Origin of the sequence: Virgibacillus sp. L01 (assembly GCF_052246775.1) — a bacterium.
Taxonomy (GTDB): domain Bacteria; phylum Bacillota; class Bacilli; order Bacillales; family Amphibacillaceae; genus Lentibacillus.
On the sequence record NZ_JBQQCP010000004.1, the window covers coordinates 1 to 57,671 of the forward strand.

56 protein-coding genes, 1 other RNA gene and 2 other annotated features (1 of these 59 running past the window's edge) are annotated in these 57,671 nt (G+C 36.7%); of the genes, 43 read left to right on the forward strand and 14 right to left on the reverse strand.

Going from position 1 to position 57,671, the window contains the following annotated elements; all coding sequences use genetic code 11:
• Positions 1–663: 663 nt before the first annotated feature.
• Positions 664–2,217, reverse strand: coding sequence for a stage V sporulation protein B (gene spoVB, locus ACTWQM_RS08755; RefSeq protein ID WP_443257808.1), 1,554 nt, complete (start codon positions 2,215–2,217; stop codon positions 664–666).
• 122 nt (positions 2,218–2,339) lie between these two features.
• Between spoVB and ACTWQM_RS08760 the strand changes: the two genes are divergently transcribed.
• From ACTWQM_RS08760 to dtd, 7 genes are all read left to right on the forward strand, one after another.
• Positions 2,340–2,642, forward strand: a complete 303-nt coding sequence (locus ACTWQM_RS08760; RefSeq protein WP_443257809.1) for a post-transcriptional regulator — start codon at positions 2,340–2,342, stop codon at positions 2,640–2,642.
• A 49-nt stretch (positions 2,643–2,691) separates the two neighbouring features.
• Positions 2,692–4,968: a protein translocase subunit SecDF gene (secDF, locus tag ACTWQM_RS08765; protein ID WP_443257810.1), complete on the forward strand. Its 2,277-nt coding sequence runs from the start codon at positions 2,692–2,694 to the stop codon at positions 4,966–4,968.
• A gap of 110 nt (positions 4,969–5,078) precedes the next feature.
• The gene (locus tag ACTWQM_RS08770; RefSeq protein WP_443257811.1) at positions 5,079–5,399 is read left to right on the forward strand and encodes a LapA family protein; all 321 of its coding nucleotides are present in this window, start codon (positions 5,079–5,081) and stop codon (positions 5,397–5,399) included.
• Between the two features lie 57 nt (positions 5,400–5,456).
• Entirely contained in the window at positions 5,457–7,787 is a 2,331-nt protein-coding gene (recJ, locus tag ACTWQM_RS08775; protein WP_443257812.1) for a single-stranded-DNA-specific exonuclease RecJ, read from the forward strand.
• Positions 7,777–8,289 carry an adenine phosphoribosyltransferase gene (locus ACTWQM_RS08780; protein ID WP_443257813.1) on the forward strand — a complete coding sequence of 171 codons (513 nt, stop codon included), beginning with the start codon at positions 7,777–7,779 and terminating at the stop codon, positions 8,287–8,289. The genes recJ and ACTWQM_RS08780 overlap by 11 nt, the downstream gene beginning before the upstream one ends.
• Positions 8,290–8,480: 191 nt before the next feature.
• Positions 8,481–10,682, forward strand: a complete 2,202-nt coding sequence (locus ACTWQM_RS08785) for a RelA/SpoT family protein (protein ID WP_443257814.1) — start codon at positions 8,481–8,483, stop codon at positions 10,680–10,682.
• Positions 10,683–10,744: 62 nt separating this feature from the next.
• Complete coding sequence (gene dtd, locus ACTWQM_RS08790) at positions 10,745–11,194, forward strand: D-aminoacyl-tRNA deacylase (RefSeq protein WP_443257815.1); 450 nt, start codon at positions 10,745–10,747, stop codon at positions 11,192–11,194.
• A gap of 846 nt (positions 11,195–12,040) precedes the next feature.
• Here dtd and ACTWQM_RS08795 read toward each other — a convergent pair.
• Complete coding sequence (locus ACTWQM_RS08795) at positions 12,041–13,096, reverse strand: N-acetylmuramoyl-L-alanine amidase (RefSeq protein ID WP_443257816.1); 1,056 nt, start codon at positions 13,094–13,096, stop codon at positions 12,041–12,043.
• Between the two features lie 93 nt (positions 13,097–13,189).
• On the opposite strand from ACTWQM_RS08795, the gene ACTWQM_RS08800 reads away from it, so the two are divergent.
• The 4 genes from ACTWQM_RS08800 (at position 13,190) to ssrS (ending at position 17,571) form a co-directional block, all read left to right on the forward strand.
• Positions 13,190–13,363: a hypothetical protein gene (locus tag ACTWQM_RS08800; protein WP_443257817.1), complete on the forward strand. Its 174-nt coding sequence runs from the start codon at positions 13,190–13,192 to the stop codon at positions 13,361–13,363.
• Between the two features lie 65 nt (positions 13,364–13,428).
• Positions 13,429–13,648: a binding site (T-box leader), on the forward strand.
• A gap of 565 nt (positions 13,649–14,213) precedes the next feature.
• On the forward strand, positions 14,214–15,503 hold the full coding sequence (gene hisS, locus ACTWQM_RS08805) for a histidine--tRNA ligase (protein ID WP_443257818.1): 1,290 nt from the start codon (positions 14,214–14,216) through the stop codon (positions 15,501–15,503).
• Positions 15,496–17,262: an aspartate--tRNA ligase gene (aspS, locus tag ACTWQM_RS08810; protein WP_443257819.1), complete on the forward strand. Its 1,767-nt coding sequence runs from the start codon at positions 15,496–15,498 to the stop codon at positions 17,260–17,262. The genes hisS and aspS overlap by 8 nt, the downstream gene beginning before the upstream one ends.
• A gap of 123 nt (positions 17,263–17,385) precedes the next feature.
• Positions 17,386–17,571: non-coding RNA, 6S RNA (ssrS, locus tag ACTWQM_RS08815), on the forward strand.
• Positions 17,572–17,757: 186 nt separating this feature from the next.
• Here the strand turns inward: ssrS and ACTWQM_RS08820 are convergent.
• On the reverse strand, positions 17,758–18,408 hold the full coding sequence (locus tag ACTWQM_RS08820; RefSeq protein ID WP_443257820.1) for an RsfA family transcriptional regulator: 651 nt from the start codon (positions 18,406–18,408) through the stop codon (positions 17,758–17,760).
• Between the two features lie 180 nt (positions 18,409–18,588).
• A complete protein-coding gene (locus ACTWQM_RS08825; RefSeq protein ID WP_443257821.1) occupies positions 18,589–19,857 on the reverse strand; it encodes a replication-associated recombination protein A in 1,269 nt (422 codons plus the stop codon).
• A 257-nt stretch (positions 19,858–20,114) separates the two neighbouring features.
• Between ACTWQM_RS08825 and cymR the strand changes: the two genes are divergently transcribed.
• The 18 genes from cymR to ACTWQM_RS08915 all read left to right on the forward strand — a co-directional run bounded on the left by cymR (position 20,115) and on the right by ACTWQM_RS08915 (position 37,058).
• Positions 20,115–20,534 (forward strand): cysteine metabolism transcriptional regulator CymR, encoded by a 420-nt coding sequence (gene cymR / locus ACTWQM_RS08830; protein ID WP_443257822.1) that lies wholly within the window; start codon positions 20,115–20,117, stop codon positions 20,532–20,534.
• Positions 20,535–20,572: 38 nt separating this feature from the next.
• Complete coding sequence (locus tag ACTWQM_RS08835; RefSeq protein WP_443257823.1) at positions 20,573–21,718, forward strand: cysteine desulfurase family protein; 1,146 nt, start codon at positions 20,573–20,575, stop codon at positions 21,716–21,718.
• A 15-nt stretch (positions 21,719–21,733) separates the two neighbouring features.
• Positions 21,734–22,843, forward strand: coding sequence for a tRNA 2-thiouridine(34) synthase MnmA (gene mnmA / locus ACTWQM_RS08840; protein ID WP_443257824.1), 1,110 nt, complete (start codon positions 21,734–21,736; stop codon positions 22,841–22,843).
• Positions 22,844–22,961: 118 nt separating this feature from the next.
• A complete protein-coding gene (locus tag ACTWQM_RS08845; protein ID WP_443257825.1) occupies positions 22,962–23,630 on the forward strand; it encodes a tetratricopeptide repeat protein in 669 nt (222 codons plus the stop codon).
• An 18-nt stretch (positions 23,631–23,648) separates the two neighbouring features.
• Positions 23,649–25,973 carry an SF1B family DNA helicase RecD2 gene (gene recD2 / locus ACTWQM_RS08850; RefSeq protein ID WP_443257826.1) on the forward strand — a complete coding sequence of 775 codons (2,325 nt, stop codon included), beginning with the start codon at positions 23,649–23,651 and terminating at the stop codon, positions 25,971–25,973.
• A gap of 63 nt (positions 25,974–26,036) precedes the next feature.
• Positions 26,037–26,228 (forward strand): hypothetical protein, encoded by a 192-nt coding sequence (locus ACTWQM_RS08855; protein WP_443257827.1) that lies wholly within the window; start codon positions 26,037–26,039, stop codon positions 26,226–26,228.
• Between the two features lie 47 nt (positions 26,229–26,275).
• Positions 26,276–27,343: an AI-2E family transporter gene (locus ACTWQM_RS08860; RefSeq protein ID WP_443257828.1), complete on the forward strand. Its 1,068-nt coding sequence runs from the start codon at positions 26,276–26,278 to the stop codon at positions 27,341–27,343.
• Positions 27,344–27,392: 49 nt separating this feature from the next.
• Positions 27,393–27,599, forward strand: a binding site (T-box leader).
• A 62-nt stretch (positions 27,600–27,661) separates the two neighbouring features.
• Positions 27,662–30,307, forward strand: a complete 2,646-nt coding sequence (gene alaS, locus ACTWQM_RS08865) for an alanine--tRNA ligase (RefSeq protein ID WP_443257829.1) — start codon at positions 27,662–27,664, stop codon at positions 30,305–30,307.
• Between the two features lie 89 nt (positions 30,308–30,396).
• Entirely contained in the window at positions 30,397–30,663 is a 267-nt protein-coding gene (locus ACTWQM_RS08870) for an IreB family regulatory phosphoprotein (RefSeq protein ID WP_375050526.1), read from the forward strand.
• On the forward strand, positions 30,664–31,080 hold the full coding sequence (gene ruvX, locus ACTWQM_RS08875; protein ID WP_443257830.1) for a Holliday junction resolvase RuvX: 417 nt from the start codon (positions 30,664–30,666) through the stop codon (positions 31,078–31,080). It begins immediately after the preceding gene.
• A 12-nt stretch (positions 31,081–31,092) separates the two neighbouring features.
• The gene (locus ACTWQM_RS08880) at positions 31,093–31,383 is read left to right on the forward strand and encodes a DUF1292 domain-containing protein (RefSeq protein ID WP_443257831.1); all 291 of its coding nucleotides are present in this window, start codon (positions 31,093–31,095) and stop codon (positions 31,381–31,383) included.
• 119 nt (positions 31,384–31,502) lie between these two features.
• Complete coding sequence (gene mltG, locus ACTWQM_RS08885) at positions 31,503–32,621, forward strand: endolytic transglycosylase MltG (protein ID WP_443257832.1); 1,119 nt, start codon at positions 31,503–31,505, stop codon at positions 32,619–32,621.
• 194 nt (positions 32,622–32,815) lie between these two features.
• Entirely contained in the window at positions 32,816–33,451 is a 636-nt protein-coding gene (locus ACTWQM_RS08890; protein WP_443257833.1) for an O-methyltransferase, read from the forward strand.
• A gap of 21 nt (positions 33,452–33,472) precedes the next feature.
• Positions 33,473–34,114 (forward strand): uridine kinase, encoded by a 642-nt coding sequence (gene udk, locus ACTWQM_RS08895; protein WP_443257834.1) that lies wholly within the window; start codon positions 33,473–33,475, stop codon positions 34,112–34,114.
• Positions 34,115–34,253: 139 nt separating this feature from the next.
• Positions 34,254–34,730: a transcription elongation factor GreA gene (greA, locus tag ACTWQM_RS08900; RefSeq protein ID WP_443257835.1), complete on the forward strand. Its 477-nt coding sequence runs from the start codon at positions 34,254–34,256 to the stop codon at positions 34,728–34,730.
• A 614-nt stretch (positions 34,731–35,344) separates the two neighbouring features.
• A complete protein-coding gene (locus tag ACTWQM_RS08905; protein ID WP_443257836.1) occupies positions 35,345–36,034 on the forward strand; it encodes a DUF1510 family protein in 690 nt (229 codons plus the stop codon).
• Between the two features lie 26 nt (positions 36,035–36,060).
• Complete coding sequence (gene mtnN / locus ACTWQM_RS08910; RefSeq protein ID WP_443257837.1) at positions 36,061–36,750, forward strand: 5'-methylthioadenosine/S-adenosylhomocysteine nucleosidase; 690 nt, start codon at positions 36,061–36,063, stop codon at positions 36,748–36,750.
• A gap of 68 nt (positions 36,751–36,818) precedes the next feature.
• Positions 36,819–37,058, forward strand: coding sequence for a YrhC family protein (locus tag ACTWQM_RS08915; protein WP_443257838.1), 240 nt, complete (start codon positions 36,819–36,821; stop codon positions 37,056–37,058).
• 231 nt (positions 37,059–37,289) lie between these two features.
• Here ACTWQM_RS08915 and sigK read toward each other — a convergent pair whose 3' ends face one another.
• The 8 genes from sigK to ACTWQM_RS08955 all read right to left on the reverse strand — a co-directional run bounded on the left by sigK (position 37,290) and on the right by ACTWQM_RS08955 (position 44,087).
• On the reverse strand, positions 37,290–37,994 hold the full coding sequence (gene sigK / locus ACTWQM_RS08920; RefSeq protein WP_443257839.1) for an RNA polymerase sporulation sigma factor SigK: 705 nt from the start codon (positions 37,992–37,994) through the stop codon (positions 37,290–37,292).
• A 461-nt stretch (positions 37,995–38,455) separates the two neighbouring features.
• Positions 38,456–38,827 (reverse strand): monovalent cation/H(+) antiporter subunit G, encoded by a 372-nt coding sequence (gene mnhG / locus ACTWQM_RS08925; protein WP_443257840.1) that lies wholly within the window; start codon positions 38,825–38,827, stop codon positions 38,456–38,458.
• Complete coding sequence (locus tag ACTWQM_RS08930; RefSeq protein WP_443257841.1) at positions 38,808–39,119, reverse strand: Na(+)/H(+) antiporter subunit F1; 312 nt, start codon at positions 39,117–39,119, stop codon at positions 38,808–38,810. The genes mnhG and ACTWQM_RS08930 overlap by 20 nt, the downstream gene beginning before the upstream one ends.
• Positions 39,116–39,592: a Na+/H+ antiporter subunit E gene (locus tag ACTWQM_RS08935; RefSeq protein ID WP_443257842.1), complete on the reverse strand. Its 477-nt coding sequence runs from the start codon at positions 39,590–39,592 to the stop codon at positions 39,116–39,118. The genes ACTWQM_RS08930 and ACTWQM_RS08935 overlap by 4 nt, the downstream gene beginning before the upstream one ends.
• 6 nt (positions 39,593–39,598) lie before the next feature.
• Positions 39,599–41,074: a Na+/H+ antiporter subunit D gene (locus ACTWQM_RS08940; protein WP_443257843.1), complete on the reverse strand. Its 1,476-nt coding sequence runs from the start codon at positions 41,072–41,074 to the stop codon at positions 39,599–39,601.
• Positions 41,067–41,405: a Na(+)/H(+) antiporter subunit C gene (locus ACTWQM_RS08945; RefSeq protein ID WP_443257844.1), complete on the reverse strand. Its 339-nt coding sequence runs from the start codon at positions 41,403–41,405 to the stop codon at positions 41,067–41,069. The genes ACTWQM_RS08940 and ACTWQM_RS08945 overlap by 8 nt, the downstream gene beginning before the upstream one ends.
• Positions 41,405–43,741, reverse strand: coding sequence for a Na+/H+ antiporter subunit A (locus tag ACTWQM_RS08950; RefSeq protein WP_443257845.1), 2,337 nt, complete (start codon positions 43,739–43,741; stop codon positions 41,405–41,407). Before ACTWQM_RS08950 ends, ACTWQM_RS08945 begins: the two co-directional genes overlap by 1 nt.
• A 181-nt stretch (positions 43,742–43,922) precedes the next feature.
• Positions 43,923–44,087 (reverse strand): sporulation histidine kinase inhibitor Sda, encoded by a 165-nt coding sequence (locus ACTWQM_RS08955; protein WP_443257846.1) that lies wholly within the window; start codon positions 44,085–44,087, stop codon positions 43,923–43,925.
• A 488-nt stretch (positions 44,088–44,575) separates the two neighbouring features.
• Between ACTWQM_RS08955 and ACTWQM_RS08960 the strand changes: the two genes are divergently transcribed.
• From ACTWQM_RS08960 to ACTWQM_RS09010, 11 genes are all read left to right on the forward strand, one after another.
• Positions 44,576–45,091 (forward strand): YqeG family HAD IIIA-type phosphatase, encoded by a 516-nt coding sequence (locus ACTWQM_RS08960; RefSeq protein ID WP_443257847.1) that lies wholly within the window; start codon positions 44,576–44,578, stop codon positions 45,089–45,091.
• A gap of 2 nt (positions 45,092–45,093) precedes the next feature.
• A complete protein-coding gene (gene yqeH / locus ACTWQM_RS08965; RefSeq protein WP_443257848.1) occupies positions 45,094–46,194 on the forward strand; it encodes a ribosome biogenesis GTPase YqeH in 1,101 nt (366 codons plus the stop codon).
• 10 nt (positions 46,195–46,204) lie between these two features.
• Positions 46,205–47,050 carry a shikimate dehydrogenase gene (gene aroE / locus ACTWQM_RS08970; protein WP_443257849.1) on the forward strand — a complete coding sequence of 282 codons (846 nt, stop codon included), beginning with the start codon at positions 46,205–46,207 and terminating at the stop codon, positions 47,048–47,050.
• 3 nt (positions 47,051–47,053) lie between these two features.
• A complete protein-coding gene (yhbY, locus tag ACTWQM_RS08975) occupies positions 47,054–47,344 on the forward strand; it encodes a ribosome assembly RNA-binding protein YhbY (RefSeq protein WP_443257850.1) in 291 nt (96 codons plus the stop codon).
• An 11-nt stretch (positions 47,345–47,355) separates the two neighbouring features.
• Positions 47,356–47,925: a nicotinate-nucleotide adenylyltransferase gene (locus tag ACTWQM_RS08980; RefSeq protein ID WP_443257851.1), complete on the forward strand. Its 570-nt coding sequence runs from the start codon at positions 47,356–47,358 to the stop codon at positions 47,923–47,925.
• Positions 47,912–48,484, forward strand: coding sequence for a bis(5'-nucleosyl)-tetraphosphatase (symmetrical) YqeK (yqeK, locus tag ACTWQM_RS08985; RefSeq protein ID WP_443257852.1), 573 nt, complete (start codon positions 47,912–47,914; stop codon positions 48,482–48,484). Before ACTWQM_RS08980 ends, yqeK begins: the two co-directional genes overlap by 14 nt.
• A gap of 4 nt (positions 48,485–48,488) precedes the next feature.
• Positions 48,489–48,845: a ribosome silencing factor gene (gene rsfS, locus ACTWQM_RS08990; protein WP_443257853.1), complete on the forward strand. Its 357-nt coding sequence runs from the start codon at positions 48,489–48,491 to the stop codon at positions 48,843–48,845.
• Between the two features lie 4 nt (positions 48,846–48,849).
• Positions 48,850–49,605 carry a class I SAM-dependent DNA methyltransferase gene (locus ACTWQM_RS08995; protein WP_443257854.1) on the forward strand — a complete coding sequence of 252 codons (756 nt, stop codon included), beginning with the start codon at positions 48,850–48,852 and terminating at the stop codon, positions 49,603–49,605.
• A 969-nt stretch (positions 49,606–50,574) separates the two neighbouring features.
• Positions 50,575–51,165 (forward strand): helix-hairpin-helix domain-containing protein, encoded by a 591-nt coding sequence (locus tag ACTWQM_RS09000; RefSeq protein WP_443257855.1) that lies wholly within the window; start codon positions 50,575–50,577, stop codon positions 51,163–51,165.
• A gap of 69 nt (positions 51,166–51,234) precedes the next feature.
• Complete coding sequence (locus tag ACTWQM_RS09005; protein WP_443257856.1) at positions 51,235–51,798, forward strand: ComE operon protein 2; 564 nt, start codon at positions 51,235–51,237, stop codon at positions 51,796–51,798.
• A gap of 9 nt (positions 51,799–51,807) precedes the next feature.
• A complete protein-coding gene (locus ACTWQM_RS09010) occupies positions 51,808–54,084 on the forward strand; it encodes a DNA internalization-related competence protein ComEC/Rec2 (RefSeq protein WP_443257857.1) in 2,277 nt (758 codons plus the stop codon).
• 158 nt (positions 54,085–54,242) lie between these two features.
• Here the strand turns inward: ACTWQM_RS09010 and ACTWQM_RS09015 are convergent, their stop codons facing one another.
• Positions 54,243–54,377, reverse strand: a complete 135-nt coding sequence (locus tag ACTWQM_RS09015; RefSeq protein ID WP_092492505.1) for a YqzM family protein — start codon at positions 54,375–54,377, stop codon at positions 54,243–54,245.
• A gap of 414 nt (positions 54,378–54,791) precedes the next feature.
• Between ACTWQM_RS09015 and holA the strand changes: the two genes are divergently transcribed.
• Positions 54,792–55,811 carry a DNA polymerase III subunit delta gene (gene holA, locus ACTWQM_RS09020; protein ID WP_443257858.1) on the forward strand — a complete coding sequence of 340 codons (1,020 nt, stop codon included), beginning with the start codon at positions 54,792–54,794 and terminating at the stop codon, positions 55,809–55,811.
• A 125-nt stretch (positions 55,812–55,936) separates the two neighbouring features.
• Here the strand turns inward: holA and rpsT are convergent, their stop codons facing one another.
• Positions 55,937–56,203, reverse strand: coding sequence for a 30S ribosomal protein S20 (gene rpsT, locus ACTWQM_RS09025; protein WP_443257859.1), 267 nt, complete (start codon positions 56,201–56,203; stop codon positions 55,937–55,939).
• 253 nt (positions 56,204–56,456) lie between these two features.
• Here rpsT and gpr point away from each other — a divergent pair, with 253 nt between their 5' ends.
• Positions 56,457–57,551: a GPR endopeptidase gene (gene gpr / locus ACTWQM_RS09030; protein WP_443257860.1), complete on the forward strand. Its 1,095-nt coding sequence runs from the start codon at positions 56,457–56,459 to the stop codon at positions 57,549–57,551.
• A 110-nt stretch (positions 57,552–57,661) separates the two neighbouring features.
• Positions 57,662–57,671, forward strand: the 5' portion of a protein-coding gene (gene spoIIP / locus ACTWQM_RS09035) for a stage II sporulation protein P (RefSeq protein ID WP_443257861.1). Its footprint extends 1,187 nt past the window's final position; the window shows 10 of its 1,197 coding nt (coding positions 1–10); the start codon lies at positions 57,662–57,664; its stop codon lies off the right edge, out of view.

Consider the following 57,671-nt stretch of genomic DNA (forward strand, 5'->3'; position numbering starts at 1 on the left):
AAATAGTCTAACCAAAACGGTTAACCCATAAAAAGAAGTAAAAACGGCTTCTTGTATTAAGTATGCCCAAAAAAGGGAAAAACAGCTTGGGACTTGACAGTTTTGTTCATATCAGCGGAATGAGGATCCGCCAGATCAGAAAAACGGATCCTCATTTCATTAAAAATGGTTTCTGCAACAACAAGGGGGAAATGTATGCTAATTATTATGTTATTTCTAGTGTTATTAGCATTTTTCCTTCCTAAAACTGAATCCGTTACCTCTATGACACTGCTACGAAAATATACTTCGCTTTCCGCGGGCAACGTCTGCACTAGAAGGTCCTATGCGTCGGAGGCTCGTGGTGAATCTAGGTGCGCGGGTATATTCCTACTGCGTGGTCAGAGAGCCACTCTAACTACTCCGAATCGGTTACCCTTAGTCTTTGGTCGCAGCAAGAAACAACTCATCAAATGACATTTGAACATAGCAATTAACATTCGTTTTAGCACTATAGTCTACATAGTACATAAACCTTTGTACGCTTGTTAAGAAGATTGTTACTTACAATGTTAATCCAGGTGTTAAAAGCCAATCAATTTGTTGTATCAATAAAACAGGAGCGCGAAACGTTATGCGTTTTATACTCCTAAATAGTGTTTTTTATTTTTAGAAAACGGCCTTCTAATGTACCCATTTCTGGAGAATTGGTATTTGTCTTAACTCTTCTTTTGTAATGAATTTTAAAATAAAGAGCAGTGCAATGTATACAATTGTTAAAAATAGGATGATAAGGATAAAAAGGAAAAGATTTGAGTCAAGCCCGGCATAGATACCCTTAAAGAAATTCCCAGCCATATATGTTAATGATAATAATAACCCCATCTTCATTAAATCTTTAAAAGGTATCGAAAAGCCGATTTGTTTATACAGACTGCCCAAATGCAATAATGTTACTAGAACAACACCAACAGACATTGCAATAGCAACCCCCATGATTCCAAATTCAGCATTGGATGCCAATAGAAATAGAACAATAAATTTACAGGCTGCACCAATCAAACTATTCCACATTGCTGGTTTTGCTAAATCTAACGCTTGTAATGCTGCTTGTAATGGTGCCTGTATATAGAGTAAAATGAAAAAAGGTGCCATTAATATCAGAAACCTGCTAGCGTTTCCCGTTCCATACATATATGTGAGAATTGGCACAGCAAATAATGAAAGGACAATAGTTGCAATTGCACCTGAAGCGAATGAAATCCTGATGGACTGATGAATTCGATAGTGAATCAGTTTTTTATTCTTAGTTGCCTCTGCTTCTGAAATTGAAGGGACTAAGGCGATTGACAGAGATTGTGTAATGAATGTTGGTAAAAATAGTAATGGCAATACATACCCTGTCAACTCCCCATACTGTTTTGTCGCCATTGAGCTTGAGACCCCTGCAATCAGTAAGCTTTGTGCTACAATTATTGGCTCAAGAAAGTAAGAAAATGAGCCGATTAAACGACTGCCGGTACTTGGTAAGGCAATGGAAAATAGCTCTTTTAATGTGTTTTTACTTGTATTTACGTATTTAAAAAAGTGGTGTCGGATACTTACTATTTTCTTTCGTTTAAATAAGTGAATCATAAATAATAAGGATGCGAGTTCACCAAGAATTACACTGAACATTGCTCCAGCTGCAGCAAATTCAACGCCATACGGAAGCAGTAATTTAATAAAGAATGCTACACAGGTAATTCGGACGATTTGTTCAATTACTAATGCATAACTTTGTGGTTTCATATTTTGTCGGCCTTGGAAGTAGCCTTTAAGCACGGAAGAAATTGCTACAATCGGAACAATTGGGCTTATTGCAATTAGTGGATACATTGTTCGTTCATCAGTTAGCAGAGTTGTGGCAATAAATGGTGCGGCAGCAATCATGCCAATTGTGAAAATGACACTTGATATACCTGTTACAAGTAATGATACGACGAGAATTTTTTTTATTTTACGAGTATCATTCCTTGCATCAGCCTCCGATACTCGTTTGGATATTGCAACAGGAAGGCCGAGCTGTGTTAATGTTATCACAAGGAATAGAGTTGGCAGGGCCATCATATAAAGACCTACACCTTCTTCGCCCATAAATCTGGCTATAACAAGGCGGTTGATGAAGCCTAATAATCGTGTGATCATACCTGCTACTATTAAAATTAACGTGCCTTGTAAAAATGTTTGTTTGGTCAATATTGCCGACCTACCTTCTCAAAAAATAATTTTTCATATACAATGATATATATGCAAAGAAGTGGGCCAAGCATGACAAGCATTATTATATAGATTGGATTGTCTACAGGGAGGGGAATCACGTGGAAGTTATAAAAAATGTAAGAGAGTGGAAACCTGATGTATTGTTAGCTTTAGAGAGTAAAGTAAATGAATTCAAGTTAATGGGCTATGCGCAAGCATCAAATGAAAATATATGGAAATGTTTAGAAGTAAAGGTATGGAAAGGCAATCCAGCTAAGCGTTTATTTGAGGTGATTCAGGATATTCTCCATCTTTCATCAAATATTTACATGAGTTATTTAACGGTTAATGCATATCAGGATAATGATTTAATGGCTTCAATTAATGCTTTAACTGAGGGAAATATGGAAGAGGCTGAATAGGTTTTACATAATGTATTACCCGAGAGACATAAAGGGAGGCAATCGGAAGATGAAAAACAGAGGCAAGATCGTTGCCTTTTTTCTAATCGTACTAATATTTGCGGGAACGATTGGGTCAACGATAACAGGAATTGCAAAAGATGTTAATCTGGGCTTGGATCTTCAGGGCGGGTTTGAGGTTTTGTATGAAGTCGAACCTGTTGACGAAAGTAAAGAGACGGATAGAGAGGTACTTGAAAATACAGTACGTATACTTAATGAACGTGTAAATCGATTGGGAATTAGTGAAGCAAATATTAATATTGAAGGTGAAGATCGAATTCGGGTACAGCTCGCTGGGGTGGAAAATCAAGGCGAAGCAAGGGAACTGTTATCCACATCAGCACGTCTTACGTTGCGGAATGTTAATGATGAAGTTCTACTTGATGGCTCGGATATACAAGAGGGAAGTGCCAAGCAGGATTTCAACCAGAAAACGAATCAGCCTATCGTTACCTTACAGTTAAAAGATGCTTCGAAATTCGGGAAGATCACAAGTAAGCTTGCTGCTAAGGCGGATCCAACTGTCCCTTATCCACAAAAGGAAAATCTCCTTGTAATCTGGATGGATTATCAAAAAGGGGATTCATTTGCGAAAGAAGTTAAGAAGGAAGATCCGAAATATGTTTCTGCTCCTAAAGTAACTGAAACATTAAACACAACAAATGTTATGATAAACGGTGATTTTACCGTTGAATCGGCTCAACGCCTAGCTGATATTATCAATGCAGGTTCATTACCGGTTAATATGACAGAATTGTATTCCAATACTGTTGGTGCCCAGTTTGGTGAACAGGCGCTGAATAAAACGGTATTTGCCGGAATAATAGGTGTAAGCTTAATTTTCCTATTTATGATTGTATTTTATCGCTTTCCAGGATTAATTGCGGTAATTAATTTAAGTATTTACATTTATTTAATTCTATTAGTATTTGAACTAATGAATGGTGTTCTAACACTACCGGGAATTGCCGCGTTAATACTTGGTGTCGGTATGGCTGTTGACGCAAATGTCATTACATTTGAGCGAATTAAAGAAGAAATCAGGGAAGGCAAATCATTATTTGCATCGTTTAAAGCCGGAACCGCTAACTCATTACGGGCTATTGTTGATGCTAATATTACAACAATGTTGGCAGCAGCCGTTTTATTCATATTTGGTACAAGCTCAATTAAAGGGTTTGCGACGATGTTAATTGTCAGTATCCTGGTGAGTTTTATAACAGCTGTTTATGGTTCGAGATTATTACTACGATTATGGATTAAAACGAAATTCTTTAAAAACCGTCCATCATGGTTCGGAGTTAATAAGAAGAACATTAAGGACATCGCCGATACAAGCGAAGTAGAACCTAAAATCTTTAATCGGGAAGTTAATGTTGTTCAACATAGAAAAAAATTCTTTATTGCATCAGCGGCAATGGTTATTCTTGGTGGAATTTCTCTAGGTATTTTCCAATTAAACCCTGGGATTGACTTTACTAGTGGATCGAGAATTCAGCTTGCAGCAGAAGACACTTTAGACACAGAGGCAATCAAAAACAGCCTGGAAGAGCTGAATCTGGAAGCCAAATCTGTTGTTCCAGCAGGTGATAATGGCGAAAATGTTATTCTTCGTTATGATAAGGTAATTGACGAAGATAGAATATCAGAAGTTCAGACCTACTTTCAGGAGAATTACAATGCAAAATCAAGCGTGAGTGTCGTTTCCCCAGTTGTAGGTGAGGAATTAGTTAAAAATGCGCTATATGCACTTACAATTGCATCGATCGGTATGGTTATATATGTCACACTTCGATTTGAGCTATTTTTTGGCTTAACAGCGATTATTGCGTTAATTCATGATGTTTTCTTCGTTCTGGCAATATTTAGCCTTACAAGGATTGAATTTGATGTTACAATTGTTGCAGCAATTTTGACTGTTATCGGTTACTCAATAAATGATACGATTGTAACTTTTGACCGAATTCGGGAGAACCTGCGTATGAAGAAACGTGTTAAAACATTTAAGGAACTTGCCAGCATTGTTAATAAGAGTTTGGTACAAACATTCACACGTAGTATAAATACAACTCTAACTACAATGGTTGCAGTATTGGCATTCTTATTCCTTGGAGCTCAGCCGATTACTGGTTTTGCGATTGCACTAGCTGTAGGGCTGTTAATAGGTACGTATTCATCCTTGTTCCTTGCTTCACAACTATGGCTAATATGGCGCGGAAAAAATATTAAGGATAAACCAGTCGTATTTGCTAAAAAGAAAAAAACAGAAGGACCACAAGTGTAATAGAAATAAGACCCCTGTTGTTGTAACTGCAGGGGTTTTAATATATGGTTAAGAAAAAAGAAATTAGGGTATTTTAGTAGAAGCTTTGTATCTAGAAGGAGGAATTGGAGTTGAGAGGACAATCATATGTTATTCTAGCAATTATATTTGTTATTATTGTTGCAGTGTTTGCAATAATAAATGTTGATCCAGTTGAAGTTAATTACTTATTTGGAAGTGGTGAGGCGCCATTAATATTAGTAATTCTATTTTCCGTATTGATGGGTGGAATTATTACAGCTTCTGTTGGATTAATGAAAATGATTCACTTGCAGCGTGAGCGGAAATCTCTTCTAGCTGAGAATAATCAGTTAAAAGAATCGGCAGAAGCAAACCAGCCATATGAAGATGATAACAATCAAGATAATCTCGATGAGGAAAAGAATCTATAAACGTTAATTGCGACCCTTGGCTTACTCTAGTATAATGGATTAGTCAGGGGTGAATTTATGTTACAGAGTAAGACAAACTGGAAATTTTCAAGTGCGCAAACAGAATCACTAGATTGGGATTTAAATGGAATTTCTCCACTTATTAAAGAACTTTTAATACAGAGAGGTATTACTTCAGCAGAAGCGGCAAAAGAATTTTTGTCACCTGATTTAGAAAATTTATATCATCCACAAGGCTTTTCAGATATATCAAAAGCAACACAACGAGTACATAAAGCAATAGCTAATAAAGAAAAAATTCTAGTATTTGGTGACTATGATGCAGATGGGGTAAGTTCAACAACAGTTTTGTTAACAACGTTGCAGGAACTTGGTGCTGACTGTGATTATTATATACCAAACAGATTTACAGAAGGTTATGGACCAAATGAAGATGCATTTAAAACTGCATCTGATAATGAAGTTAGCTTAATTATAACTGTCGATACGGGAATAGCATCTATTCATGAGGCAACTGTTGCGAAACAGCTTGGTATTGACTTAGTGATAACGGATCACCATGAACCACAGGAACAGTTACCTGAAGCGTTTGCGATTATACATCCAAAATGCTCACCCGATTATGTGTTTAAAGAATTGGCAGGTGTGGGTGTTGCCTTTAAATTCGCTGAAAGCCTATTAGGTTATTTTCCAAAGCATTTACTTGATTTAGTTGCTATTGGCACAATTGCCGACCTTGTACCATTAAAAAGTGAAAACCGGATTTTGGCATCCTATGGTTTAAAAACGCTATCTGCAACTAATAGACCAGGGTTGATAGCTTTGAAAAAGGTATGCAATATCAACGGGGATGTCAGTGAAGAGGATGTTGGATTTTTGATTGGCCCAAGGCTTAATGCGGTCGGCAGATTACAAGATGCAAATCTAGCTGTACAGCTCCTTATGTCTGATGATCAGGATGAGGCAGAACACATAGCAGAAATGGTACAATCCATTAATCAGGAACGTCAAAAAATAGTTAGTGACATTGTAAAAGAAGCAGATCAAATGGTAGGCTCGCTTGAAGAACAAGGAGTAATTGTTGTAGCAAAAGAAGGCTGGAATCAAGGTGTGCTGGGCATTGTCGCATCAAATCTTGTCCGGAAATATGACAGACCAGCAATCGTGCTGACAATTCTACCAGAAAAAGAACAAGTAAAAGGTTCTGCCAGAAGTATCCCTGCCTTTGATTTATTTTCCAACTGTATGAAGATTAGAGACACGTTTACTCATTTTGGAGGGCATTCACAAGCAGCAGGTATGACCTTACCATTAGAGAATCTTCAGTTACTGCAAACTGAACTAAACAAAATCATTAATCAGCAGCTTACCAAAGAAGATTTTTCTCAGGAAATTGAGGTAAGTAAAACAATTGCCATTCCAGAAATAAATGAAGAGCTGGTAAATGAAATTAGCCAGCTGGCACCATTTGGTATGGCTAACCCAAAGCCAATCTTTCATCTGAATGATATCCCATCTGATATACGGCAGATTGGAAATATGAAAAAACACTTAAAAATGCAATTTAAGCATGAAAATCAGTTGCTTGATGGAATAGGGTTTAGCTTAGGTGGTTTATATGACCATATTTCTCCACAAACACCATTGTCAGTTGTTGGCGAGTTAGGTATTAATGAGTGGAATGGTAATAAAAAGGTGCAAATAGTTATTCGGGATATAAAAATTGAGGAAAGACAAGTCTTTGATCATCGAGGGAAAAAACGTTTTGATATCACACCTTATGTTAATAATAATACTAGCCATTTAGCGGTACATAATACACTCCTAAATGAAAGCAGTATTGTTCCAGATGAGGTCACTTGTGTTAGGTATGACACAGATTTAAACCTGCTTAATGAAGTCAATACACTCTTCCTATTTGAAATGCCGACAAACCTGAATGCTCTTCAGGACTTGGTGTCTAAAACAAATCCGTTAAATATCCATGTATGTTTTCAATTGGAAGATAGTGTGTTTATGAAAGCATTTCCTTCACGTGAGGATTTTAAATGGCTATATGCTTTTGTGGCTAAACGAAAACAAGTCAATTTGCAAAAAGAACTACCGATGATCATGGATGCAAAAGCATGGACGAAGGAAAGAATCTTATTTATGTCCAACGTGTTTTTTGAATTAGAATTTGTTAAAATAGAGAATGGTATCATTCAATTAAATGCAAATCCTATGAAGAAGGATTTATCAGATGCGCCATCATATCAAGAACGGCTGAATCAGGCTGAGGTTGAAAAGATTCTGTACTATTCAACCTATGAAGATTTAAGAATGTGGTTTTCAGATTGCATAAAAGATGGGGAAATGCCCAAGGAGGAAGTAGCACATGGACTATAAAAAATATATTAAAATTGTTCAGGACTGGCCAAAAGAAGGGGTTCAGTTTAAGGATATCACACCACTTATGGATGACGGGAAAGCATTTAAATCAGCAGTCGATGAAATAGTTGAATTTGCCAGACAAAAAAATATTGACCTTGTGGTGGGGCCGGAAGCACGTGGTTTCATTATTGGCTGCCCAGTTTCTTATGCATTGGAAACCGGTTTTGCTCCAGTTAGAAAAGAAGGAAAATTGCCGAGAGAGGTTGTTAAGGTCGATTACGGACTGGAATATGGCAAAAATGTCTTGACCATTCATAAAGATGCGATCAAGCCAGGTCAGCGCGTTTTAATTACTGATGATTTACTTGCAACAGGTGGTACAATAGAGGCAACAATCAAATTGGTAGAAGACTTAGGCGGAATTGTAGTAGGCTGTGCATTTCTGATAGAACTTTCCTACCTTAATGGACTAGAGAAACTTGAAGGCTATGATGTATTAACATTAATGAACTATTAATATTCTTACAAAAAGTTTTGGGTCTGATTGAACTTGAGTATTGTTCATCAGACCTGTTATTATCCTAGTTTTATTATATTTTATAAAAAAACAGAATTATTCCAATGATATTGACTGTTTTTCCTTTACATTTACACAATAATTTTCGATACTATTAGAAAGTATTCTCTAACGCGAATTTAGGTGATTATATGGCAAAAGAAGAAATATTGACAATTGAAGATGTAATCAATGAGGCTCGCCGGTATCTTACTAAAGAGGATGCTATGTTCCTTCGTCGTGCATATGAGTTTGCAGAAGATGCACATAAGGAGCAATATCGAAAATCTGGTGAGCCTTACATTATACACCCAGTTCAGGTAGCTGGAATTTTAGTTGAACTAGAAATGGACCCGGAGACAATTGCTGGGGGTTTTTTACATGATGTATTAGAGGATACAGACATTACAGTTGAAGAAATGAAAAAACACTTCAGTACTGAAGTTGTAATGCTTGTTGATGGTGTTACCAAACTTGGTAAAATTAAATATAAATCAAAAGAAGCTCTGCAAGCAGAAAACCATCGAAAAATGTTTGTGGCAATGGCCAAAGACATTCGAGTAATTTTAATTAAACTTGCTGATCGATTGCATAACATGCGGACACTTAAACATTTACCTCCTGAAAAGCAACGGAGAATTTCGAATGAAACACTGGAGATATTTGCACCTTTAGCCCATCGTTTAGGTATTTCTAAAATCAAATGGGAATTGGAAGATACAGCCTTACGTTATTTAAATCCACAGCAATACTATCGAATTGTTCAGTTGATGAAACAAAAACGTGATCAGCGTGAAACGTATATAGACGATGTTATGAATGAAGTTACAAGCCAACTGAAAGATGTAAATATTGAGGCAGATATATCAGGAAGACCGAAGCATTTATATAGTATATATACCAAAATGGTAAAGCAAAACAAACAATTTAACGAAATATATGATTTGTTAGCAGTACGTATAATTGTTGATAGTATTAAAGATTGTTATGCAGTCTTAGGAATTATTCATACATGCTGGAAACCAATGCCTGGGAGATTCAAGGATTATATCGCAATGCCAAAGCCAAATTTATATCAATCATTGCATACAACCGTAATCGGGCCAAAAGGGGATCCGCTTGAAGTACAAATTCGTACGAAAGAGATGCATGAAATAGCTGAATTTGGTATCGCGGCGCATTGGGCATATAAAGAAGAACGTCAGTTGGCTCGTGATAAAAAGTCATTTGAAGAAAAGTTGACTTGGTTTAGGGAAATACTTGAATGGCAAAATGAAACACATGATGCAGAAGAATTTATGGAATCTCTTAAGGTCGATTTATTCTCTGACATGGTCTATGTATTCACTCCAAAAGGAGACGTCATAGAGCTTCCATCTGGCTCTGTGCCTCTTGACTTTGCATATAAAGTTCATACCGAAATAGGTAATCAGACGATTGGCTCTAAAATAAACGGTAAAATGGAGCCACTTGACTATAAACTGAAGAACGGGGATATTATTGAGGTAATGACTTCTAAGCATTCCTATGGTCCTTCACAGGATTGGCTGAAGATCACCCAAACATCTCAAGCAAAAAATAAGATTAAACAGTTCTTTAAGAAACAACGACGGGATGAAAACATTAGCAAGGGTAAAGAGGCTGTTGATAAAGAAATTCGTGCTTTAGGAATTGAGCCAAAGGATGCACTTACTCAAGAGAACCTAAAGCGGGTAAATGAACGGTTTAATTTCATCAATGAAGATGAAATGTATGCGGCAGTCGGGTACCAAGGGATAACTGCTGCACTAATTGCTACACGTTTAACTGAAAAAATCAGACGGACTAAATTAAAAGAACAAAATTTGGAAGAGACACTTGAAGAAGTTAAAAGTGAAGAGCCAAATAACAAGGTACAAAAACGAGATTCAGGTGTTAGGGTGGAAGGGGTCGATAATTTATTAGTACGGTTATCGAAGTGCTGTAATCCCGTCCCTGGTGATAATATTATTGGATATATTACAAAGGGGAGAGGAGTATCTGTTCATCGATCAGATTGCCCTAATGTCCAAACAGAAGATGCAAAGCAGCGTTACCTCCATGTTGAATGGGAAGGAGAACAAACAGATAAAAAGCAATATCATGTTGACCTTGAGATATCAGGGTATGACCGCCGTGGCTTATTAAATGAGGTATTGCAGGCAGTAAATGAAACGAAAACGAATATAACACAGGTGAACGGTCGATCTGACCGAAATAAAATGGCTGTAATTCATATTACAATTCTAATTCATAATACGAATCATCTAAGAAGAATTGTGGAACGGATAAAGCAAATAAAAGATGTTTATACAGTAACTAGAACAATACAATAGTATTTTCGTATGGCCTCTGCAGTTGACATAAACTGTGTGATAAGAAGAAGGAGTATCAAATTATGAAAGCAGTCATTCAACGATCAAATAATGCCAAAGTGTCCGTAGAAGAAGATGTAGTTGGAGAAATTGATAACGGGTTTGTTGTTTTACTTGGTGTAACACATGAGGATACGGAAGAGGATGCGGTCTATCTGGTGAATAAGCTTGTTAATCTTCGTGTTTTTGAAGATGAAAATGAAAAGATGAATCTTTCCTTAAAGGATGTTTCAGGACAGGTGCTGTCTATTTCACAATTCACATTATATGCTGACACTCGAAAAGGAAGACGGCCTAATTTTCTTAATGCAGCAAAGCCGGATCACGCGAACAAGTTATATCAGCATTTTAATCAGTTAGTTGAACAGCAGGGAGTTCGTGTTGAGACAGGTGAGTTTGGTGAAATGATGAATGTTCAACTAACAAATCAAGGACCGGTTACAATTATTTTGGATAGCAATGACAAGAAATAAGAATGAATAGCTTTATGGCAAGCAGTTCAATTTCGGAGTGTAATTTGTATTCTTTATTGAACTGCTTTTTTATATGAGTTTAATCAAATATATTTCATAAACAGGAATGTGCTTGCTTTCTGCGTGGCTGGGACAAAAGTGTTTAAGTCAAAGTGAAATCCGAACTATGATTCAATTTCTTGAGATAGAATTGGAATTAGTTCGGATTTATTTTGTTGCTTATTAGATATAAACTGCCAAGTAACATGGAAAAATAGCTGAGTGTTATGACGCCGCTACGGAAATACACTACGCGCACCTAGGGTGGCTGATGAACCTTCTTGCTCCTACGTCGCTGCGTAGTCTCATCTAAGCCACAGCTCCACAGGAGTCTACGTGTATTTCCTCCGCTAATGACTGGAATAGGAATAGCTATGGGAATAAATGTATGACAGCACTACACTAGTCCGGATGAGCGAAGGGCGGATTGAGAGTTTATAGAGATTATTCCAGCAGTTACTTCGCATTTTATATCGATTCAACCATTGATAATGTACGTTCTGAACAACCTATTCTGTTAAGGTAGAGGTTTTTAGTTAGGTCCCAGCCTCGTTCCGATGTTGGCACAAATTTTTTCGGAGGTTCTAACAGTTACAATCACAAACCGTACCATTTAATAGAACTTCTCTATCAGGAATCCAAAGCATTCTCACTCGTAACCTCATCTGCCATCTTGCTATTCCGTTTTTAATCTGCAGTTGTACGGGGAATTGAAAAACTTACTATCAAAATCTGTTGTACGAATCAATAAGAAGAAGGAAATACCAACTTTTAGCGGACAACCGTTATTTGGTAGGAATACGTTACCTATTTATTTGCAAAGTATTCGTTCAATCCATTTACAAGACCAGTTACTAGTTTTTTCTGATATGCGTTTGTTTGAAGGAGTTGCTCTTTTTCCGGGTTGGAAATGAATCCTAACTCAACAAGTATCGATGGTTTAAAAGTTTGTCTGATAACGTGAAAATCTCCAAATGTAGCTCCGCGGTTTCTTGCACCGGTTTCTTTTGCAATACCCTGAAGAACATCCTTAGCTAGCTTTTCATTTTGATCATCATAAAAATATGCTCCAATCCCGGTTACATTAGGCATTTCAGGAAAACTATTGTAGTGAATGCTTATGAAAGCATCTGTATCCAGAATGTTGGGAAGGCTTGTCCGGCTGCCTAGCGAAATGAATTCATCATTTTTTCGTGTCAATACTACATTAGCTCCAAGTGCTGTGAGTTCCTGTTTAAGTTCTTGCGTAGTTTTAAACGCAAAGTCTTTTTCGTGTGTTCCGGTTGCGCCAATTGCACCTACATCTCGTCCGCCATGTCCTGCATCAATTACTATCGTTTTATTATTCATTCCATTAAAAGAAGTAGATTCTTCTTTTTTGATGAGTTGTTTTAAAACATAGCCGGTTACATCGTCATTTGCAATCTCGTACCATTCATTACTTTCAGAGAGAACATTAAATTTAGTACCTTCATTTGCAAAATCAATTATTTCATAACTGGTTGAAGGTCCATCACGTAATTGGGTGTTATCATGTTGGATTGTTATTGTTTTTTCAGTGACTGGTTCCATATCACTTTGATTAGCACCCTTTGAATCCTTATTACTTGAGATGTTTATATACTCGTCCGTAACCCATCCAGTACCTTCAGTTAATTCAATTTCAACCCATCCTTCTTGTTCCTGTAATATTGGATAAACTTCATCAGAATGTACCTGACCGATCTTTTCGAAATTGGTTCCAGGTCCCGTTCGAATATTTAAATTGTCTGTCTTAATTATTGCTTCGTTGGCGCTCACTAAAGTTGCGAAGGCCAGAAACAATATACTAAAGAATAACACCGTTTTTTTCTTTATATGCAATGAAGTTCCTCCTTGGAATAATATATTACCTTTATATTAATAAAAATTTTCTATTTAGGCAAAACTAGAGTAACATAGGGAGGTATTTTAGTTATGCGATTTCAGGAAAAACATTGGAATTCAAATATGAGCAAGGATATTTATGGAGCAAACTTTCATCGGTTTATGGAAGTTGAAGATCAATTTAATCACATGGAAATAGCAGAGGAATTAGGTATCTCTCTTGGTGAGGTTAAAAAGTTAAAGAAAAAAATCACTCGTACTTGACAATGTGATAGGGAAACATTAATATAATAGTCATTCATAATCAATTAAATTAATGATAAATGTATAAAAAGCCAGTGATGGAAAAAGTAATGAGAAGTATGTGAAAAGAGAGAAAATGTCATAGGCTGAGAACATTTTCACACGATACTCTGATGAAAGACATTCCTTAGGCTCTATATCGAATACATAGTAGGTATAGACGTTTTGCAGGCGTTATCTGTGAAGAGCGGGTGCTTTAAAGAGCATCAACTAGGGTGGCAACGCGGGTTAACTCTCGTCCCTTATTTTTATAAGGGTCGGGAGTTTTTTATATTTTTTTAAAGTAACGCTCTTTTCGTAAATTTTGTTATTTTTTAACCTGCGCAGTTGATATATACTGCGAACTAACACGGAAAAATGGTTGAGTGCTATGACACCGCTTCGGAAATACACTACGCTTTCCGTGGGCGGCTGATGAGCCTCCTTGCTCCTACGTCGCTGCGTAGTCTCATCTAGGCCTCAGCTCCCACAGGAGTCTACGTGTATTTCCTTCGCTGTTGACTCGAGTAGGAATCGCTATAGAATAATTATGTGACAGCACTACACTAGTCCGGGTGAGCGGAGGGCGGTGACTCCTGCGGGAAAAGCAACAGCTGAAGATCCCGCAGGAAGCGGTTTTGGCTTCCGAGGAAGCTGAAGCGTTGCCCGCGGAAAGCATCCGCCCGGAGCGATCCCGGATGGCACGTGAGAGTTTATAGAAATTATTCTAGCAGTTAGTTCGCAGTATATATCAACTACGATATGATTTCATTACTTTAATGAAGCAAAAATCTTTTAGAAAACAGCTAAAATTAATGAGGGGGTATTACAAATGAGCATGAAAGCTCCACGAGGTACAGTAGATACTTTACCGCTAGAGGCGAAGAAATGGCAGTTTGTTGAAGATCAATTAAAAGATGTGTGTGGAAGGTTTCACTTTGATGAAATCCGTACACCGCTGTTCGAACATACAGAGTTATTCCAACGTGGTGTTGGCGATTCTACCGATATTGTTCAAAAAGAAATGTATACATTTGAAGATCGTGGAGGAAGAAGCCTGACATTACGGCCTGAAGGTACAGCCTCAGTTGCACGTGCATTTGTTGAAAATAAGTTATTTGGAAATCCGAGTCAGCCAGTTAAGCTTTATTACTTTGCTCAGATGTTTCGTTACGAAAGACCACAAAAAGGAAGAATGCGTCAATTAAACCAATTTGGTGTAGAAGTACTAGGAAGTGCCGATCCAGCAGTAGATGCTGAAGTTATTGATTTAGCAATGACGTGTTATCAGGAGTTAGGATTAAAATCCTTAAAGTTAGTTATTAATTCGTTAGGTGATAATGAAAGCCGAAATAATCACCGACAGGCTTTGGTCGATCACTTTTCACCACACAAGGAAGAGCTCTGTAATGATTGCCAAATCCGCTTAGAGCAAAATCCTTTACGCATTCTGGATTGTAAGACTGACCGTGATCATCCTGCTATGCAAAATGCACCTTCGATATTAGATTATTTAAATGAAGAATCAAGAAGTTATTTCGACAAGGTTCAGAATCACTTAACAAAAATGGGGATTGAATACGAGGTTGATAAAAATTTAGTACGAGGACTTGATTATTATAATCATACAGCTTTTGAAATTATGAGTGAAGCAGATGGATTTGGTGCGATTGCAACATTGGCAGGTGGCGGAAGATATAATGGTCTTATTGAAGAGTTAGGTGGACCGAGCACACCGGGTATTGGCTTTGGTATGGGAATGGAACGATTGCTAATGGCTCTTGACGCTGAAAATAAGGAAATGTCAATTGATAATCGCTTGGACTGTTTCGTTGTTGCGGTAGGAGATGAAGCTGAAAAAAAAGCGGTTCATCTGTTACATGAATTACGTAAAGGTGGCATTCAGGCAGATAAAGATTATCAAGGTCGAAAAATGAAAGCCCAATTTAAAGCTGCAGATCGTTTTAAGGCAAAATATGTGCTAATCCTTGGTGAAGATGAAATAAAAAGAGAAATTGTTAACGTTAAAGAATTAGATACTGGCGAGCAACTGGAAGTACCCATAACACAATTAGTTGAAACGATGCATGAAAAGCTCCTGGGAGGAATAGAAAATGAGTGAACGGACATTAGCGGGAACACTACGCGAAAAAGATATTAATCAGCCGATTTTATTAAAAGGGTGGGTACAAAAACGTCGTGATTTAGGAGGATTAATTTTCATTGATTTACGTGATAGATCTGGTATAGTACAAGTTGTTTTTAATCCGGATAATTCCAAAGAGGCTTTGGAGATTGCTGAAACAGTTAGAAGTGAATATGTCATCCAAGTCGAAGGAAGTGTTGTAATTCGTGATGAAAGTACAATTAATCCTGTGATGGGAACAGGAAAGATTGAAGTGATGGCAACAGGCATAAGCATTTTGAATAAGGCAAAGACACCACCATTTCTTATCGAAAATGAATCTGATGTATCGGTAGATCTTCGTTTAAAGTATCGTTACCTGGATTTACGCAGAAGTGCTTTGCAGGATACATTTAAGTTACGTCATCAAACTACACAAGTCGTTCGTAACTTTTTAAATGACGATGGATTTCTTGAAATGGAAACACCTATTTTAACCAAAAGTACTCCAGAAGGTGCAAGAGACTATTTGGTGCCCAGCCGTGTGCATAACGGAGAATTTTATGCACTGCCACAGTCACCCCAGCTTTTCAAACAATTAATTATGATGGGGGGATTTGAAAAATACTTTCAAATTGCACGTTGCTTCCGAGATGAAGACTTGCGGGCTGACCGTCAACCAGAATTCACACAGATAGATATTGAAACATCTTTCATGACGAGTGATGAAATAATGGAAATGACTGAAAATATGATGAAAAATGTAATGAAGGACGTTAAAAATATCGATATCTCGCTGCCATTACAACGGTTGCCGTATAATGAAGCGATGGAGCGCTATGGATCGGATAAACCGGACACAAGATTTGACATGGAGTTACTTCATGTAACAGATGTTCTGGCTGATTCTTCATTCAAGGTATTTCAAAGCGCAATCGAATCGGGTGGGAAAGTTTGCTTGTTAAATGTAAAGGGACAAGCAGCTAATTATTCACGCAAAGATCTTGATAAGCTAACTGATTTTGTGAAAGTATATGGGGCCAAAGGTTTACCATGGCTTAAGGTAGAAGGCGATGAACTGAAAGGGCCAATTGCTAAATTTCTAACAGATGAAGAGAAGTCAGGAATTGTTAAACGAGCGAGCGCTGCTGATGGGGATTTACTATTGTTTGGCTCAGATAAGACAGCAATTGTTTATGACAGTTTAGGAGCTTTACGATTAAAACTCGGAAAAGAATTGCAGCTTATTGATGAAAGTAAGTTTAATTTTCTTTGGGTTACTGATTGGCCATTACTGGAATATGATGAAAGTCTGGAACGTTATTTTGCAGCTCATCATCCATTTACTATGCCTGTTGAGGAAGATCTTGAAAAACTCAGTAAAGATCCAGGAAATGTTCGGGCAAATGCGTACGACCTTGTATTAAATGGGTATGAATTAGGTGGAGGATCATTACGTATTCATAAGAAGGAACAACAAGATAAAATGTTTGAAATATTGGGCTTCACCAGTGAAGAAGCAACAGAACAGTTTGGGTTTTTACTTGATGCATTGGAGTATGGTGCACCACCACATGGCGGTATCGCATTAGGCCTGGATAGAATTGTTATGCTATTAGCAGGAAGGTCAAACCTCAGAGATACAATTCTATTTCCGAAGACCGCTTCAGCTTCAGATTTATTAACGGACGCACCTGATGAAGTGAGTGATGAACAGCTGGATGAGCTGTCTATTCAAATTAAAAAGAAATTATGATTTAATTTAAAATTTGTAGTAAAGATGTAACAACTGTAATATACACTTCATACTAATGAATATTGAAATTAGTATAGCTGTATGATAAACTAAATTTACAAATAATAAATCATAATTAGATTATCAATCCTGATGTGTACGTCTTGTATAAATGTTTTGACCGAACATCTATATAATTGGGAGCTTGTATCGTTTCCATGTTGCATGCATGCCTCGCCTTATCGAGGACGCATAAGAGATATGGAACAGAGCACCCACCTGCTGAAAGCGGGATCAAAACTAGAGAAGGACGGCACGATTGGGATTGATAGAATACATATAAGCTTATCATTAAAGGGGTTCTTAGAGAGTGGATTTTGCTTTCATAGAATCCCTTCTATTTTGGGGTGAAAGCAGTAAAGGGGTATGCTTTAGTTGGACTAATGCAATATGAACGTATTATATATAAACAGTAAAGTCGCATGGGCTTCTTAATAGAAGCCTCATGCGACTTTTTTATTGATTCGTTCCATTTGCAACCTGCTGGAGGTTACCATTCTTATCCATTCTGAATGCCGGTGACTGTATAGTTCCTTGATCATCCAGAACAGTCATTTTTCTTGCCCGTTCCATAATTTGCATAAATACTTGATAGTCTTCTTGTACTGTTGCAAATTGTTTCTCAGTGCTCTCCAGTTTCTTTTCTAAATTGCTTACATGTTCTTTTAACATAGCGTTCTCTTTTTGCATTTGTTCTAACGATAGTTTTGATTGATTGGAAGCATAGTAGTCTCTTTTAACTTGCTTTAAATAACGTATGACTGTATCCATTGTGATGGATGGCTCTTCCATAGTTTGTGGCTGTTCTTCTTCTTCGGCATTTTGCATAACAGGTACTACTGGCTGGCGTGTCTTCGTAGTTTTTACTGCATTTGCACGCTTCTTCTCTTTCCGTTGCCGCTTTGCAAGATCGATAGCACTATCATATTTTTCTCTTACCTCGGCATTCCAGCGGAACCCGCAAGCAGCAGACGTACGATTTAATTTATCGCCAACTTCTTCAAATGCATTTAATTGAGTACTACCTTCTCTGATATGACGCAGAACTGTTTCTGCCAATAATAGGTCATCTTCATGTGACCAGGCATCTTGTCTTACTTTAACCAATTTGTTCAACTCCTTTTTCAATAACAGCCGTTATATGTTACATAGATTATTATCTTTATTGTCTATTGTGACCGATTGAAAAAGGAATTATACCTCTATTACCCATATTATCTAGTATTATTTTTGGCAGAAAGAAACTTATTGCAAAAGCGAAAAAAAGATGTTTACTATATAGGCTTTCTAATCAGACTGAATTCTTTCATATACCTGCATTAGAGCTCGTTCAAATTTACCAGAATTTTTAGGTTGGTAGTATTCTTTGTTTTTTATAGAATCCGGTAAGTACTGTTGCTTGATCCAGCCATTGTCATAGTTGTGTGGATATTTATACTCCACCCCTCGTCCCATTTTCTTAGCACCTTGATAATGCGAATCTTTTAAGTGTGCCGGGATGTCACCGCTTTTACCACTGCGTATATCTGCTAGTGCATTGTCAAGCGCCTTGTATGCTGTATTTGATTTAGGAGATAAAGCCAGTTCTACAATCGCCACTGATAGTGGTATGCGTGCTTCAGGAAATCCGAGCCTTTCAGCCGCCTGAACTGCTGCAATTGCACGTGGACCTGCCTGCGGATTTGCTAGGCCGATATCTTCATACGCACAAACAATCATACGCCGTGCAATACTTTCAAGGTCGCCTGCTTCGATCAGTCTTCCCAAATAATGGAGTGCTGCATTGGCATCACTTCCTCGGATGGATTTCTGAAATGCAGACAATACATCATAATGCGCATCACCATCTTTGTCGTGGGAAAAGCTTTTCTTTTGCATACACTCTTCAGCTATATCGAGCGTAATAAGAATTTGCCCCTCGTTATTTTCGGGAGTGGATGACACAGCCAACTCCAGCCCGTTCAATGCAGAGCGCATATCACCATTTGCAGCAAAAGAAAAATGCTCTAATGCTTCATCCGTTACGGAAACTGACTGAGAACCTAATCCATTGGTATCATCTTCAACAGCTCTTTGGATTGCTATTTTCATATCATCTACTGTCAAAGGGTGTAATTCAAATAGATGGCATCTACTTCTAATAGCAGGATTAATAGAATGATAAGGGTTACTAGTTGTGCAGCCAATTAACGTCACGATATTGCTTTCAATGTGTGGTAGTAAAAAGTCCTGTTTTGCCTTATCGAGTCTATGTACTTCATCAAGTACTAACACGACGTGTCCAGTCATTTTGGCTTCTTCAACAACAATTTCCATATCTTTTTTCTTGTCAACGACAGCATTTAGCATCTTAACCGGTAAATTCAGGCTTTTTGCGAGTGCTACCGCCATCGAAGTTTTTCCGGTTCCGGGCGGCCCAAATAAGATCATGGATGCTAACTGTTCAGCCTGTATCATCCTGTTTAGTATTTTTCCATCACCAACAAGATGTTCCTGTCCGATAATTTCATGTATATGAGCAGGTCTCATGCGATAAGCAAGTGGTTTATGTTTCATTTCTGATCGTCCTTTTTTATAGAATAATTGGTCGTGTATAAAAGCGTAATTCCAATTGTGTTAAAATGCAAGAATCATACTATTCATGCTATAATATCATGTATTACAAATTATAATTAATCAATAATATAAATTAATAGCTTTTTCGGCAGATTGGAAAGTATAAATCCTTTCTTACTGTATAAGTGCAACTTAGGCTTATCTATATTAACATGGCGAAAAGCCACGTTTTCTAAGAAAGAAATAGAGGTGTTAAAATGAAAATTTCAACAAAAGGACGTTATGGTCTGACAATCATGATTGAGCTTGCACGTAAGCATGGGGAAGGTCCCACATCACTAAAAGCAATTGCGCGGGAAAAAGAGTTATCTGAGCATTATCTGGAGCAATTAGCATCACCACTGAGAAATGCTGGTTTGATCAAAAGTATCCGCGGAGCATATGGTGGATATATTTTGGCAAAGGAGCCTAGTGAAATAAAGGCTGGCGACATTATTCGTGTACTGGAGGGACCAATATCCCCAGTAGAAGGAATAGAAAATGAAGAGCCAGCAAAACAGGCTCTGTGGATTCGAATCAGAGACGCAGTCAAAGACGTACTGGATACAACAACATTAGAAGATCTAAAACATCATCAGGATGATCATCAACAGGATGCATATATGTTTTATATCTAACGTAACAGATAGTATAAGATAGGAAGGATTTGTGAAATATGGAAGGTATTTACATGGATCATGCCGCTACAACACCGATGGATAAACAAGTTGTCAGTGCTATGAATCCTGTGTTTGAAGATGTTTTTGGTAATCCATCAAGTGTCCACTCGTTTGGGAGGAAAGCAAGAAAGTATCTTGATCAAGCAAGACGAACGATGGCCAAAAGTATTCATGCAAATGAAAAAGATATTATAATAACCAGTGGAGGAACAGAAGCAGATAACCTGGCTTTGATTGGTACTGCATTTGCTAATAAAGATAGAGGGCGACATGTCATAACAACTGTTCAGGAACATCATGCTACACTTCATACTGCAGAACACCTTGAAAACCAAGGATTTCGTGTGACATATTTACCGGTCGGTGAAAATGGGTTAGTATCAGTAGATGACTTAAAAAATGCTTTAACTGATGAAACAATTTTGGTTTCTATTATGTATGTAAATAATGAAACTGGGATGATTCAGCCTATTCAGGAAATCGGTAATGTTTTAAAAGATTATCAGGAGATTTATTTTCATACGGATGCAGTACAGGCTTATGGGTTATTGGATATTGATGTAAAAGAATACGGTATTGATATGCTGACAGTTTCATCCCATAAAATAAATGGGCCTAAAGGTATTGGCTTTTTGTATGCCGCAAATAATGTAAAAATAGAAGCCCTTCAGTTTGGGGGCGAACAAGAGCGAAAACGTCGGCCCGGTACAGAGAATGTTGCTGGTGCTGTTGGTTTCCAAAAAGCAGTAGACTTAGCAATCAATAACAAAACGGACAGAAATACTTCCTATCAGGGTTTTAAGGATCAATTTATTTCGCACCTATCGGATAGTGGGATCAATTTTGAGATAAATGGTGATGAAAAAAAATCTATTGCGTCGATTGTAAATATTAGTTTCCCAGGTACGAATGTGGAGTCGCTCCTTACTAATTTTGATTTAGATGGAATTGCTGCTTCAAGCGGAAGTGCATGTACCGCCGGGTCAGTTGAGCCATCACATGTTCTGGCAGCAATGTATGGCGAGAATGATGAACGGACAACCAATTCAATACGCTTTAGTTTTGGTATTTTTAATACAACCGAGAATATAGAGGAAGCTGCAAATAGAGTAGTGAAAATCGTTAAACGATTAACAGCATAGAAGGTGGTGAAAGTAATGAGTAGCAATAAAGATATAAGAGTAGTTGTTGGAATGAGTGGAGGTGTTGATTCTTCCGTAGCCGCATTACTGCTGAAGGAGCAAGGTTATGATGTTGTTGGTATCTTTATGAAAAATTGGGATGATACTGATGAAAATGGTGTTTGTACTGCAACAGATGACTATGATGATGTAGTAAGGGTTTGTAATCAACTGGATATTCCTTACTTTGCCGTGAATTTTGAAAAGCAATATTGGGATAAAGTATTTACTTATTTCTTGGACGAATATAAAGCAGGAAGAACCCCGAATCCTGACGTAATGTGCAATAAAGAGATAAAATTTAAAGCATTCCTTGAACATGCTACATCCTTGGGTGCAGACTATCTGGCAACAGGTCATTATGCACAAGTTAGAAAAACTGATGGTGAATACGAAATGTTGCGTGGTGTTGATGATAATAAGGACCAGACATACTTTCTGAATCAATTGACAGAGGATGTACTGGCAAAAGTTATGTTTCCTTTAGGGCATATGAATAAAAAAGAAGTACGTGAGATTGCTATGGAGTATGACCTTGTTACGGCAACTAAGAAAGACAGTACTGGTATTTGTTTCATTGGCGAACGAAACTTCAAAGAGTTCTTAAGTGAGTATTTACCTGCACAACCTGGTCTGATGAAGACATTAACGGGTATTGAAAAGGGAAAGCATGATGGTCTTATGTATTACACAATAGGTCAGCGCCAAGGCCTAGGTATAGGTGGTTCAGGTGATCCATGGTTTGTCGTTGGAAAAAACCTGGAAGAAAATATTTTATATGTGGAACAAGGCTTTGATAATGAGAAACTTTATTCAGACGGATTGATAGCATCTGAGGTAAACTGGATCAAAGTCCCTGGTGAAGGATCAGTTACATGTACAGCTAAGTTCCGGTATCGGCAAAAGGATAGTGCGGTTACAGTTCATAAACTGGAAGATAACAAGGTACATGTTGAATTCCATGAAAAACAACGTGCCATTACACCTGGACAAGCAGTTGTATTTTATGATGGAGAAGTATGCTTAGGTGGAGGCACAATTGATGAAGTTATTAAAGATGAAACTTACTTGGATTACGTAGGATAATGAGAGGGATCATCAAGTGGTCCCCTCTATTTTATTTATTAGTTACTGCATAATTCGAAGTAAAGCTTTCGTCACTATAGATAAACCAAGTTTCTAATTATTGGAGGATTTACAAAAGATGGACAGAAATCAGGAAGCAATAAATTTAATGAAGGAACAGAAATATGAAGAGGCTGCAGAAATCTTCAATAAAGTCATCGAAGAAAACCCGGAAAACCCCCTCGGCTATATTAATTTCGGAAACTTACTCCTTCATGTCAATGATCTTGAACGTGCACAGCGTTTCTTTGAGAAGGCAATAGAACTTGATGAACATGCGGCGACTGCATATTATGGACTTGGTAATGTTTATTATGAAGAGTCGGTTTATCCGAAAGCACAGGAAAATTTTCAGAAGGCTATAGATATCGGTCTGGTCGAAGCAGATGTTTACTTCATGCTAGGCATGACCTTTTATCATGAAGAGCATTTCAAGCTTGCATTACCATATTTGTTACGGGCAACCGAGCTTGATCCGGATGATGCGGAAGTACTATTCCAGTACGGGTTGACGTTGGCACAGAGTGACCATATTAAAGACGCAAGAACGGTTTTTAAAAATGTATTGAAACTGGAAGAACAACATAGTGACGCACATTATAATTTGGGTGTAATTTCAATATATGACGAGAATCTATCAGATGCATTGGACCATTTTGAGAAAGCGCTGGAAATACAGCCGGAACACACACTGGCAGCAAATGGAAAAAGTCAGATTGAAGAGTTGCTGAATAACACGGATATGTAAGATTGTGAGGTTGTTTAAATGATACTGGATGAGCAATCTAATACAGATCAAGGCTATATAAAAGGTGAACTTTTATATATGATTTTTCAAAATAAGAATGAACATTTCTCGATTGCTAAAATAAAAGTTCATGATACAAATGAGAATACCAAAGACAAGGAAATTGTTGTGAAAGGTTATTTCTCCGACCTGCAGGATGCGACGATTTATCGTTTTTATGGTGATTTTGAAAAACATGTTAAATTCGGTATGCAATATCAGGTTAAATCGTTTGAGACATATATTCCGGATACAAAAGACGGATTGATTGCTTATTTATCCAGTGATTTATTTTATGGTATAGGTGAAAAAACAGCTACAAGGGTAGTTGATGTGCTAGGTGAAAGTGCAATTTCAAAAATATTAAATAACGATGAAGTGTTAAATGATGTCCCTGGGTTAAAAAAAGAAAAATCCGAATTACTCAGCAAAACATTGCAGGAAAATCAGGGATTTGAACACATTGTTGTGCATTTATCCAAATATGGAATTGGATTGAAAATGGCTCAAAAGATTTACCAGGAATATAAAGACGAAGCAATTGATGTGCTGCAAAATGATCCATATCAATATGTATTTGATATTGAAGGGTTTGGCTTTCGGACAGCTGATCAAATCGCCCAGCAAAATGGCTTATCACTAACACATCCAAACAGAATTGGTGCTGGGTGTATTTATATTTTACAGAGGAATATTCAGGATGGGCATGTGTATTTACCTATTGATAATTGTGTGAAACAGGTGCTGGACCTGCTTTTAAATCCTGAACAGTCGCTGACAGTGGACATGGTTTCTAACCGTCTGGAAGATTTAAATAAGGAAAAAGCTATTATCATGAAGGATGGAAACGTGTATCTGCCTTCACTTTATTATGCTGAAGATGGGTTTGCTTCTAATATCAACCGTCTGATGAAAAAACCTATTGAACAGGATACAACGATGGCTGAACTGATGAAGATTATTGGTGATATTGAAGAATCAGAGGTATTAAGTTATGGAAAAGAGCAATTTAACGCGATAAACCATGCTTTAAAGTCAAAATTAATGATCGTTACGGGTGGACCCGGAACAGGGAAAACGACTGTGATCAAAGGGATTTTGAAATCATATGCAGCAATACACAATGTCTCAACTAATCCTGGTGACTATGATTCAGAGACAGATTTTCCATTTATTTTAACAGCGCCTACTGGAAGAGCGTCCAAGCGCTTAACAGAATCTACCGGTCTACCGGCAGTGACTATTCATCGATTGCTGGGCTGGGACGGAAGAGATGGTTTTGAAAAAAATGAAAATGAACAGTTATCTGGAAAGTTTTTAATTATAGACGAGTTCTCTATGGTTGACATATGGCTGGCAAATAGTCTGTTTAAGGCAATTCCGGATGATATGCAAGTGTTACTTGTAGGTGATGAAGATCAGCTTCCATCCGTTGGGCCCGGCCAAGTGTTAGCTGATTTGTTAGGCAGCGAATTAATTCCTGTCGTAAGCCTTAATGAAGTGTATAGGCAAAAAGAAGGTTCAAAAATAATTCAACTGGCACATTTGATTAAACATGACACGTGTACAGCTGAATCCTTATCTAATGATAAGGATTTCAGTTTTATCCCTTGCGTGGAGCATCAGATGATTGATGTCATCACAAAGGTGTTTCACAAAGCGAAAGATAAAGGTGTTGAGTTAAGAGATATTCAAGTCTTGGCACCAATGTATCGGTCACAAGCTGGAATAACAGTCATTAATCAGCAGTTACAAACGTTGGTAAATCCTAAATCATCAACAAAGCGTGAAGTTAAAATGAACGATATTGTGTATCGAACAGGGGATAAAGTACTTCAGCTTGTCAATAAGCCAGAAGATGGTGTCTTTAATGGGGACATTGGAGAAATAGTAGCTATATTTGAAGAAGATGAAAATGTAGATCATGTAGAACAATTAGTAATTGATTTTGAAGGCAAAGAAGTAGTTTATGAACGGAAAGATTATGTAAATATCATGCATGCTTATTGTATTTCAATTCATAAATCACAAGGGAGCGAATTTCCAATTGTGATTATGCCTGTCGTATCTTCGTATAATAGGATGCTGCGTAAAAACCTGCTGTATACTGGCATAACCAGGAGTAAAAAGTCATTAATTATTTGTGGTCAGCAAAATGCATTTTTACGTGGAGTAAGTACACTGGATACAAATAGGCGTTATACCACATTGCCAGAACAATTGAATGATAGGCTACAGGATATTCCAATAAATATGTATGAGGATGAGGAAGAAAAGGAAATATCACCTTATGATTTCATGTAATTCATTAGTATATTTTTTAAGATTCGGGCAAGCATAGGAAAAAAGACTAAAGGAGCTTTGATTATGTTCGTGTGCCCGAATTGTAATGGTAAAGATATAGGGAAAATAGGATCTCAGCAATATTATTGCTGGACTTGTTTTATCGAGCTGTCAGTGTCTGGAAATGAGTTAACAATCCATCAGGTTGAAGCAGACGGATCTTTAAGTTCACTTGATGATCTGTTTTCTGAAGATGAACGGAAAATCCAATGGTAACCCTTAGTAGTAAATGAAAGCTATATTTCTGCTAGGGAGTGTAAGATATGTTTAAAGGTAAAAAACCATTAGATGTGCTGTATTGGGCCATTACCGGAATTGTTGTATTACTGTTTATATTTCTATTTGTAAAACTTTCCCCGATTTTTGGAGCTTTCTTTTCTTTTCTTTGGTATTTGCTTTCACCTTTTTTAATTGCTATTCTTATCGCTTATCTCATTTATCCCGTCATCAAAAAAATGCATCATTTTAATATTCCTAAGAGTATTGCTATTTTAATAATTTATCTCTTATTTTTTGGAGGTACTGCTTATTTAATTTACCGGGTTTACCCCGCAGTCATTCACCAGTTAAGTGATTTAAATAAGCAGCTGCCGCACTTAATTGACATGTACCGCAATTTTGTGTACAGCTTATACGAGTACACTTCCTTTTTGCCGGAAACAGTACATGATAAGATGGATGAGTTGATTTACGATATAGAATCTTTTATTGAGAATCTTCTGACCGACCTTGTAAGAGGATTTACAAAAGTATTCGATTTGATCGTGTTCCTCACTGTAATTCCTGTATTAGTTTTTTATTTTCTAAAGGATTTTGTCAAAATAAAAAACTATTTTAAAAAATGGGTTCCATCGAACTATCAAGCACGAATCAGTGATTTGACTCATGCGATAGATAAAAGCCTGGGAAATTATATTCGTGGGCAATTACTGGTTTGTCTATTTGTAACCTTAACAACATTTCTGGCATTTTATATCTTAGATGTTAAATATGCCTTGTTATTAGCGATAATCATTGGACTAACAAATATCATTCCATACTTCGGACCGATTATCGGTGCAATTCCTGCTGTCGCAATAACCGCTGCAACTTCTGGTGAAATGGTATTAATGGTATTACTCAGTATCTTCATCATCCAGTTAATTGAAGGTAATTTATTATCTCCATATATCGTAGGGAAAAGTATTAGCATTCACCCGGTTGCCATCATATTTGCATTGCTTTTGGGCGGTCAATTAAGTGGTGTAGTTGGAATGATATTGGCTGTACCAGTGTTAACAATATTGAATGTAATCATAACACATTTATTTGCAAGCAGTCGATATAATTGACATTTCTGCTTTTGTTTTCTATAATATCGAATAACTAGTAAATTAATATTAAAATACGTTGAAAGTTCTAAGTACATGATCCGCTCATTTAAGAGAGGGATTTCCTTCGGGCTGCAAGAGATCCTAATGAAGAGACATGGAAAGCTAAACTGGAGTACGGTTAATAACCGTCGGTCGCATACCGTTATAATGACAAAGTGATGGATAAAAATATTGTCCATAATTAGGGTGGTACCGCGAATATCTCGTCCCTGCATGCATGCAGAGAGGGGATTTTTTTATTGTTATAGAATAATTTTAAATAATGGAGGCGGAATTATGAAACAGTTAACTTCAGCACAGGTACGACAAATGTTTCTAGACTTTTTCAAAGAAAAAGGACACCGTGTTGAACCAAGTGAATCTTTAGTACCAAAAGAGGATCCAACATTGTTATGGATTAATAGTGGTGTTGCAACATTAAAAAAGTATTTTGATGGTCGGGTTATCCCAGATAATCCGCGGCTGGTTAATGCACAAAAATCAATCCGGACAAATGATATTGAAAACGTAGGATTTACCGCAAGACATCATACGTTTTTTGAAATGCTTGGCAATTTTTCAATTGGTGATTATTTTAAAAAAGAAGCAATTGAATGGGGATGGGAGTTTTTAACCAGTGATAAGTGGATCGGTTTTGATCCTGAACGATTGGCTGTAACTGTCCATCCTGAAGATGATGAGGCATATGATATTTGGCTACATGACGTTAAAATCCCGGAAGAACGTATTATTCGTCTTGAAGAGAATTTTTGGGATATCGGTGAGGGACCGAGTGGACCAAATACTGAGATATTCTATGACCGTGGTGAACATTATGGGAGCGATCCAAATGATCCTGAACTTTATCCTGGCGGTGAAAATGAACGTTACCTGGAGATATGGAACTTAGTATTTTCTCAATTTAACCATAATCCTGACGATACTTACTCACCATTACCTAAGAAAAATATTGATACTGGTATGGGACTAGAACGGGTAGTGTCGGTTATTCAAGACGTTCCAACTAACTTTGAGACGGATTTGTTCATGCCAATAATCAGGAAAACTGAAGAACTGTCCGGAAGAGTATATGGCAAGAATACTGCAGATGATACAGCATTCAAAGTCATTGCGGATCATGTCAGGACAGTAACATTTGCAATAGGAGATAATGCGCTACCATCAAACGAAGGCAGAGGATATGTGTTAAGAAGATTGTTGCGACGTGCGGTGCGCTTTGCTAAGCAAATTGGTATAGATAAGCCATTTATGTATCAATTGGTCCCTGTTGTTGGAGAAATTATGAAAGACTTTTACCCTGAGGTAGTCAAACAACAAAAGAATATTGAAAGCATTGTTGAAATTGAGGAACAACGCTTCCATGAAACATTAAATGATGGCTTGGATATTCTGACATCAATTATGTCAAAAGAAAAAAGTAAAGGAAGCGATGTTTTTCCAGGGAATGAAGTGTTCAAACTATATGATACGTACGGTTTTCCTAAAGAACTAACTGAAGAATATGTAGCAGAACAGGGATTTACTATTGATGAAGAAGGTTTTAAAGAAGAGATGGAAAAGCAGCGTGAACGAGCTAGAAATGCACGTCAAAAGGTAGACTCTATGCAAGTACAGGATGGTATATTAAGTGAGATAGAAGCAGATAGTACGTTTATTGGCTATAATCATTTAGAAACAGATACAACAATTACGGCAATCGTAAGTGGAAGTGATGTAGTGGATAAAGCCACGGCTGGAGAAGAAGTAATGCTGTTCTTACAAGAAACTCCATTCTATGCTGAGAGTGGAGGACAGACTGCTGATAATGGCTGGATTTATACGGATACTGCTTCAGCATATGTTGAAGATGTTCAAAAAGATCCAAAAGGTCAACATATTCACCGGGTACGTGTGAAAGATGGTGAGCTGTATACTGGAAGCAGTTTAAAGGCAATAGTTGATAAAGGATTTCGAACAGCTATTATCAAGAACCATACTGCAACACACTTGTTACACCAGGCTTTAAAAGATGTGCTCGGTGACCACGTGAATCAGGCTGGTTCTATGGTGACCCCAGACCGATTGCGATTTGACTTTTCACATTTCGGTTCCGTAAAACAGGAAGAGCTACAGCAGATTGAACAAATTGTAAATCAAAAAATATGGGCCTCATTACCATTAGTTATTGATAATAAGAAAATAGATGATGCTAAAGAAATGGGAGCAATGGCTCTATTTGGTGAAAAATACGGGGATATTGTTCGTGTAGTTCAAATAGGGGATTATAGTATTGAATTATGTGGTGGCTGTCATGTTAAAAATACAGCTGAAATTGGTCTGTTTAAACTTGTATCTGAGACAGGTATAGGTGCTGGTACAAGGAGAATTGAAGCGATTTCCAGTAAACAGGCGTATGAGTATGTAAATAATAAGCTTGACGTGTTACAATCAACAGCACAGCTACTAAAAACAAATGAAGAGAAGACTCCGGAAAAAGTGCAAGGTTTGTTTCAGGAAATTAAGTCACTGCAGAAAGCTAATGAATCACTGAGTGCCAAACTTTCAAATTCTGAAGCATCATCGATAATGGAACAAGTGAAAACGGTAAAGGGTGTTAATGTTCTAGCGCAGCAGGTGAATGTTAAGGACATGAATCAGCTTCGGAACATGGTTGATGACTTGAAACAAAAATTAGAATCAGGCGTTATACTGCTAGCAGCAGAGAATAACCAAAAAGTGCAGCTTGCTGCCGGTATATCAAAAGATTTAATTGAAGATGGCTTACATGCTGGTAATTTAATTAAAGAAGCTGCTGAACTATGTGGCGGCGGTGGTGGCGGTCGCCCGGATATGGCTCAGGCCGGCGGTAAAGATCCTAATAAGATTAATGATGCATTAAAGCTTGCAAATAAATATGTAGAAGAGAAAAGTATTAAAAAATAGCTTGTATTCTATCTGACAAAAAAAGATATAATAATAACAGTAAACATGTTAGAATATGAATAAGGCAAAACATGGAATGAGGTGTCACTATGAGCTCTATTGATAAAACAATGAAATTTAATTTTTCGGAGGAACCTTTTGATCAGGACATAAAGGAAATTCTGTTTACTGTCCATGGTGCACTTAAGGAAAAAGGTTATAACCCGATCAATCAAATTGTGGGTTATTTATTATCTGGTGACCCTGCATATATACCAAGGTATAATGATGCAAGGAACTTAATACGAAAAGTTGAGCGTGACGAGGTAATTGAAGAATTGGTGAAATTTTATCTAGAAGAACAAAAGGATAGATAAATGAAAATAATAGGATTAGATGTTGGCTCGAAAACAATTGGTATCGCTGTGAGCGACGCATTTGGCTGGACTGCACAAGGTCTGACCACAATAAGGTGGGATGAGCAGGAAATACATTCTGCTGATGAACAGCTTGAAAAAATTTTAAAGGAACATGAAATTGAAAAAGCTGTAATAGGATTGCCAAAAAATATGAATAATACGATTGGTGAACGAGGAAAAGCATCCGAGAGATACGCAAAACATATTGAAGAATCATACAATATCCCTGTAATTCTTTGGGATGAAAGGCTTACAACTATTGCAGCAGAACGAGTCCTGCTGCAGGCTGATGTCAGCAGAAAGAAAAGAAAAAAAGTAATAGACAAGATGGCAGCTGTAATGATTTTACAAGGTTATCTTGACCAACAGAATTAAAGGAGTGTAGTAATGGCGCTTGAGGAAAAGGAACGTATTATTATACCAGATGAAAATGGTGAGGAACATCTATTTGAAGTTTTATTTACCTTTGATATAGATGAAACAGAACAATCGTATATCGCCGTGGTACCAGTTGAGCAAAAAGATGATGAAGAAGTAGAAGTTTATGCATTTCGTTATGAAGAAAAGGAAAAGGATGATAATGACCTTTCCCTGTTTCCGATTGAATCAGAACAGGAATGGGAAATTGTTGAGGAAATGCTGAATACTCTAGCCAATGAAGAAGAGGATGAAAAGTAGTTAAAGGTAACAAATAATAGATTATTTAGCTGATGTCAAATAATGATATCGGCTTTTCTTTTATTATGGCTAAATTTTATTTTTTTTAGTATAATGTACCGGGTGAGGGGGATAAATGAATGTTTAAAAATAAAAAGTCTGGTAATTATAAGGACAACCTAATAAAGCGCAGCGAGGATGCTAGAACCGTGAGAAAAATTGTCGCCATTATAATTTTCGCGTTAGTTCTTATACTTGCCATAGGTGGGATATCAGGATACACATATGTTAAATCCGCCTTACAGCCTGTCAATCCCGATAGTGAGAAGGAAGTGAAAGTTGAAATTCCAATGGGTTCTTCAACATCCAGTATTGCAAGTATACTTGAGAAAAATGGGGTTATAAAAGATAGCCGTGTTTTTAGGTTTTACATAAAATTTAAGAATGAATCTAACTTTCAGGCGGGGGAATACACACTTACACCATCGATGAAAATCGATGAAATAATTACCGCGTTAAAAAATGGTAAAGTTTTAGAAGAGCCAGTATATACAATTACAATCCCCGAGGGAAAAACCATTGATGAGATAGCGGGAATATACGCTGGCAAACTTTCTTTCAGTAAAAGTGATTTCCTGAATGTGATAAATGACTCTGAGTATATCGAAATCCTTATCAATACTTATCCGGATATATTAACGAATGATATACTGAATCCTGATATTAGAACACCATTAGAAGGGTATCTATTTGCTGCAACATACAATTTTTATGAAAAAGAACCAAGTATACAATCTGTAGTTGAAAAAATGCTTAATAAAACTGAAGAAGTTGTTACACCTTTATTGGATGAAATATCTGCACAGGACTTTACTGTACATGAAGCCTTAACGATGGCATCATTAGTTGAAAAGGAGTCAAGCTCAGTGGATCAACGAAAGAATATCGCAAGCGTGTTTTATAATCGAATTGATGAGGGTATGCCGCTGCAAACAGATCCGACTGTTTTATATGCGCTTGATAAGCATAAAGAAAAAGTATTATCAAAAGACTTGGAAGTTAATTCGCCATACAATACGTATCAAATCAACGCTTTACCGGTAGGGCCAATATCGAATTTCGCTAAGACCTCTCTGGAGGCAACTCTTAATCCAGCGGAATCAGAATATAAGTATTTCCTGCATGACGGTGAAGGTAACGTATATTTTTCAAAAACACATGATCAGCATCTGGAATATAAAGCACAGTATATAAAGTAAGGTTTGGAGGAAGTGTGGATGAAAAAAATTCACATTTCCTATTTTTGGGCTGTTATCAAACTATAAATGCTTTTTTTTCGGCGTAAGTACAGCAGGGCTTGCACTAAATCGTGAGGGCTCTATGAAAGCAAAAAATGCTTACTTAAGAATTCCTAATATAAGTGCCAAGTTTTCAAATAAAAGAGGTTATTGTAATGGACGAAAAGTTAAGAAACTATTTATCACAATCTTTACCTTCTGCGGACAACTGGGCAGCTGAACTTGAGCAGACTGCAAAAAACGAAAATGTACCAATTATGGATCCAGTAGGTATTAATTTTGTGATGCAGTTGATACGCTTAAATAAACCTAGAAGAATACTGGAGATAGGTTCTGCTATTGGATATTCAGCACTAAAAATGTTGGAGGCAAATCCGAATGCTTCAATTGTGACTATCGAACGGGATGAACAAAGGTATAATCAAGCAGTTCAAAACGTCCGGAAATTAGGTTTTCAGGATAATATACAAATTATTTTCGGAGATGCTATAGAAATACTCAATGGATTAAAGGTAGATAACCAATTTGATTTAGTTTTTATTGATGCATCCAAAGGACAATATAAACGTTTTTTTGAGCTATCCAGTCCACTTTTATCTGAAAATGGTTTTATCCTTTCCGATAATGTTTTATTCAAAGGTTATGTAGCTGATCCAGAGAAACAACATCCCAGATTTCAAAAATTAGCTAGGAAGATAAGAGAGTACAACGAATGGCTAATTAAACATCCCGATTATGTAACAACAATTGTTCCAATTGGAGATGGAGTAGCTATAAGTAATAAAAAGTAGAAGAAGGGGGAACCTATTTTCATGCCTGAAAAACCTGTTGTCATAGGAGTTGCTGGAGGAAGCGGGAGCGGCAAAACGACAGTAACCCGTTCAATCTGCCAACGTTTCCAAGACAAAACTATTCTTGTCATAGAACAAGATTATTATTATAAAGATCAGACCCATTTACCGTTTGAAGAAAGGTTGAACACAAATTATGATCATCCATTAGCTTTTGATAATGATTTATTGATAGAACATCTGCATGATCTTATGAATGGTAACACAATTGAGAAACCAGTTTACGATTACAAGGTTCATACACGTTCAAACGATGTGATTCCAGTTGAGCCTAAAGAGGTTATTATTCTGGAGGGGATCCTAATTCTCGAAGATCCTCGACTAGTCGATTTAATGGATATAAAGGTCTTTGTAGATACAGACTCAGATGTAAGAATTATCCGGAGGATGTTAAGAGATATTAAGGAGCGCGGAAGAACATTGGATTCTGTAATTGATCAATATACAAATAATGTCCGACCGATGCATCTGCAATTTGTGGAACCGACTAAAAGGTATGCAGATATCATAATTCCAGAAGGCGGTCAAAATCATGTGGCTATTGATATTATGGCTACTAAAATTGAAAAAATATTATCTAAAAATCAACAGAATAAATACTGAAAAAGTATTGAAAATTTAAATTAAATCTGCCATAGTAGTGTTTAGTATAACTTTTGCAGAATATTGAAGACATATATGCAGTATTATTATAATGATTGGGATTTTATTTTGATTGTTAGATAAAAGGAGTGTATTTATAATGGCAGTAGAGAAAAGCTTTTATATGACCCAAGAGGGGAAAGAGAAATTAGAAAATGAACTGCATTACTTGAAAACTGAAAGAAGACAAGAGGTAGTTGAACGAATAAAAGAAGCACGCGGGTTTGGTGACTTATCCGAGAACTCTGAGTATGATGCAGCTAAAGATGATCAAGCATTTGTTGAATCACGTATTAGTCATGTAGAAACAATGATTCGCAATGCAGTAATAATCGAAAATGATAATGATAACCCAGACATAGTTTCGTTAGGAAAGACTGTGACGTTCAAAGAGTTTCCTGACGGGGAAGAAGAGTCTTATACCATAGTAGGAAGTGCTGAAGCTGATCCATTCGAAGGAAAGATTTCGAATGACTCCCCGATGGCTAAGAGTTTACTTGGCCATGAAATCGGTACTGAAGTATCGGTTGCCACACCTGGTGGAGATATTCAGGTACAAATCGTAAAAATTGATTAATAGCGAAAAAAAGCGGATGACTATTCATTCCGCTTTTTTTTAATGGCTATTCATCTTAGCAGATAAGTCCTTTTCAAAGTGCTGTTTTCGTACTAATCTCGGGTCTTCAGACTTTTTCCTTCGATGAATAAGACGTTCTAGTATCGGCGTTGTCATAGGACGTGACCGTTCCTGGCCGATGACCCATAGGAGTCCCGCATTTTTCCGTAGCTTAGAATCTCCGCGGACTTATGGACTATAACCACGTATCGTTAATCAGATACCTCTACTAGTGAAGGCAGGATATGGGAGCAGTACGCGTCCGAATCCCCCGGAAGAAGCGTTCTTACGTTACAAGGAGGCTAAGGCGTACCCGTGGAAAACGAAGTATTCTTTCGGAACGAATCTGAGCACTCAATCATCATTAGAACGAGTGAAAGCAGGACGAAAAATTTTCGATGTGTCTTAGTATACATCAACTATTTTGAGTTTCATTGCTTGGCGAGAAGCAATAATCTTTTAGAAAACAGGCTCTCATAATAATATAGTCAAAAATATCTATTCTAAATATGACATATATCTTCTCTGGTAAAATATGATATTATAGTAGAGTATAGTATGGGAGGGTATAGGCAATGTCTGATTTCAACGATTATTCACGTGTGGATAAATTTGAAAAGAGAAGAAAAAACACTAAATCATTATCAGTATTTCTAGTATTAGGTAGTATACTTCTTATTGTGTTACTTGGAGTAATTATTTTTGGTGGCGACGATGAAGCTGATCAGCCTGCTGATGACCAATCAAATGAAGCCCCGGAGGAGTCAGATCAAGCTGCAGATAATCCGGAAGAGCAAACACCTAAAGAGGACGAGCAATCATCTACAGAAGAAAATGAATCAGAGAATAACAGTGATTCAACAGATAGTACGAATGAGACTGACATAGAAGAGGAAAATAGTAATAGTGAAGTAGAAACTGAGCAAGCTGAACCTTCGGATGATAACGTTACTGAAGCATATACCGGTAACTGGAAGCCTGTAGGAACGGAGCAGACTGGCCAGCATAGTATTAATTTCAGTGATGGCTCACAGGATAGAAAAGAAATGAGAAAAGCTGCCGCAGTTGCTACCGGGCTTGATGAAGAAACGCTTACCGTGTGGTGGGTTTCTCGAAATGGTGATCAAAAGGTTCTTGCAACGGTATCCAATAGTGAAAACACAGAAGTATATAGGGCTTATATGACATGGGTAGAAGATCAAGGCTGGAAACCAACTAAGGTTGAAAAACTGAAAGAAAATGACCAGGAATATCGATTTGAATAGGTTTATTTCTTAATGGAGGCACTACTATGACAATCGGAATAATTGGGGCAATGGATGAAGAAATTGCTCTGCTAATGGAAAAGATGACAAATAAAAAAGAAGCTACAATCGCTAACTGTTTATTTATACAAGGCGAATTATTTGGACAGGATGTAGTATTACTTAAATCTGGTATTGGCAAAGTAAACGCTGCCATGGCAACGACTATTATGCATGAAAGATATGCACCGTCGAAAGTTATTAATACTGGCTCTGCTGGTGGTTTTTCAAAAGATCTGGAAGTTGGTGATATTGTTATTTCCACACAGGTTGTCCATCATGATGTGGATGTAACTGCTTTTGATTATGCCTATGGTCAGGTTCCTGATATGCCGGCAATGTATGCCGCGGATACAGAATTAATTGCAGAAACTACACAAGCGATAAAAGACCTGGATATAAACTTTAACGAGGGTATTATCGCAACAGGCGATTCTTTTATGGAAGATCCTGAACGGGTAGCTTTTATACACAAGAAATTTCCAACGATGATTGCTGCGGAGATGGAAGCAGCGGCAGTTGCACAAGTTTGCTACCAATATGATAAACCCTTTGTCATTATCCGCGCACTATCTGATATAGCGGGGAAAAAGTCGTCAATCTCATTTGAAGCTTTCCTCAATGACGCGGCTGAGAATGCTGCAAACCTAATAATGAAAATGATTAAAGCAATCTAAGTATCCAACATTTACCTTCCTATAGTAATAGTTTCATATGTTATGATTCCTTATAGGAGGGTGATATTATGAAGTTGAATATAGAGCAATTAGAATTAAAATTAAAGGACTATCGACGCTTTACAGCAACATTGTTAATATTGGCTTCATATCTATATATGGGTGCAATTATTAATACGTATATTCGTCTGTCCCCAGATGGTAGTTCACTATCACTACTGTCCCTTGTAACAACAGCCGTTGCAGGATGGCTAATCTATCAATCTCATAGGATGAAAATTAAAATACAGGAAAATGAGCGCGTATGATCTTTTGATCAACGCGCTTTGTTTATTCTTAGGAAACTATAAATTTTGAGCACTGGTCGGAAAATAAACTAGGCTATCTAGCGGCGGTCAGTTACAGCGCCCAGCGTATCTTCCTTCACCATCGTACGATAAGTCAACATCGGTTCATTTTGGTTGCCGTGTTTTCCTTATCTTCTACGGCTTAATCCAATTCGTACATCTCTGAACGGACGCTAACGCTTTTGTTCCTACTTAAGCTCTTTTCTCTTTCCGATAATATTCATGAAAAACCTTCATTAAAGCTCTTTTCTCAATACGTGATACATAACTTCTGGAAATATTGAGTTTTTCTGCAATTTCCCGCTGGGTCATTTCCTTTTGCTTTCCTAATCCATAACGGTAAATGATAACTTCTCTTTCCCTGCTGTCAAGGATAGACAGGTAATGCTTTAACTTATCGATCTCCATGTTTAACTGAATATATTCAATAATGTTCTCATTTTCAGCTTCTAAAATATCAATCAGACTTATTTCATTTCCTTCTTTATCTTGGCCGATCGGATCGTGGAGGGAGACATCTTTCTTTACCTTCTTTAATGCACGCAAATGCATAAGTATTTCATTTTCTATACACCTGGCAGCATATGTGGCTAGTTTCGTCCCTTTGTCTGTCGAGTAACTCTCAATCCCTTTAATTAGCCCAATCGTCCCAATCGAAATTAAGTCCTCCATATCTTCACCGGTGTTTTCAAACTTCTTGACGATGTGTGCAACCAGCCGTAAATTGTGTTCAATTAATTTATTCCGTGCGGTCTCGTCACCATTCTGCATTGCCTGAATATACTTGGCTTCATCTTCCGGTGGTAAAGGTTGTGGGAACGCGTGGTTTTTTACGTAGGAGACAAAAAAGATCGCTTCTTTAATCAGTAATGCAAGAACACTTAATATTCCAGACAAACACAAGCACCTCCTTCAGTTACTGGCTGGGCTATTGCCTATATAACATCTTTATGAAGGAAAAGTCGGTTTTGTGTCTGTCCAGAAAAAGTTGAGCATGGTTTATTTACTGTTTTAAATTAGCATTAACCAAATTCAGAATTCTCATCTAAAAGTAAAAAAAAGAAACTTTTGATACAAAAGTTTCTTTTAAGAGTTAAGTTGATTTCATAAATACGTATATTCAATAACTATTCGAACTTTGTATTACTATCGTTGAATGGCTACTCAAACGGAAATAGCATGAGCCTTGAGGCCCCAGTTTGCGATTGTGCGAGAAGTCCACTCAAGCCATGACCACGGGAAGCGTACGCCTGCAGAGATCAACAATCCTAGCACATTAACAAATAGCTTGGATTTACTGTTTTATACTTTCATACTGCGTAATTGTGACTAAGGCTTAGCGATAGGAGCCAAGTTTTCTAATGCTGGGTATGCTTTTGAATAGCCTCTTCATATTCGTCAGTTCTATTTTTAGTAACGGGTTTTACTCCGTTCCGATGGGCTGCCCTTGATATCATATGACCTGACACAGGGGCGGTTAACAGTGTAAATACAATAGCTAATAGTAACTTTCCGCTAACTATACTATGTGATACATATAAAAATAGAAATGCCCCAATTAATATACCTGCAATGCCAAGTGTTGAAGCTTTGGTAGCTGCATGTAATCTTGTATAAACATCAGGAAAACGAACAATTCCAATGGAACTTGATAAAATAAAGAATGTTCCTGATAGTAAAAAGAAGGCGATTACTAAATTTAAAATGATATCAATCCAAGTCTCTATCAATTATAACACCCTTTTCCAAGTATTTTGCAATTGCTATCGTTCCAATGAATAACAGGATACCAATAAGCAGGATAACGTCATTCAACATGGTTGTTGTTATAATAATAGCAACCAATGCTGCCAGGCCCATTAGATTGATACCTATAGCATCAAGTGCCACAGCTCGATCGGCGTTTGTTGGTCCATCAATGATTCGATATAATAGCAACAATAATGATATCGATATACCTGCTACACATATTTTTGTAACAATATAAAGAATGGTCTCAGTTACTGATAGTAATTCTGTCATCGTGTCACCTCAGAAATAGCTTTTTCAAATGTGTTTTTAATAGAGTCAATTTCATCTTCAATATCATCAATATGCATGGCATGGATATAGATATGGGTGTTATCGCTGGAAATAGCCACGGAAAGCGTGCCAGGTGTTAAAGAAATTAAGTTTGCGAGTAAAGTAATCTCCCAGTTACTTTTTAACTCAGTAGGCATTGCAAAGATTCCTGGTTCAAACTCAAGCTTAGGTTTATAAACAAGTTTCACGATATCAAAGTTTGATGAAATTAATTCTTTTATAAATAAAAACATTAAATAGATAATTTTATATACACGTCTTAAATAAAAAGCATCTGGTATAAATCGATTAAAAACAAGCAATAAAAGTATTCCAAGCATATACCCGGCAATAAAGCTTGCAGCGGTATAGGTTTCACTTAAGAACATCCACATTATCGCGATTATTAAATTAATAACAACCTGAAAGGCCATGATACATCACTCCTTCAACACAGAATCGATATAAACTTCTGGATTTAATAAATATGCAGAAATAGATTCAATAGTAGGATAAACAAACTCAGCCCCTATTCCAAGCATAACAGATATAGTTAACAGACAGACGATCGGACCTATTAACCCTTTTGTGGATTTACGTATAATCGATTCATCCTTTTCTCCCCAGAACCCTTTAATAAATATTTTCATAATGGAATAAAGAATTAGTAAGCTTGATAGCAATCCAATAATAACAATAGCTATTTCACCACTTGATAAGGCTCCTTTAAGCAATAACAACTTACCGACAAATCCACTGAAAGGGGGGATACCAGCTAAAACGAATCCAGAAACAAATAGTAGCCAGCCTAAAAATGGATAATAATGAATTAGTCCACTAAATTTACGTAAATCAGATGTGCCGGCAACATAGGTTATCGTTCCTACTATTAAGAATAGGGTAGTTTTAATCAGCATATCGTGAACTAAATAATAGATAGATCCACTCAACGCATCTTCATTAAAAACACCAAGTCCCATTAGAATAAAGCCAATTGCAGGTATGATGTTATACGCGATAATCAACTTTATATTGTTGGTTGATAGTGCCCCGATAATACCAAAAATCATTGATAATCCGGCAATCCATATAAACATTTCATGTGTTAAGTTAATCTTATATACAAAAATTAATGAAAATACACGAATTAACGAATATATGCCGACTTTAGTAAGTAATGCCCCAAATAGAGCGGAAATAACGGGATTTGGTACAATATATGACTTAGGCATCCAGTAATATAAAGGAAATAGCGCTGCCTTTGTTGCGAATACAAAGAAAAAAAGTATGCCAATTGTTGTTAGGATTCCTTGCTGTTCAACATCCTGTACGCGTTGAGCAATCTGTGCCATGTTTACGGTTCCGACGACAGAATATAAAAACGCAATAGCAGTTACAAACAGCATGGAAGAAAAAAGATTAATTAATACATATTTAATTGATTCCCGAAGCTGTACTTTTTCGCCTCCCAATACAATAAGTGCATAAGAGGCCATTAGTAATACTTCAAAGAAAACAAATAAGTTAAATAAATCACCTGTAAGAAAAGCACCAGAAACCCCAGTTATTAAGAAGAAAAAGAATGAATAAAAGAAATATTGTTCTTTTCGGTCAGATAACGAGTAGGGGGCATAAAAAGCACAGGCTACTGCAAGAATGTTTGTTGTTAAAACAAGCAGTATTGCCAGTGAGTCTGCAACAAGGACAATTCCATATGGAGCAGCCCATCCTCCGGTTTCCAATATGATAGCCTCATTATTGAACACGGACCATGCTATATAGCTAACCGTAGCTAAACTTATTATAGAAAAAACCTTTGTTAGAAATCTGACCAAGTTTAATTTTTTTGGAAAAAAGGCGAGAATTATTCCCGCAATCAACGGAATAATGATCGGTAAAACTGCTAAATTACTCATGTTCGTTTCCCCTTAACTGTTCCATATTATCAGTATTATTTTCAGTTGCTGTACGATAGGCAAGTACTAACAATAAACTGGTTATTCCAAAACTGATAACAATAGAAGTTAGTATTAGCGCTTGTGGTAATGGGTCTGTATAATCTTTAACACCTTCTATTAGAATTGGTGGAGCGCCTGTTTTTAATTTCCCCATTGTTAAGATAAATAAGTGTGCACCATGTGAAATTAGTACAGTGCCAATAATAATCCGCAACATTTGCTTTTGTAATAGATTATAAATTCCTGTGGCAAATAGTGTACCTGCTAGGATTGAGATAATAATTTCCATTATTTCTCCTCCTTATCACTTCTTAGATTAATCATGCTATAGATGGCGAGTGCTGCAATACCCAAAACCGCAATTTCAAATAATGTATCCAAGCCACGCATATCTACTAAAATAACGTTAACCACATTATCACCACCACCAAGTGAATGGGAGGTTTCAATAAAGTAATCTGAAATTTTATTGAAACTATTGGTGCTATGGGAAGCAATTGCAATCAATGTTAACAATGTACCAAAGCTAACCGAAATAATTATATTTATTGTTTTGGTACTTAAAGATTCATTATTTTTTTCCAGTTTAGGCAAGTGATAGAAACAAAGCAGAAATAATGCTACAGAGACGGTTTCTATTACTAATTGTGTTAATGCCAAGTCAGGGGCCCGGTAAATTACAAACAGGATTGCAACTCCATAGCCAACAACCCCCACAATTAAAATAGCGGCTACATTATGTTTGGAAAAGATAGTGCCAATTGCAGCTGCAATCATAAGCAGAACAACTGCTATTTCAATAATTGTAACCTCGGCTAACTTATTAAACTGTATCGTGAAACCATTGGTCACAAACATAAATGTGAATGTTACTACTAGTGTTGTAGCAAGAATAGCAGCGATGTAGAACCTGATGGATCCCGTCATATAAGAACGTGTAATTCGATCTGAATAGACATCCAACATGCTGATCAACCAATCATAAGCTTTATTTAAACTCAGTTTTCCTGGAAGTACATTATAAATTCCATTCCATTTCTTTCGAGTTGAAACAAGAATTGCACCAATCCCTACTACAACAAGTGACATTTGGAATGCAGTTTTTTCAAAGCCGTGCCAGAATTTAATATCTTTAACAACTTCACTTCCATACACTGCTTCTGCAGCATGGGCAATAAATGTTCCATTAACCAAGTTAGGGAACAGTCCAATTAATATAACCCCAAAGACAAGCACGATTGGAGAAATCAGCATACCAAATGGTGCCTCATGTGGCTTTTTAGGTAACTGGCTTAGCTGTTTTTTTCCTCCAAAAACCCCGAAGAAGAAATACAGTGAGTAGACAAAGGTAAAAATACTGCCTAATACTGCCAGGTAAGGGATCACTTGAACCAGAAAACCTGCTATATCGCTTACTCCCTCAGTTAAATGAATAGCGGAATCAAAAAACAATTCTTTACTGTAAAAACCATTTAGAAATGGTAATGGAACGCCTGCCATAGAAAACGTGCCAAATAACGCTAGCGTGGCTGTCATTGGCATGAAGGTTAATAGACCACCAAGTTTTCGTATGTCCCGTGTGCCTGTTTCATGGTCTACAATACCTGCGACCATAAATAAACTTCCTTTGAATGTCGCATGATTTAAGATGTGGAATACTGCAGCAAAGACAGCAATTTTTGTTCCAAATCCAAGCATAGCCATAATCATCCCCAACTGACTGATTGTTGAGAACGCAAGAATTGCTTTTAAATCGGTTTGGCGGACGGCCATATAAGAACCCCAGCATAACGTAACAATTCCGGCAGTACTTACGATAATAAAGAACCACTCATAGCCGGAAAAGATAGGAGAAAAACGAGCAACCAGGAAGAGTCCCGCCTTAACCATTGTCGCAGAATGGAGGTAGGCACTTACAGGTGTAGGTGCTTCCATTGCATCCGGCAGCCAGATATGGAAAGGAAATTGTGCTGATTTGGTAAATGCACCTAAAAGTATAAATCCTAAGATAAGCGGCAAGTATTCACTATTTAAAATAATATCAGTCTGTGCAATCATTGCTTGTATGCTGGTTGTTCCTGTAATAACAGATAGCAGTATAAAGCCGCCAAACATACTTAATCCACCGAAAATAGTAATTAACATTGACTTCATTGCACCATATCTGGATCGTTCGTTGAAATGCCAATATCCAATTAGTAAAAATGAGGAAATTGAAGTTAATTCCCAAAATGTGTAAAGAACAAAGATGTTATCGGATAAGACCACACCCAGCATTGCTGCCATGAACATCATTAAATAAACGTAGAAATGACCTAATCGCTCTGAATTATCAAGATAATAAATAGAGTAAAGAACAACTAGTGCTCCAATTCCACTTATCAGTAATGCAAATAGGAGGCTGAGACCATCCAAATAAAAATTGAAATTAATATCAAGTGATGGAATCCATTTAAGTGTTTGATAAATTGGTGAAAAATCGTTCCCAATGAAACGAATAAAGTATAGAAATATCGAAAAGGGAATAATGAATACAAAAATACCAGTATGTATCTTATCTTTAAACTTACTTATAAATGGAATAAAACAAGCAAGCAAAAGCGGGATTAAAACTATGTAAATCATGTGACTGTAGTCCTCCTTAATGAATACGGGTAGATATGAATGAGTGAAACGGGGAATCCATTTAATTAACTATGTGAGCTATTATATTTTTATTATTATACCAAAATAGCTTATCATAATCTGGTATCAGATAAAATAAAAAACCCCTATCAAATAAATGATAGGGGGAATATAACTGCGTTTAATCTATTGGTAAGCCAACTGATTCATTGGAGCATTTGATTTTGTGTGTTAACGATCTTTTCCTAATTTCTTTTTCAATAAGATATACAAAGTCCGGGCTCAAATTTAATTCATTTGCTTTTTGGTAGGATTCTAATAGTAGTTCATCTGACAAATGTTCCATAAATCCAGCCCTCCTAAACTTTGGTAATAAGTATTGAAAGTAAAAGTCCTTACTTACTGCATAAGTACAACCGCAGCTTGGCGATAAGCCAATTTTACTAATATCAAATATGTTCTGTTGTTATTTAATAATTTACCACGAATTTATAGGTAGGACAAGGCAATAGTTATCTACAATCACTTGTAGATAACTTGTGTATAAAAGGTAAAAATACGTCGAAAATGTTGTTTTTTCACTGTGGATTTTGTGAACAGAGTTATCCACAACTCGAAATTTGAAAGAAATTGTCGAACGGTTTTTTGCATAAATGACATGATTATTAATAAAAATAACACTTTTGGACTTGATTATTTCTTTATTAATGTAGAAAGTTATTATAGGATTAAGTTATAATAATTATTTGCACCTGTATCGATGGAAATAATATCCTGAGCAAGAAATAATACTTAGAAAACAATGCATGCTGTTAATATGAAGAGGTGTATCTATTGTTAAAAAAATTTTTGCCAAATGAACATGTAGAAACTATATTTGATATACATCCAGCCCTGCTGCGAAAGAAAGGTATTAAAGGAATCATTACTGATTTAGATAATACACTTGTGGCTTGGGATGTTAAGGATGCCACTCCAGAAGTCATCCAATGGTTTGAACAGATGAAAGAACAAGACATTAAAGTAACGATTATTTCGAATAATAAACAGGAGCGCGTTAAACTATTTTCAGAGCCACTGGATACACCATTTGTATTTAGTGCCAGAAAACCATTAAGTCAGGCTTTTAAGAGTGCAGCAAAAGAAATGAAGCTGAATAAGGAAGAAATAGTAGTAATTGGAGATCAGCTTTTAACAGATGTACTTGGTGGAAACTTTGCAGGTTTTCACACGATACTCGTTGTGCCGATTGTTCAAACTGATGGAAAAATCACCCGTATTAATCGAAAAATTGAACGCCGAATATTAAGCTACATGAATAAAAAAGGTAAGATAAGCTGGGAGGAATGAGAATGGAGAAAATATATTGTCAAGGATGCGGAGCTCTAATACAATCAACCAACCCTGATGAAGTTGGGTATACACCGAAATCGACACTTGATAAGGAATCTGTTCTGTGTAAACGTTGTTTTCGTCTGAAACATTATAACGAAATTCAGGATGTATCCATGACAGATGATGACTTCTTAACAATGGTTAGCCAGATCCGGGATACTGATGGGCTTGTTGTTCACGTAATAGATATATTTGATGTTAATGGAAGTATGATAAAAAGTCTTCCCCGTATAATAGGCAACAAATCTGTTCTATTGGTTGGCAATAAGATTGATTTGTTACCAAAATCGACAAATAAGCGCAAATTAACACAATGGCTCCAAGCCACTGCTAATGAAGCTGGGATAAAAGTGGAAGGAATATACCTTATATCCTCCGTAAAAGGTTATGGTTTAGCAGAGTTGACTGAAGCTATTGAAAAATACCGAAACAAAAGTGATGTTTATATTGTTGGTACAACAAATGTGGGGAAATCCACTTTTATTAACCGGCTGATACAGCAATCTAATGGTGTGAATGATGTGATAACTACTTCCTATTTTCCTGGTACAACTTTAGGGTTTATAGAGATACCTTTGGATAGCGATACTTCAATAATTGATACACCTGGTATCGTAAATAAACAGCAAATAGCTCATTATATATCAGATAACGATCTCAAGCTAATAACACCAAACAAAGAAATCAAGCCTAGAGTATATCAATTAAATGATCAGCAAACGCTCTATTTTGGAGGTTTGGCGCGTCTTGACTTCGTTAAAGGTGAGAGGCAGTCGTTTGTCTGTTATTTTTCCAATGACTTAACGATCCACCGGACAAAGTTGGAAAAGGCTGACCAGCTATTAAGTGAACATAGAGGAGGACTTTTGTCACCTCCAGATGAAAAATCTCTTGAAATTTTACCTAAGCTGACTGAGAGTACGTACCGAATAACAGATAAACAAACGGACATCGTTTTTCCGGGACTGGGATGGGTGACTATTCCATCTGGTAATGTTACGGTTGCTGCGCACAGTCCAAAAGATGTTAATGTATCAATAAGAAGGTCATTTTTATAGGAGGACTAGTATGGAACTGAAGCTTGGGCTTGTTGGTTTCCCCGTAAAACATTCTCTTTCTCCTTGGATCCATAATCAATTTATGGAAAAATCTGGAATAGAAGGTAACTATTCCATTATGGAAATTAAACCTGATGATTCGTTCGAGCTTGAACTGGAACGAATAAAGGAGAGCCAGGTTAATGGTTTTAATGTAACCGTGCCGTATAAAAAACAAATAATAAACTATCTGGATGGCTTGGATAAAAATGCTGAACGAATTGGTGCAGTTAACACAGTTGTTTGTAAAGATGGTAAATGGGTAGGCTATAATACCGACGGAATCGGATATGTTATCGCCTTAAGAAATAAATTTCCGGAAATCTTTCACGAAAAGGCCAATAGAATTCTAATACTCGGTGCAGGTGGTGCCGCTTATGGAATTTATTATGGGTTGAAATCAGAAGGGTTTACACAGATTGATATAGCAAACCGTACACATTCTAGTGCGAAAGAAATCGCAATTCTTGGGGAAAATGAAGTCAAGACATCAATATTGACACTGGATGAAGCACAGGAAATGATAAACAGCTATAATTTAACTATTCAAACGACATCAGTTGGCATGAAACCAAATACTGAAGATACGATAATACCAGTCGAATTACTTAAGCGAAATAGTGTTGTCAGTGATATTATTTATCAGCCGCTGAACACCCGGTTTCTAATGGATGCAAAACAGGCAGGTGCATCCATACATTATGGTCATACGATGTTATTATATCAGGCACAATATGCATTTGAACTTTGGACGAATAAGAAAATACCTATTGATGAGATGGACCAGCAACTAAAAACTATTTTGGAAGGAAGATAAAGTATGCTAACAGGAAAACAGAAACGATTTTTGCGTTCAAAAGCAAATCAATTAAAGCCTATATTTCAAGTAGGCAAAACTGGTGTTAATGATAATATGATCGAGCAGATTAGTGAAGCGCTGGAAAAGAGAGAACTAATTAAAGTTAGTATCCTGCAAAACTGTATGGAAGACAAAAATACGGTTGCTGAAAAATTATCAGCTGGAACGGAAGCAGAAATAGCCCAGATTATCGGTAATAATATTGTACTTTACAAAGAGTCTCAGGAAAATAAACATATTCAGTTACCTTAAAGGAGTACAGAATGAAATCTATTGGAATATTAGGCGGTACATTCGATCCGCCACATCTTGGTCACTTGATTATAGCTGAAGAAGTACGTGTGGCACTAAAGCTTGATGAAATCTGGTTTATCCCGTCACAAGAGCCGCCACACAAAGAAAAGGCATTTATTGGGGCGCCACATCGGGTTGAAATGGTAAAAAGAGCAATCAGTAGTAATCCGAGTTTTAAATTAAATACGATTGAAGTTAGTCGTTCAGGTAAGTCTTATACGTTTGAAACAATGAAACAATTGACGAAAGATAATCCTGATATCAAGTTTCACTTTATTATTGGTGCGGACATGGTTGAATACTTGCCAAATTGGAACCATATTAATAATCTTTTAGACATGGTTATATTTGTTGGTGTTAAACGCAAGGGATATAAACTAAACAGCAAATATTCAATTGTTGAGGTGAATGTTCCGCTTATAGAGATATCTTCAACTAATATAAAAGAGCGCTTAAACAATAATACGTCAATTAAATATATGGTTCCGGACGCAGTTGAAAACTATATAAAGGAGAAGCAGTTGTATGAAAAAAGATGAAGCAATAAGTCTTGTCAAACCCCACCTGAAAACGGAGAGATTTGAACACACGTTACGTGTAGCTGAAACTGCGGTGAATTTGGCGAAATTATATAACGAACCTGTCGATAAAGTGGAATTGGCTGCAATCTTTCATGATTATGCTAAGTATTTTTCATTAGAATATATGAAGCAGATAATTAAAGAAGGACAATTGCCACAGGATTTACTCGATCATCATCATGAATTATGGCATGGACCGGTAGCTTCGGTAATAATAGATCGGGAATTTGGCATATCCGATACTGGTATACATAGTGCTATTCACTACCATACGACAGGAAAAGCAGATATGAGTAAGATGGATATGATTATCTTTACGGCTGATTATATTGAACCTGGACGATCGTTTCCAGGTGTAGAAGAGGTTAGGAATATAGCTGAAGCAGACCTGTATCGTGCCACGTGGATGGCGTTACGGAATACAATTCAATTCCTTGTCAGTAAACATGTTCCTGTTTATCCTGACACCTTTTATGCATATAATGATTTAACAAAACGTTTAAACGGAGGTATTTAACTTAATGGATAACAAAGAAATCATTCAACAAATTGCAAATGCATGTGATGATAAACGAGCAGAAGATATTGTTGCATTAGATATGCAGGATGTATCATTAATGACAGACTACTTTCTAATTTGTCATGGGAGTAATGAACGCCAGGTTCAAGCAATTGCTAGGTCAATAAAAGATACTATGGAAGAAAAGGATATTATAATTCAGCGCCTGGAAGGTTATGAACAGGCTCGCTGGATTTTAGTCGATTTGGGTGATATTGTATGTCATGTATTCCATAAAGAGGAGCGTTCCTATTATAATTTAGAACGATTATGGGGCGATGCATCAAAAGTTGAATTAAGTGTTGGAAACAATGGATAGTTCTATGACGTATCAGCAAATGGCAACCATATATGACCGGTTAATGAGCGATGCCCCATATGACCAGTGGCAGTCCTTTACCAATAGTATTATTAGCCAATTAGGGAAATCGGTCGAGACAATAGTTGATTTAGGATGTGGCACAGGCCAGATAACCACTAGATTGGCTCGCGACGGTTATCATATGACAGGAATTGACTACTCAAGCGATATGCTAAGCTATGCTGAACAGCGTGCAAGCGCAGAGAAGCTTCCTGTACAGTGGATCAATCAGGATTTAACTAATTTAAGCGGAATTATAAACCAGGATGCAGCAGTAAGCTATTGTGATGTTATAAATTATATAACCGAAGAGGACAAGCTTCGAACTGTTATTCAAAATACAGCTGATTTATTGAAAGTAGGCGGACTATTTATTTTTGATGTTCACTCCCTGTCTCATGTTGAGCATAACCTGGTAAATCAGACGTTTGGAGAAGTAAATGATGATGTTTCTTATATTTGGTTTTGCTCAGAGGGTGAAGCCCAAGGAGAAATGTATCATGATTTAACATTCTTTGTATCTGATCAGGATAAATATTCGCGATTTGATGAAATACACCATCAACGCACATACTCAATTGCTTTTTATGCGCGGGTATTAAACGATGCAGGGTTTGAAATAAAGCATTTATCTGGTGACTTTTCGTTAAAAAATGAAAATATTAATGAAGATTCAGAACGAATTTTTATAGTTGCTGAAAAACGATCGGAAAAATAAAATTTTCCGGTCGTTAGTTTTATAATTCATTTAACATTCCCAGCGGAAAATGAACGCACAAACCTTGAAGGAATAAGAAAGGCTGAAGTTAAACTACTTGAGTTGACTTTGGATCAACAGTACGTATTTGATATAAAATGCGTCACAGTGGTTGGGTGCAGTAACACCGCTTCGGAAATACACTTCGCTTTCCGGGGGCGGCTGTTGAGCCCTCTTCGTGCTGATGCACTCAGATGTCTCATCTAGGCCTCTTTTTCCCCAGGTGTGTCCGTGTATTTCCTCCGCTGGGTTTTGCTCACTTATTCAAAAGAATAAATGCATGTTGTGATGATATAAAGAAGATTTTAGACCATTTAAACCAGTAGATAGAATATGCGAGACTCCTGTGGGACAGCGAGCCTAAGAGACCCCACAGGGAGCGTTCTTTGCGAGCGATGGAGACTAAGTACGCCACATCCTGTGGCAACGTTTGCACTAACACGTCCTGTGCGTCAAAGGCTCGTGGTGAACCTTGGGTGCGCGAGTATATTCCAACTGCGTGGTTAGAGTAGCCACACTAAATACTGCGAATCGGTCATACTCAGTCTATGTTGCAGTTGATATCTTATATGTACAAAATACTTTAATCAATGTTGTCAAGGCAACAATTTAAAAACGTTCTGAGATTATCCAGATAGCTGTTTGAGCTTATTCTATAGTATACGAAAGTTGAATAATAAAGCAGTAAATCTAAACTATTGCACCTATTGGACGTGAATGTTTCAGTGGACGGGTTCCCCTTTAGTACGCTGAATTCATGAGTGATAAAACATTAGTTTGTACAATTGTTTGGCTAAATGATGATTATAAGTATTTATGAAAATCACTCGATTTTTTAATTTTTAAAGAGGATTTTTAAAAACAATGTCGAATAGATAATAATAGCTCTTACAAAACCCCTAAAAATTCCTCGAAGGATGTGACTTCAAATTGCTTGAACTTCTCAGAAAAAACATATTTCTGATTGTTATTGTTATAGTCATAAGTATTTTTTTGTTTTTTAATAATGATGATATTGAAGACAAGGCCCCCCAATCAAAATCTGCAACTACCTCTACAATTACCGAGATTCCAAAAGATCAAATTCCAGACCAGCCTTCAACAGTGATTATTGATGTTAAAGGCGAAATTACAAAGCCGGGTGTTTATGAAATAGATTCAAAGTCTCGTGTTAATGACGTAATCCAATTGGCTGGCGGATTTACCGAAGGTGCGGATCAGACAATGGTCAATCTTGCTCAAAAAGTTCAAGATGAAATGATCATCGTTATTCCCAAAATAGGGGAAACTTCAGCAGCTATACAACAAAATAATGGGAGCGGAAACGACAAAGTAAAGATAAACTATGCTACTAAAGCAGAAATAGAGGGGTTAAATGGAATAGGACCATCGAAGGCACAAGCCATTATACAGTATCGCGAAGAAAATGGGTTTTTTAAATCAATGGATGACCTGCTGATGGTTTCCGGAATTGGTGAGAAAACACTTGAAAATTTGAAGGATGATATACAAATTCCTTAGGATTATTGACCAAAGTAATCGAGTAATTGTAAACTGAAAAAATAATATAACATAAAGGTGGTTTTAATGATGGAAAGGATAACATGGGATCAGTATTACATGGCACAAAGTCATTTATTGGCACTTAGAAGTACTTGTACAAGGCTTATGGTTGGTGCAACAATTGTACGGGAAAAGCGGATCATAGCAGGAGGGTATAATGGAAGTGTTTCAGGGAGTGTTCATTGTATTGATGAAGGCTGCTATGTTATAGACGGTCATTGTGTGCGTACAGTGCATGCTGAAGCGAATGCGCTACTACAGTGTGCTAAATTTGGGGTTCCTACAGAAGGTGCAGAGATGTATGTGACACATTTTCCATGTTTGCAGTGCTGTAAACAGATTATCCAAAGTGGGATCAAAACTGTATATTATGCTGAAGATTATAAAAACCACTCATATGCTATTGAATTATTTGATGATGCTGGGGTGCAAACCAAAAAAGTTGAATTGACATATTTAGCTGTGGATACGCAATATCAGGAAAAAGAAGCATACATAAATAATCTGCTTCAAGAACTTAAATCACAAACAAACAACAAGCAAAAATATGATGCTTTAAAAATAGAAGCCCAGCATTTATTTGATTTATAAGGAGCTGACATGAAGGGGTATTGGTATGTTCCAGCATTAGGAGTTGTCAGCAGTGCGTTATCCATTATCTACCATAGTAACTGGTTTATAGTGATATTTTTTATATGGTTACTTGTTTTGTTTTTTGCTAATCGGCTGGGGAAGTTAATTACGTTAACTTCTATAGCCCTTTCCATCATATTCTTCTTTTACATCCCCGATTTAGAAACAATTCTTCAGGAAGAAGTAACAAGTTCACCGGAAACAGACTTATCGGGACAAATAGCCAGCCCCATAAATGAGTCCTCTTCCAAAATCGATTTCATAATAAAAGAATATACTTCAAACAAAAAAATACTAATTGTTTACTACAAAAATGAGCAGGATATAAATCATAATTTGAAGTTTGGGGCCACTTGTAATATTAAAGGTACTCCAGAATTGCCTAGTCAAAGCAGGAACCCAGGACAATTTGATTATCAGCATTTTTTATTGTCACAAGGGATTACACATGAAGTGGTAGTTAATTCTCTGGAAAGTCTTGATTGCAGTGGTTCATCAACTTTAAATAAAATTCATGCTATCCGAACAAGCTTAATAAATTATACAGCAGATAAGCTTAGCCACCAGACGTCAATATGGTTAAATGCACTCGTATTAGGAGACGATTCACAACTATCGGAAGAGACTGTTGAATTATTTCAGCGCTGGAACTTGTCGCATTTGTTAGCGATATCCGGGCTTCACGTTGGATTGATAGTCGGATTACTGTATTTCCTGCTTATTAAGCTTAATATCCTGACAAGGGAAAAAGCACAGTGGGTGATAATCTTTTTTTTACCATTGTACGCCTTAGTCGCTGGTGGAGAGCCGTCTGTTTGGCGAGCGAGTTCAATGGTATTACTATTTCTGTTAATAAATAAAGTGCAGTATAAATTCAGTGTAACTGATGTACTCAGTATTGTGTTTATCCTGCTGATTTTACTGGATAGATATATTATCTACAGCATTGGCTTTCAACTTTCCTTTTGCGTAACCATGGGGTTGCTTTTGTCAAAAAGATGGTTAGCACAAACAAATGTGTCTATATTTTCAATTCTTAAAATCAGCTTTCTTTCTCAGATGGTAATATTACCACTTCAGTTATTATACTTTTCCACTTTTCAGCCGCTTTCCATTTTATTGAATGTCATGGTTGTCCCTTATTTCTCGTTATTTGTTATTCCATTTATGTTCCTGCTGCTACTGATGTCTCCATTTGCTGGAGCTTTATTACCTTACCTTGAGATACTTTTTAACCGTATACATGACCATTTTATATCTTTTATTTGTCTAATAGATCAATTTGCATATTATCCATGGGTTATAGGATCATTTTCGCTCGGTGATACAATAGTGTATTATTCGGTTTTACTTATATTTCTGAAAAATCTGGAGCTTGCAAAGTTAAAACAGGCCTTTTTATATGGATGTATCCTGACTCTGGTAGTCATGGCTATTGCTTTAAAGCCGTACTTTTCTCCGGTTGGATCTGTAACAATGCTTGACATTGGTCAGGGGGATGCGATGGTTGTTGAACTTCCCTACCGTAAAGGTGTTATTTTAATCGATGCAGGTGCAAGAATGTCTTTTGAAGATGGTCAGTCTACTCCGGGTGTTTATAAACAAATTATAAAACCATACTTATTTTCCAGGGGCATTCGCGAGGTAGATGCACTGTTTATTTCACATGAAGATAGTGACCATATGGGAAGCTTACCGTTTATGTTGGATAATGTTGATGTGAAGAAGATAATTGTTAGTGAGTACTATGAATTTGACGAACAATTAACCCATCTATTAGTTAAAGCAAATGCCCAAGTTGAACGAGTTGAAATTGATAATGAAATAGTGATTGAGGAACAGGCTTTTCACGTGGTTTCACCAAATAAAGATAGACAAAACACAAACGAAAATTCACTTGTATTATATACAACACTCGGAGGAAAGTCCTGGCTTTTCACGGGTGACATTGGAAGGGAAACAGAGAAAGAAATGATTGCTTTATATCCTAACTTAAAGGTTGACGTATTAAAGGTCGCGCATCATGGCAGCAATTCTTCAACAGGACAGGAATTTCTTAAACAAATAAAGCCGGCATTTGCGCTGCTGTCTGTTGGTTTAAATAACAGTTATGGTCATCCGCACAACGAAGTAATCACAACACTTGAAGAGCAAAACGTGGCACTGTTCAGAACCGATAAGCATGGTGCAATACAATATTATTTTAAAGACGATGATGGAACGTTTTTTACGATTTTCCCATAGGCTGTAAATATAAACAAAAAGAGACTGCATGATGTCAGTCTCTTTCTTAGCAGTTAAAGAAAGTAAATACTTTCTTACTGGATAAGTGCAACGAAGATTTTCGCCATTATGGATTAACGAAAACTCTTCGTTTTCTAAGTATTCATTTAATTACTATTTTAAGAGCCAGCAACACTAATTACCGCACCTATGGTAAAAATTAGGACAAAGAAAAGAAATGAGAATCCAAAACCTTTAATTGAATCTACAACATCATTATTTTTTGACTGTACGTCTTTTTCAAATTCGTTCACATCTACCCCTCCTATACAAACTCAAGTATAAAATAAATACATAAAAAAATCTACTTGTGACCTAAAAATTTCACTCAAAATTAAAAGTCACCATATTTAGTAAGAGTTAACATCTATACTTTTGATTTTACAGGTAATTCTATAACTAAACAAACATCGTTTAAAATACAGTTTCTAGGGCTGAATTTTAAGCGTTTATATAGATTACGGAGGGGAATTATTAATTTAATTTCCCTCTTTCCTTTAGAATGTTGTACATAAAATTTTGGCATTCACCACAAAGGATAGGCAAATACCAAACTTTCTAATCAAAAACAACAACGATCATATGGAAAACGGCCTTCTTAAAAAAAACCTCTTGCTATTCCATGAGATACGTTTTACGATTGTTTATATCGTATTGGAGTGAATAGTATGGCATACTCAGATGTGTTACAGCAAGTAAAAAAGATGCAAATAAAACCAGTATATTTATTATATGGAACAGAATCTTATTTCATACAAAATATTACGAAATACATAACAAAAGCAGTGTTACCAGATGAGAACAATGATAATTTATCTACGTATGATTTGGAAGAGACACCAATTCAAGAGGTAATCGCTGACGCTGAAACCTACCCGTTTTTTGGAGAAAAAAAGTTAATTATCGCTAGTAATGCTTCGTTCCTAAAGGCTAAGCCTGATAAATTACCCTTTGAACATGATTTAGAAGTGTTAAGCCGTTACTTACTAGAACCAGTGGATTATTCAGTAATCGTACTAATCGCGCCATATGAGAAAATTGACGAACGAAAAAAAGTAAGTAAGGCGCTTAAAAAGAATGGCGTTGTCGCAGCTTGTAACCCAATAAAGGATTATGAACTAAGGAGCTGGATAACAAATCTTGCTGGAAATTTGAAAATTACTATTGAAGAAGATGCCTATGAAATGCTTGAGACAGAGCTTTCTACTGACCTTCATCTGTTACGAAGTGAACTTTCTAAGCTCTCATTGTATGTTGGGGAAGGTGGAATTGTTACGAAAGAAATTGCTGAAAATCTAATATCACATACCGCGAGTAACTCTTCTTTACGCCTGGTAGATGCTGTAATTGAACGTAACTTATTTAAAGCTGTTTCCATATACAAAGATTTGGAAAAGATGAAAGAGGAGCCGATTGGATTAATTGCGTTGCTGGCATTTCAATTTCGGACCATATTACGAGTCAAACTTTTAAAGCAAAAAGGGTATAGCCAGGCTCAGATGCAAAAACAACTTTCGACGCATCCATATGTAATAAAAATTGCGATGAGTAGGGAAAGCAAGTTTACGGTTAGCAGATTGCAGGATATAATCGTAAAGTTGACTGAGGCCGATGCAAATATAAAACAGGGGAAAATGGAGAAAGAACTTGCTTTTGAACTATTATTACATGATTTGGTACAGCCATAAAATATTAAATTAGAAACTAAGGCGCAAAGCCTTAGTTGCACTTATGTGGAGCACTTACTTGTCTGCTAAATAAACGAAAAACGATCCTTTAACAGGGATCGTTTTGTTTATTTGCGCCTTTGTTTTTATGCACTTAGCTCATTTACTTTTTTGCTTAAGCGAGATTTTTGGCGATCACCTTTATTCTGATGGATTACACCTTTTTGTACAGCTTTATCAATTTTCTTAGCTGTTGTTTGTAAAGCAGATTTTGCACCTTCTACATCTTTTGCTTCAACCAACTTCTCTACGCGTTTGATTTGTGAACGCATATCTGATTTATATTGCAGGTTTTGATCATGTTTTGATTTATTTGTTTCTACTCGTTTGATTGCAGATTTAATATTAGCCATTGTTTCACCTCCTAAACAAACACCTTATCATTACATTATTAGAAAACTTGGCATACGACAAGCCTTAATATAATAAGTCTTAGTTGCACTTATACAGTAAGAAAGGATTTATCTTCTTAACTACTAACAAATGACATTTTACCAAACGAGTACAACCTTTTCAATAGGTTTATTTCGCTCTCGTATGTTTTTTATTGAAATAGTTAAGCCTATAGGTAGAAATAGCCTATAAAAGTAAAAAGGAGTTTCGATAATGAAAGAAAATGATGAACAATATCAGGTTCGAACAGATCTTGCCGTAGAGGCTAAGGAAATGTATGTAGAGAAAGAGAAAGAAAAGAAGCAATTGGAAGGAGTTAAGGTTAAAGAAAGACAAGAAGACAATATAACTGTATCTTACGTTGAAGTAGATGCTAAAGGCGAAGAACTAATTGGTAAAAAACCAGGAACATATATCACGATTTATGCTGATGGTGTTAAAAAGCAGGATACGAAGCGACAGGAATCAGCAGCAAAGATATTTGCAGGAGAACTGGAACAATTACTCGAGAAAAATAAGGTTCCATTGGATGGGCATGGTTTAATCGTGGGACTTGGAAATTGGAATGTAACACCAGATGCATTGGGTCCAATGACAATAGACAAAGTTATGGTGACGAGCCATTTGTTTCAATTAGAGCATGAATCTGTGTCGGAAGGTTACCGTCCCGTCGCAGCAGTCACTCCTGGAGTAATGGGAGTGACCGGAATGGAAACAAGTGATATTATTTTTGGTATTGTAGAGAAATTTAATCCTGACTTTGTTATTGCAGTTGATGCACTTGCCTCAAGGTCGATCGAACGTGTGAATGAGACCATCCAGCTATCTGACACGGGGATACATCCAGGTTCTGGTGTTGGCAACAAACGTAAGGAGTTAAGCGAGAAAACACTCGGAATACCTGTATTTGCTATCGGAGTACCAACAGTGGTTGATGCAGTAACAATAACAAGTGATACGATTGATTTTATATTAAAACATTTTGGAAGGGAATGGAATGAAAAAGACAACCCTTCGAAATCGTTAGCGCCTGCGAGTATGTCTTTTGGTAATAAAGAATTTACAGAAGAAGACTTACCTGATGAAGAAAAACGCGATACCTTTCTTGGGGTAGTAGGAAATTTAACAGAAGATGAAAAGAGAGCGTTAATTAAAGAAGTGCTGACACCAATAGGACATAATTTAATGGTCACTCCAAAAGAAGTAGATGGTTTTATGAAAGATATGGCTACTTTAATTGCAACTGGCTTAAATGCAGCACTTCACGAAAAAGTAACAGTAGAAAACTTCGCATCTTATACAAGGTAAGTACTCTTGTATTTCTCTATCATTTTTAAAATTTTAAAAGAATTTGTTCTAGCTTCTGAAGTTTTTTCATAGATTTTACCATTGAGGATTACTTCAGAAGGGGTGGAACCATGTATCTCG

Coding starts and splice junctions, on each gene's coding strand:
- secDF (WP_443257810.1), top strand. CDS start 2,692: ATGAAAAACAGAGGCAAGATCGTTGCCTTTTTTCTAATCGTACTAATA.
- ACTWQM_RS08780 (WP_443257813.1), top strand. CDS start 7,777: ATGGACTATAAAAAATATATTAAAATTGTTCAGGACTGGCCAAAAGAA.
- ACTWQM_RS09010 (WP_443257857.1), top strand. CDS start 51,808: ATGAAGGGGTATTGGTATGTTCCAGCATTAGGAGTTGTCAGCAGTGCG.
- ACTWQM_RS08935 (WP_443257842.1), bottom strand. CDS start 39,592: ATGGCCTTTCAGGTTGTTATTAATTTAATAATCGCGATAATGTGGATG.
- dtd (WP_443257815.1), top strand. CDS start 10,745: ATGAAAGCAGTCATTCAACGATCAAATAATGCCAAAGTGTCCGTAGAA.
- hisS (WP_443257818.1), top strand. CDS start 14,214: ATGAGCATGAAAGCTCCACGAGGTACAGTAGATACTTTACCGCTAGAG.
- ACTWQM_RS08800 (WP_443257817.1), top strand. CDS start 13,190: ATGCGATTTCAGGAAAAACATTGGAATTCAAATATGAGCAAGGATATT.
- mnmA (WP_443257824.1), top strand. CDS start 21,734: ATGAGTAGCAATAAAGATATAAGAGTAGTTGTTGGAATGAGTGGAGGT.
- ACTWQM_RS08950 (WP_443257845.1), bottom strand. CDS start 43,741: ATGATTTACATAGTTTTAATCCCGCTTTTGCTTGCTTGTTTTATTCCA.
- ACTWQM_RS08880 (WP_443257831.1), top strand. CDS start 31,093: ATGGCGCTTGAGGAAAAGGAACGTATTATTATACCAGATGAAAATGGT.
- holA (WP_443257858.1), top strand. CDS start 54,792: ATGGCATACTCAGATGTGTTACAGCAAGTAAAAAAGATGCAAATAAAA.
- ACTWQM_RS08940 (WP_443257843.1), bottom strand. CDS start 41,074: ATGAGTAATTTAGCAGTTTTACCGATCATTATTCCGTTGATTGCGGGA.
- rsfS (WP_443257853.1), top strand. CDS start 48,489: ATGGATAACAAAGAAATCATTCAACAAATTGCAAATGCATGTGATGAT.
- ACTWQM_RS08955 (WP_443257846.1), bottom strand. CDS start 44,087: ATGGAACATTTGTCAGATGAACTACTATTAGAATCCTACCAAAAAGCA.
- cymR (WP_443257822.1), top strand. CDS start 20,115: ATGAAAATTTCAACAAAAGGACGTTATGGTCTGACAATCATGATTGAG.
- ACTWQM_RS08855 (WP_443257827.1), top strand. CDS start 26,037: ATGTTCGTGTGCCCGAATTGTAATGGTAAAGATATAGGGAAAATAGGA.
- ACTWQM_RS08845 (WP_443257825.1), top strand. CDS start 22,962: ATGGACAGAAATCAGGAAGCAATAAATTTAATGAAGGAACAGAAATAT.
- gpr (WP_443257860.1), top strand. CDS start 56,457: ATGAAAGAAAATGATGAACAATATCAGGTTCGAACAGATCTTGCCGTA.
- ACTWQM_RS08870 (WP_375050526.1), top strand. CDS start 30,397: ATGAGCTCTATTGATAAAACAATGAAATTTAATTTTTCGGAGGAACCT.
- ACTWQM_RS08825 (WP_443257821.1), bottom strand. CDS start 19,857: ATGAAACATAAACCACTTGCTTATCGCATGAGACCTGCTCATATACAT.
- mltG (WP_443257832.1), top strand. CDS start 31,503: ATGTTTAAAAATAAAAAGTCTGGTAATTATAAGGACAACCTAATAAAG.
- ACTWQM_RS08945 (WP_443257844.1), bottom strand. CDS start 41,405: ATGGAAATTATTATCTCAATCCTAGCAGGTACACTATTTGCCACAGGA.
- ACTWQM_RS08915 (WP_443257838.1), top strand. CDS start 36,819: ATGAAGTTGAATATAGAGCAATTAGAATTAAAATTAAAGGACTATCGA.
- recD2 (WP_443257826.1), top strand. CDS start 23,649: ATGATACTGGATGAGCAATCTAATACAGATCAAGGCTATATAAAAGGT.
- mtnN (WP_443257837.1), top strand. CDS start 36,061: ATGACAATCGGAATAATTGGGGCAATGGATGAAGAAATTGCTCTGCTA.
- yqeH (WP_443257848.1), top strand. CDS start 45,094: ATGGAGAAAATATATTGTCAAGGATGCGGAGCTCTAATACAATCAACC.
- ACTWQM_RS08930 (WP_443257841.1), bottom strand. CDS start 39,119: ATGACAGAATTACTATCAGTAACTGAGACCATTCTTTATATTGTTACA.
- yqeK (WP_443257852.1), top strand. CDS start 47,912: ATGAAAAAAGATGAAGCAATAAGTCTTGTCAAACCCCACCTGAAAACG.
- ACTWQM_RS08995 (WP_443257854.1), top strand. CDS start 48,850: ATGACGTATCAGCAAATGGCAACCATATATGACCGGTTAATGAGCGAT.
- ACTWQM_RS08860 (WP_443257828.1), top strand. CDS start 26,276: ATGTTTAAAGGTAAAAAACCATTAGATGTGCTGTATTGGGCCATTACC.
- ruvX (WP_443257830.1), top strand. CDS start 30,664: ATGAAAATAATAGGATTAGATGTTGGCTCGAAAACAATTGGTATCGCT.
- yhbY (WP_443257850.1), top strand. CDS start 47,054: ATGCTAACAGGAAAACAGAAACGATTTTTGCGTTCAAAAGCAAATCAA.
- greA (WP_443257835.1), top strand. CDS start 34,254: ATGGCAGTAGAGAAAAGCTTTTATATGACCCAAGAGGGGAAAGAGAAA.
- alaS (WP_443257829.1), top strand. CDS start 27,662: ATGAAACAGTTAACTTCAGCACAGGTACGACAAATGTTTCTAGACTTT.
- ACTWQM_RS09005 (WP_443257856.1), top strand. CDS start 51,235: ATGGAAAGGATAACATGGGATCAGTATTACATGGCACAAAGTCATTTA.
- aspS (WP_443257819.1), top strand. CDS start 15,496: ATGAGTGAACGGACATTAGCGGGAACACTACGCGAAAAAGATATTAAT.
- ACTWQM_RS08905 (WP_443257836.1), top strand. CDS start 35,345: ATGTCTGATTTCAACGATTATTCACGTGTGGATAAATTTGAAAAGAGA.
- ACTWQM_RS08980 (WP_443257851.1), top strand. CDS start 47,356: ATGAAATCTATTGGAATATTAGGCGGTACATTCGATCCGCCACATCTT.
- ACTWQM_RS08890 (WP_443257833.1), top strand. CDS start 32,816: ATGGACGAAAAGTTAAGAAACTATTTATCACAATCTTTACCTTCTGCG.
- ACTWQM_RS08835 (WP_443257823.1), top strand. CDS start 20,573: ATGGAAGGTATTTACATGGATCATGCCGCTACAACACCGATGGATAAA.
- udk (WP_443257834.1), top strand. CDS start 33,473: ATGCCTGAAAAACCTGTTGTCATAGGAGTTGCTGGAGGAAGCGGGAGC.
- rpsT (WP_443257859.1), bottom strand. CDS start 56,203: ATGGCTAATATTAAATCTGCAATCAAACGAGTAGAAACAAATAAATCA.
- aroE (WP_443257849.1), top strand. CDS start 46,205: ATGGAACTGAAGCTTGGGCTTGTTGGTTTCCCCGTAAAACATTCTCTT.
- recJ (WP_443257812.1), top strand. CDS start 5,457: ATGTTACAGAGTAAGACAAACTGGAAATTTTCAAGTGCGCAAACAGAA.
- ACTWQM_RS08785 (WP_443257814.1), top strand. CDS start 8,481: ATGGCAAAAGAAGAAATATTGACAATTGAAGATGTAATCAATGAGGCT.